The sequence below is a fragment of the Mesorhizobium sp. WSM4828 genome, from assembly GCF_055811175.1.
Genome location: NZ_JBVVQK010000037.1, coordinates 1 through 47,265, shown reverse-complemented (window position 1 = coordinate 47,265; position 47,265 = coordinate 1). Strand labels below are relative to the sequence as shown.

The following is a 47,265-nucleotide window of genomic DNA, read 5'->3' as shown; positions in this document are numbered from 1 at the left end:
TCAAGTGAACTCCCAAACGCCGTAAAGGCCGAAAGTCTGCTTGCGGGATATACATGCGACCTTGTTCGCCATAACCGCAAACGACCGGAATTGGCGCGAACATGACCTCCAGCATTGTCACCCACGATGTCCGCTTCCGGGCGGACGCAAAGGTTGCCTCTATGACGGAGATTAGGCGCAAAGCAGTCATGCGCGCCTTCACATGGGAGGGCCTGCTCGGGGTCAAAAGTTGACGAAGGCTAACGTCGTCAAATGACCCAAACAACATGCGCCCCCTCAGCGGGCAGCCGCCCGCTGTTCGAGCGAACGTGCGTATTGCGTCAGCGGAAAGCACATGACGAAGAAGATCAGCGCTACCAGCCCATAGACTTTGAACGGTTCGAAGGTCGCATTGTTGATCGCGTTGGATGTCCTCACCAGCTCCTCGAAACCGATGATAGAGGTCAGCGCGGTCGACTTGATCAGCTGCACCAGGAAGCCGACGGTTGGTGCGCGGGTGATCGAAAACGCCTGCGGCAAGATGATCAGCCTGAGTTCCTGCAGATAGTGCAGGCCGAGGCTGGCGCCGGCGTCCCACTGGCCGCGCGGCAGTGCATCGACGCCGCCGCGCCAGATCTCGGCGAGATAGGCGCTGGCAAAGAAGGTCAGGCCAAGCACCGCCGCGGTCCACGGCTCGATGCGCAGGCCCAGCATCGGCAGGCCGAAGAACATCAGGAACAGCTGCATCAGCAGCGGCGTGCCCTGGAAAAGCGCGATGTAGCTGGAGGCAAGCCGGCGCGCCCATTTATTCTTGGCGATCCGGAAGAACAGCACGATCATGCCGACCACGGCCCCGCCGACAAAGGCGGCCAACGACAAGAGCACCGTCCAGCGCGCCGCCAGCAGCAGGTTGCGCAGAATGTCCCAGAAGGTGAATTCGATCATGACACGCCGGCTCCAAGAAGCCGGCGCCCGCCGCCGACCAGCAGCCGGCGCAGCCCAATCGACAGGACGAGATAGACCATCGTCACCACGAAATAGGTCTCGAAAGCCCGGAACGTGCGCGCCTGCAGCATGTCGGCTTCATAGGTCAGCTCGCGCACCGCGATCTGCGACACCACGGCGGATTCCAGCATCATGATGACGATCTGGCTGGTCAGCGCCGGATAGATCACCTTGAGCGCCTGCGGCAGCACGATCTTGATGAAGACCTGACGCGGCCGGAGGCCAAGCGCCAGTGCCGCTTCCGTCTGCCCGGGCGGCACCGCGTCGAGCCCGGCGCCGACGATCTCGATCGTGTAGGCCGCCATGTTGAGCGTCATCGCCAGCATGGCTGCCAGCACCGGATCGAGCCTGATGCCGATGCTGGGCAGCCCGAAGAAGATGAAGAACAGCTGCACTAGGAACGGCGTGTTGCGGATCACCTCGACATAAACGCCGATCGCACGCTTGAGCAGCAGCGGACCGTTCCGCCGCCCTGCCGCGCCGAGGATGCTGAGCAACGTTCCCGCCAGCGTGGTCACGGCGATCAACAGGATCGTCGTGGCCGCGCCGCGCGCGATCGCCCCTGTCGCCCCGGCAAGCCAGCCGAAGTCGAGGCTATAGGTCACTGGCCGTCAATCCTTGAGATTGGCGGGATCGAGCGGTGTCTTCAGCCAAGCCTTCGAGCTTTCGTCCAGTTTGCCGTCGGCCAGCATCTTGGCAACCGCATCGTTGACCGCTTGCTTGAGGCGGTCCTCCTTCTTGTTGAGGCCTATATGCGAGGGCGAGGTGAGAAGCTGGAATTTTTGCTCCGGCTTCAGCGCCTCCTGACGGGCGAGCACCTGGGCGCCGACATCGTTGCCGACGACCATCAGCTGCGTCTGGCCCGAAATGAAGGCCTGGATGACGGAATTGTAGTTGTCGAAGCGGCGGATGTCCGCCGAGGCGGGTGCTGCCTCGGTCAGCGAGGTGTCCTCCAGCGTGCCGCGATTGACGGCGATCGACTTGTCGGCGAGGTCTTCCTTGCCTTTGACCGCAAGTGCTGCCGGGCCGATGACAGCGATGTAATAGGGCGCGTAGGCGGCGGCGAAATCGATCACCTGCTCACGCTCCTTGGAATAGCCGACGCTCATCAGCAGGTCGACGCGCTTGTCGGTAAGATACGGAATGCGGTTCTGGCCGGTCACGCTGACCAGATTGAGCTTGACCTTGAGCTGGTCGGCGATGGATTGCGCGACATCGATGTCGTAGCCCTTGATGCTCATATCGGCGCTGGCCGAGGAGAAAGGCGGGAAGTCGGAAAAGATGCCGACATTGATCGCGCCGGCCTTGACGATGTCGTCGATCGCGTCGGCATTGACGGCGTGGGTGGTGAAACCAAGACCGGCCGCACCGAGCATCAGCACGGCGGCGATAGATGATTTGAGTTTCATGTGAAGTGTCATTTTTATTCCCCTGCTGGAAGCTTGTTTGTTTGAGTGCGACCGCCGGCTCCAGCGCGGCGGTCGCCTTTGGATTCTCTAGTGGACCATGATCTTCTCTCCGAAAACCGGTTCCCACTTTCGGGATCATGGTCGAACGCGTCAGCCCGCCTTAGTGATTGCCGGGCTGAAGACCATCAGGCTGAGGATCTCGAACAGCACCTGCGCGCCGGCGTGCGCCGTGTTGGTGGTTGCGTCGTATTGTGGTGCCACCTCGACGACGTCGCCGCCGACGATGTTGAGGCCTTTCAGGCCGCGCAGCAGCTCGAGCACTTCGCGCGTCGTCAGCCCGCCGACTTCCGGTGTGCCGGTGCCCGGCGCGAAGGCCGGGTCGACGCTGTCGATGTCGAAGGAGACATAGGTCGGGCCGTCGCCGACTATCCTGCGCGCCTTCTCGATAATGGCGGGGATGCCGAGGCCGGTCACCTCTTCGGCATGCACCACGGTCATGCCGGACTCATAGGTGAACTCCCAAAGGTACTCGGCCGAGCCGCGAATGCCGATCTGGATAGTGCGGCTCGGGTCGAGCACGCCGTCCAGCACCGCGTTACGGAACGGCCCGCCATGGTGGAACTTGGTCATGTCGAACAGGCCGCTGGTGTCGCAATGAGCGTCGATATGGATCATGCCCACCGGCGCCTTCTTGCCGACAGCCTTCAGGATCGGGTGGCTGATCGAATGGTCGCCGCCGACAGATAAGGGCAGCACGCCGGCGTCGACGATCTGGTTGGTGCGGCGTTCGATGTCGTCATGGCTGGTCTCCAGCCGGTAGCGGCTCTGGAATGGCACGTCGCCGATGTCGGCGACCTTCAGCTCATGCGTCGGCGCGCATTCCAGCACATGATTGTAGGGGCCGATGCGCTCGATGGCGCGCAGCGCCCTTGGCCCGAAACGGGCGCCCGGCCGGTTGGTGACGCCCAGATCCATCGGCACACCGATCATCGCCACCTGAAGATCGCCGAAATCCGGATTGTCGGCGGCGATTTCACGATAGGGCGCCGCGAGGAAGGTCGGAATGCCGGAATAGGGCGCCAGCCGCGTGCCGCTCTTGGAGAAGATCTTGTCGGCGACACGCTGGAATTTCGGGTCGAACATTTCGCCGCCATGGCTCTCGCCGTATTTGCGGCGCAACGCTTCGAGCTTGCCGCGGCCGTAACCCATGTCGGTCCTCCATGGCTGGTGAAGCGCGCGGACGGCGGCCTCGATAGCCGCAGCCGTCGGCTGCCTGCAGCTTTCACGTCTTGATGCAATGCCTCGGCAAAGTGTCCTGTAGCTGCATTGAAAAATCAATTGATATTGTTAGGGTGTTGGTTGTGAGAAAATCTCACAGAGTTCAGGTTCCAATGGCCAAGCGTTTGCCACCGCTCAACCCGCTGCGCGCCTTCGAGGCGACGGCGCGCCACGCCTCGCTGACCAAGGCGGCGGCTGAGCTCAACGTCACCCATGGCGCCATCAGTCATCAGATCAAGGCGCTCGAACAATCGTTGGGCATCAAGCTGTTCGAGCGTTCCGGCCAGCGGGTGAAGCTGACGCCGCACGGCGCCGAATTGCTGCCGGCGGTGTCGACCGCCTTCGACGGCATTGCCGCCGCCACCCAGCGCATGACACGGCCGGCCAGCACCGGCGCGCTGTCGGTATCCTGCGTGCCGGCGCTGCTGTTGCTGTGGATGATCCCGCGGCTGGGCAGCTTCACTTCGCAATATCCGGATATCCGGCTGACGCTGATCCCATCCAATGATGCCAAGGACGTCCGCGCACCGCATATCGATGTCTGCGTGCACTATGGTGACGGCAGCTGGACCGATTGCTGGATGCGCAAATGGTCGGGTCTCGAACTTTTCCCGGTGGTCAGCCCGACGCTGATCAACAACCGCCCGATCCGCACCGTCCGCGACCTCGCCGATCACGTCTTCCTGCATGGCGACGACGGCCGCGAATGGCACACCTGGCTGGCCGCCGCTGACGCGCTGGACCTGGAGCGCGGCCGCCGCCACCATCTTGGCGACGCGCGCATGGCGACCGAGGCCGCTGTCCACGGCCATGGCGTGGCGCTCGGCGATACAGTGACGGCAAGCGGACTGCTCGCCAGGGGCCTGCTTGTCGCGCCGTTCAGCCTTTCCGTGCCGGCGGTCGACGATTTCTACGTCGTCTGCCGCAATGAGATGAGGTCGGCGCCGATCGTGCAATTGTTCATCGACTGGCTGTTTGCCGAGAAAGAGCAGGCCGACCGCCGCGCCGATGCGCCGGTGGCGGGCCGCATCGGCACTCGTCGCAAGCGTCCGGCGCTCAAGGTGGTCGGCGCCAAGACCGCATCCTGAGGTCGACACTGCCGTGGGCGCCGCTTGCCGCAGGGGCTTCTTTTTGTCGGGCCAGTCCGCAAAGCGGGAGGCGCTTTCAAAAATTCGATGCTAAGAGGCATTTGGAGCAATTCCGGGAAAAGTGCGCAGCGGTTTTCCGTCCGGAATTGCGCTAGACAAAAAGCTAGAGCGAGCAGCGAAGGCGGCATTGAGAGATGGCAAAGACCGATATAGCGCGGCGCGTCTACAACCACACCTGGAAGCTCGACCCGATCGTCCGCAGCTTGCTCGACACCGATTTCTACAAGCTTCTGATGCTGCAGATGATCTGGGGCATGTATCCCAAGGTCGACGCCACCTTCTCGCTGATCAACCGCACCACCTCGGTCCGCCTTGCCGAGGAGATCGACGAGACGGAGCTGCGCGAGCAGCTCGACCATGCCCGCACCTTGCGATTCTCGAAGAAAGAGATGATCTGGCTCGGCGGCAACACCTTCTATGGCCGCAAGCAGATATTCGAACCGGAATTCCTCGCCTGGCTGGAAAATTTCCGGCTGCCCGAATACGAGCTCTCCAAGCGCGACGGCCAATACGAACTCGCCTTCAGCGGCCCGTGGATGTACACGACGCTGTGGGAGATCCCGGCGCTGGCAATTATCAATGAACTTCGATCTCGCGCGGCCATGCGGGCGTTCGGGCCGTTCGCGCTCGACGTGCTCTATGCCCGCGCCAAGGCCAAGATGTGGGCCAAGACCGAGCGGCTGAAGGCGCTGCCCGGCATCCGCATCTCGGATTTCGGCACCCGCCGCCGTCATTCGTTCCTGTGGCAGCGCTGGTGCGTCGAAGCGTTGAAGGAAGGCATCGGCGAGGCCTTCACCGGCACTTCCAATGTGCTGCTCGCCATGGACAACGATCTCGAGGCGCTCGGCACCAACGCGCATGAACTGCCGATGGTGTTCGCCGCGCTCACCAATTCGGAAAAGGAATTGAAACAGTCGCCCTACAACGTGCTGCAGGACTGGCAGCGCTACTACGGCGGCAATTTGCTGATCGTACTGCCGGACACCTTCGGCACCGCAGCTTTCCTGCGCGATGCGCCGGACTGGGTCGCCGACTGGACCGGCTTCCGCCCCGACAGCGCGCCGCCGATCGAAGGCGGCGAGAAGATCATTTCCTGGTGGCGCGAAAAGGGCAAGGACCCCAAGCAGAAGCTGCTCATCTTTTCCGACGGGCTTGAGGTCGAGACCATCGAGGAAACCTACCGCCACTTCCGCGGCAAGGTGCGCATGTCCTTCGGCTGGGGCACCAACCTGACCAACGATTTCGAGGGCTGCGCGCCGACCGAGACCAACCGGCTAGACGCCATCTCGCTGGTCTGCAAGGTCACCGAAGCCAACGGCAGGCCGGCCGTCAAGCTTTCCGACAATCCGGCCAAGTCGACAGGCGACGAGAAAGAGATCGAGCGCTATCTGCGGATATTCGGCCAGAAGGACCGGGTGGAGCAGTTGGTCAAGGTGTGAGGGTGGGAACTCTTGCATAGTATGAGTTCCGTCGCGCCCCCCTCTGTGCTACCGGACATCTCCCCCACGAGGGGGGAGATTGGCCATCACCCCCGCTTTCGCCAATCTCGGATGTTGCAAGAAAAGCGCCGACCCCACGGCCAGCCGATCTCCCCCCAAGTGGGGGAGATGTCCGGCAGGACAGAGGGGGGCGCCATACAGCGCTGCATTACGGTAATCAGTCCCTCCTTTCCCGGCCTCGTCGCTTCCTTGGCATTCCTGCCCACGCCCGCCTTCGCCCACGCCTCCGACCGCGGCCACGTTCTGCTGCTTCCCACCGGCTACTATGTCGCCGGCGGCGCGCTCGCCGTTGCCGCGAGCTTCCTGATCCTGGCTCTACTCCCGCCGGACTCCCTCGACCGCTTCTGGCGCAAACGCCTGCTGCTTTTCGTCTTCGGCGACGGAGCTCGGACCGCCGTCAGCCTGGTATCCCTTGCCGGCTTCGCAATTCTGATTGCCGCCGGCCTGTTCGGCAGCCGCGACCCGCTTTCCAACCCGCTGCCGCTGACCGTATGGACGCTGCTCTGGGTTGGCCTGGCCCTGTTGCAGGGGCTCGCCGGCGATCTTTGGTCGTGGCTCAGCCCCTGGTACGGGCCGTGCCGCGTCGTCTCGCACCTGTTCGGCAGAACGCAGCCGCGGCGGCTCCTATCACGACTCGGCTATTGGCCGGCTTTCGTGCTGTTCTTCGCCTTCGCCTGGTTCGAGCTGATCGACCCGGCGCCCGACGACCCGGCGCGGCTGGCCTGGGCCGCCGGCGCCTATTGGCTGCTGAGTTTCGCCGCCATGCAGGTCTTCGGCTACCGCAATTGGAGCCGGCGCGGCGAGTTCCTGACCGTATTCTTTTTCATGGTGGCGCGCTTCGCCATCGTCGAGCGTAGTGCAGACGGCCGGCTCAAACTCTGCTGGCCGGGCGCCAAGCTGCTCGGAGCCGCGCCGCTGCCGCTCAGCGGCGTCGCTTTCCTGCTGCTTGCGCTGTCGTCGGTATCCTTCGACGGCCTGTCGAAAACCTTCTTCTGGCTAGACCGGTTCGGCATCAATCCGCTGGAAGTTCCTGGACGCACCGCTTTGATCGGCATCGGCAGTTTCGGCCTTGTGCTGAGCTTTATCGTGCTTGCGGCCGTGTTCGCGCTCGCCGTCTTTCTTGGCCAGCACCTTGCCGGCAGCAAGCATTCGCTCGGTCACGCCGCCGGGCTTTTGGTCTGGTCGATTGTGCCGATCGCGCTCGCCTACCACTTCGCGCATTATCTGACGGCGCTGCTGGTCGACGGCCAATATGCGGTTGCCGCTCTCTCCGACCCGTTTGCGCTGGGCTGGAACCTGTTCGGTAGCGCCGACATGTCAATTGAAGCCGGCGTCGTCGCCGGCGCCGGTTCGGCGTGGTGGCTGTGGAACCTCCAGGCCGGTGTCATCATAGCCGGCCACATGCTTGCTGTGCTTGTCGCCCATGGCTTGGCCTGGCGGCTGCATCCCGTTCCGGCTCGCGCCACGCTCAGCCAGTTCCCGCTCACCGTGCTGATGATCGCCTATACCGTCCTCGGCCTATGGCTGCTTGCGACGCCGAGCGCCGGATGAACGAGGTGTGCGATGGCCGTCGATCGAACCTTGGGGAAAGCTCGCTTGCCACGTCAGAGCTTTGGTGATTTAGTTTGTACACATGCAATTTTCGGCCCTCTTAGCAAGAGTGGCCCACCTCGCTACAGCCATTGGTCAAAGCTCAAAAACAAGGGGAACTGCCGTGACTGACAAGAATGGGTTTTTCGATCTCTCCAGATCCGCTCTCACCCGCCGCACGGCGCTCAAGGGGCTGGCCGCGGGCGCCGGCCTCGCCGTCGCGCCTGGGTTCGTGCGCTACAGCCAGGCGCAAAGCTCGGCGCCGATCAAGATCGGCTTCCAGTGCCATCGTACCGGTATCGGCGCCGCCTATGGCCGCTGGTACGAGAAGACCACGGCGGCTGCAGTCAAGGCGATCAACGATGCCGGCGGCATCAACGGCCGGCCGGTCGAGGTGATTATCGAGGACGACGGCACCGATCCCGGCCGGGGCGCCGAAATCGTCGGCAAGTTCGCCTCCCAGCACAAGACGGACATCGTCTACGGCACGCTGTTTTCGCATGTCGTCATAGGCTCGGCACCTGCCGCCGGCGAGGCCAAGATCCCCTATTTCGTCGTCAGCGAGGGCCACCACGTCGCGTCGACCAAGTTGAACCGCTACGTCTTCCAGCCCGGCATCACCGATGTGAAGAGCCAGATCCAGTCGATGGCGCCGTGGATTGCCGCCAACGCTGGCAAGAAGGTGACGCAGATCTTCCCCGATTTCGCTTTTGGCTACGACCATCGCGACTACCTGCCGCCGGCGCTGAAGGCGCAGGGCGCCGAAGTCATTGCGCAGATCGCCATCCCGCCGACGGAATCCTCCTTCACTAAATATTTTCCGCAAATCCCGGCCGAGACCGAGGTGATCTACCACGTCATGGTCGGCCCGGCGGTGCTCACCTTCGTCAAGGAGCTCGGCGAGTTCTACGGCTCCAATCGGCCGCAGCTGTTCGGCTTCATCGATTCGCTCGAAGCCACCGATATCAACAGCCCCGGCCTCGAATTCCTCGACGGCAGCCATTTCTGGGAAGGTTCGCCGCGTTATGCGCAGCCCGACGATTCCGCCGCGCAGAAGGCCTACCGTGCCGCTGTCGGCATCGACGACAATGGTGCTGCCGTAGGCGACCCCAAGGACGTCTCCACCGCCGCGCACATGTTCGGCTGCTGGGAAACGCTCTACGTCGTCAAGAAGGCGATGGAGGACGCCGGCTACAAGGGCCCGGAAGACCGCGCCAAGCTGGTCGAGGCGACCGAGGCGTTGACAGAGTTCGCCGAGGGCCCCGAGCACCCGCAGGGACCGAAAACCTTCAACGGCAAGATCCACCAGTGTTTTGGTATCCAGAACATCTCCAAGGTCGAAGGCGGCCGGCTGAATGTCGTCCACAAGACCAAGATCGAGGACGGCCTCTACGAGCCGGAAGGGGATTACACCACGCAGGCGCTGTGAGCTTGGCTGCTGCAGCAAGCGTGAGCGCCAAGACACCCCCCTCTGGCCAGAGGGGGGTGCTTCGCGCATCCGCCGGTGCTTAGCCGATGCACTTCGGACCCCACCTGCTCCTCGCCGCCCTCGAAGGCCTCGTCACCTCCGCTGTGCTGGCGCTGACGGCGCTTGGCCTGTCGCTGGTGTTCGGCGTCATGCGCGTCGTCAATGTCGCGCATGGCGAGTTCTTCATGCTGGGCGCGGTGCTTGCCTGGGCGATTTCTACGGCGATATCCGGCCATCCGGCGCTCGGCTTCCTGGCCGCCCTGGTGCTGGCGCCGCTGATCGTCGGCCTGATCGCGCTGGTCGCCGAACGGCTGGTGCTGCGCCGGCTCAACTACAATCCGGAAGCCACCATCGTCGCCACCATCGGCATGCTCTACATCATCCAGCAACTGGCGCTGACCTTCTATGGGCCGGAGGCGCGGCCGGTGGAGCCGCCGTTCAGCTACCGCATCCTGCTGCCGTGGTTCGGCTATTCCGGCTACAAGCTGTCGATCATCGCCGCATCCGCGCTGCTGCTGGTCGCGACCTGGCTGGTGCTGACGCGCACCAAAATCGGCCTCATCATGCGCGCCACGCAATATGACAGCGAAACGGCGCAGGCCTTCGGCATACCGGTGACCAGAGTCTATGCCGGCGTCTTCGCGCTCGGCGCCATGCTGGCGGCTGTCGCCGCGGTGCTGATCGTGCCGATCAGCCAGGCGCATTATCTGATGGGGCAGGACCCGCTGCTGCTCTCGTTCATCGTCGTCATCATCGGCGGCCTTGGTTCGTTGCGCGGCACGGTGGTCGCCGCGGTGCTGATCGGCCTTTCCGACGGCATCATCTCGGTGTTCTTCTCACCGACGCTGGCCAAGATCATCGCCACATTGCTCGTCGCCATGGTGCTGGTGTTCCGGCCGCAGGGCCTGTTCGGGACGACGTCGCGATGAAGGATGCTTCGCCGGCAAAGCCATATGCGCTGCATCTCGGCGTCATCGCCCTGCTTTTCGGGCTTAGCTTCATCCTGCCGGAATACCATCACGGCCTGCTCGCCCGCATCATGGTGCTGGCGGTCTTCGCCATGGGCTACAATCTGCTGTTCGGCTATGTGGGGCTGCTCAGCCTCGGCCATGCCATGTTCTTTTCGGCCGGGCTCTATGGCGCCGGGCTTGCCGTCATCCATCTCGGCTGGAGCGTGCCGGCCGCCTTCGCAGCCGGGCTTGCCTGCGGCGCGCTTCTCGCGCTGGTGATCGGGCTGCTGGCGCTGCGCACCTCCGGCGTCGCCTTCATGATCGTCACAATGATGTTCGCGCAGGTATTCTATCTCGTCATCCTCTATCTCGCTGCCTGGACCGGTGGCGACCAGGGCATGGTCGTGCCGCAGGCGATGCGGGTCCTTGTCTTGGGCAGCACGTCACTCGACCTCACCAACCCGACCGTGCGCTATATGAGCGCGCTGGCACTCTTCTCGATCGTGCTGCTTATAAGCCTGGCGATAGTCCGCTCCGGCTATGGCCGTGTGCTGGTCGCCATCCGCGAGAACGAGGAGCGGACCAAGATGCTTGGTTACGACACGTTCTCCAGCAAGCTTGCCGCCGTCGTCATTTCAGGCAGCATCTGCGCGGCGTCCGGCGCCGCCTATGCGCTGCTGTTCGGCTATGTCGGCTCGAGCTTCGCTTCGGTGCAATATTCCATCCTGCCGCTGCTCTGGGTGCTGCTGGGCGGCGCCGCCACCACGCTCGGTCCGCTGATCGGCACGCTGTTCATGTATTACGTCATCGACGTCGCCAGCGGCTACACCTCGGCCTATCTGCTGATCGTCGGCATTGCGCTGATCCTGCTGGTGCTTTTCTTCCCGAAAGGCATTCTCGGCAGCATCCGCCAGCGCTGGCTGGGTTGGCTGCCATGATGCCGCTTTTGACCACCAAAGGCCTGTCGCGCAGTTTCGGCGGCTTGCGCGCCGTCGACGGCGTCGACTTCGCGCTGATGCCGGGCGAGATCCGCGCCGTCATCGGCCCCAACGGTGCCGGCAAGACCACCTTCGTCAGCCTGGTCAGCGGCCGCATTCAGCCCTCGTCGGGCACGATCATCTTCGACGGCGCCGACATCACCAGCCTGCCGGCCTATGCCAGGGTTCGCCTTGGCATCGCCTACACGTTCCAGATCACCAGCGTCTTTGCCAATCTCAGCGCCTACGACAATGTTGCCCTGCCGGTGCAGCGCACGCTGACCGACGGCCGCTCGAAGGGTGCTGTGCACACCGGCGTCATGGCGGCGCTCGAGCGCACCGGCCTTGCCGACCGCGCCCACATGCCGGCGGGGCAGCTGTCCTACGGTCACCAGCGCCTGTTGGAAGTGGCGATGGGGCTGGCACTGAAGCCGCGGCTGCTGATTCTCGACGAACCGACGCAGGGGCTGGCCGACAGCGAGATCGACAATTTCATCGAGCTGGTGCGCGAGATCGCCGATAGCGCCACCGTGCTTTTGATCGAGCACAACATGCCGGTGGTCATGCAGCTCGCCGACCGCATCACCGTCTTCAACGCCGGCAGGATTTTAGCTGAAGGCACGCCCGAGCAGATCCGCGCCAATGCCGCGGTGCAGGACGCCTATCTGGGGACGACCCATGGCTGAGGCCCAGTCCAAGGCACTGACGATCTCCGGGCTCGACTGCTTCTATGGCGAAGTCCAGGTGCTCTATGGCCTCGATCTCGTGTTGAACGAGGGCGAGGTGCTCTGCCTGTTCGGCCGCAACGGCGCCGGCAAGACGACGACGCTGAAGGCAATCATGGGCCTGCTGCCGGCAAGCGCCGGCTCGATCAAGCTCGAAGGGCGGGAGTTGACAGGCCTGCCGGCGCATGAGGTGCCCAAGGCCGGCGTCGCCTACGTGCCGCAGGGCCGGCGGCTGTTCGCCGAGATGACGGTGGCGGAAAACATCGAGATCGGCCTGATGGCCCGCAACAAGGGCAAGGCGACGCGCGAAAACGTGCTCGATCTCTTTCCGCTGCTGCGCCAGCGCCTCAGGCAGCGTTCCGGCACGCTGTCCGGCGGCGAGCAGCAGATGCTGGCCATGGCCCGCGCCCTGTGTCTGGAACCGCAGGTGCTCCTGCTCGACGAGCCGACCGAAGGGCTGATGCCGTCGATGATCGCCAAGATCCGCGAAACCGTGTCGAAGCTGCGAGCGCTCGGCGTGTCGACAATTCTTGTCGAGCAGCGCGTCGATGCCGTGCTGTCGGTCGCAGACCGCGTTTGCTTCATTGAAAACGGCCGCAACCGCGAGACGGTCGATGTCGAGGAACTGCGTGCCGATCCCTCGGCGGTCCGTCGCTATGTCGGCGTCGGATGATCAGGCAAAGAACAGCAAACCGGCGAGCAGGAATGTCGGGATCAGCACGGCACCCGACCATGCCATATAGCCAAAGAAGCTCGGCATCTTGATGCCGCGATGCCTGGCAATGGCATAGACCATGAAATTCGGCGCATTGCCGACATAGGTGTTGGCGCCCATGAACACCGCGCCTGCCGAGATCGCTGCCAGCGTCGAGGCGAGCTCGGTCATCAGATGCTGCGCATCGCCGCCGGCCAGTTCGAAGAACACCAGATAGGTTGGCGCATTGTCGAGGAAGGACGACAGTGCCCCGGTCAGCCAGAAATAGGCAAGGTTGTCGGGCGCGCCGGTCGGCGAACTGACCAGCAGCACCAACGGCGCCAGCGCGCCGTCGAGGCCGGCCCGCAATATGGCGACGACCGGCACGATGCAGATGAAGATGCTGGCGAACAGCTTCGCCACCTCGGCAATCGGCCCCCAGCTGAAGGCGTTTGCGCCGCGAAACTCCTTCGGCGAGACGACAAGCGAAGTGAAGGCCAGTATCAGTATGGCTGCGTCGCGCACCAGGTTCTGCAGCTCGAGGCTGACGCCCTGGAAAGAGAAGCTCACTCCCGGCTTCCAGGCAGCGGAAATCAGGATCGCGGCGATTACGCCGGCCAGCAGCGGGATGTTGGCCAGGCCGCGAATGCGCACCTTGCTATCGGGCGTCGGATCCTTGATCTTCGGCGCGCCTTCCTCCCGGTGATGCATGACGATGTCGATCGCCAGGAAAACCACCAGCAGCACGCCGGCGACGAACAGCGTCTCGGGCAACAGGTGAACTGTCGTCCAGAAGAAATCGACGCCGCGCAGGAAGCCGACGAACAGCGGCGGATCGCCGAGCGGCGTCAGCGACCCGCCGATGTTGGACACCAGGAAGATGAAGAAGATCACGACATGGGCGTTGAAGCGCCGGTTGTCGTTGGCGCGGATAAGCGGCCGGATCAGGATCATCGAGGCGCCGGTTGTGCCAATGATCGAGGCAAGCACAGCCCCGCCCAGCAACAGCCCGGCATTGACCAGCGGCGTGCCGTGTATGTTGCCGGCAACGAAGATGCCGCCCGAAATGGTGAACAGAGCAAACAGCAGGATGATGAACGACATGTATTCGGTGAGCAGCGCATGCAGCACCGCCTGCGTGGCCGACGGGATGCCGAAGGCGATGGCCAGCGGCCCGATCACCAACGCTGCCCAGAAGGCAGCGATCTTGCCGTAATGGTGCTCCCACGCATGTTGGAAGAGCAACGGCCCGGTCGCGATGCAAAGCAACAGCCCGGCAAACGGCAGCACCCACCACAGCGACATGGCGGCGCCCGGCAATTCGTGCGCTTCGGCCGTAAGAACCGCTCCCGGAGAAAGGATTGCGGCAATAAGTGCAGCACTTGCCGTCCACGCCGCAAACCGCATGAAGCCCCTCAAAAGTCTGTCAGCTTCGGCTGGATGATGTTCAAATCAGTGCCACGCCGGCATCGCGCATCCGGCCCAGCATCCTCTCTACTGAGCCGTTGAGATCGATGCCGCGGCAGGCGTCGAGCCGCACGGACGTCTCAAAACCGAGCTTGACCGCGTCGAGCGCCGAAAAGGCGACGCAGAAATCCGTCGCCAGGCCGACCAGGGTCAGCGTCTCGATGTTCCGATCCCGGAGATAGCCGGCAAGGCCGGTCGGCGTCGTCCGATCGTTCTCGAAGAATGCCGAATAGCTGTCGATCGCAGGCCGGAACCCCTTGCGGATCACCAGCTCGGCCTTGCTCCAGGCGAGGCCCGAATGGAAATCCGATCCCAGGCTACCCTGGATGCAGTGATCCGGCCACAGCGTCTGGTGGCCATAAGGCACATCGATCGTTTCGAACGGTTGCTTGCCGGGGTGGCTGGAGGCAAAGCTCGAATGGCCGGCAGGGTGCCAGTCCTGCGTCAGCAGGACGTGCTCGGTCCGCCGGATCAGGTCATTGACTAAGGGCACGATTTCGTCGCCACCGGCCACTTCCAGGGCGCCACCCGGGCAGAAATCATTCTGCAGGTCGATGACGACAAGCGCTTCGTCGGCCATGGAGCCTCCTTATTTTCTTGGTCTTGAGCTTAGGCTCCAATGAAAACGCGACCGGACGCAGAAACTTGACCAGATGGCCGGCTGCGTCAACCTCTTATGGCATAACAAATGCGTTCCGGGCGCACCGGTGGCAACAGCCGTGCAAACTCTGGCTTTGACAATTCCTGCCGGCTTGATATCATTTGCATACGAATGAATTTCCTGCCTTGCATGCTCGGGAAAATCTTTCGACAGGATCCCCTCTCGGGAAGCCCATTCTGGGAAGGCAAAGCGTGATCCGTTACGCAAAACCCACCACGGTCGATGATGCCCTCGCTTTGTTGGGCGAAGGACAATGGCGCATCCTTGCCGGCGGCACCGACTTCTATCCGGCACAGGGCAGCAAGCCCTTTCGCGACAATGTCCTCGACATCAACGGCCTGGCGGCATTGCGCGGCATTGCCGAAGCCGAAACCCATTGGCTCGTCGGCGCGCGCACCACCTGGACCGATCTCGTCCGCCATCCGCTGCCGGCGGCTTTCGACGCGCTGAAGCAGGCGGCACGGGAAGTCGGCTCGGTGCAGATCCAGAACATTGCCTCGATTGCCGGCAATCTCTGCAATGCCTCGCCGGCCGCCGACGGCGTGCCGGCGCTGCTGGTGCTCGATGCCGAAGTCGAACTGCGTTCTGCGGTGGCGACCCGGCATCTGCCGCTTGCAGAATTCATCCTCGGCAACCGTCGCACCGCACTGCAGCCCGGCGAAATGGTCACGGCAATCCGCGTTCCGAAACCCGCGACCGCCGGCGGCTCCGCCTTCGTGAAACTCGGCGCGCGGCGTTATCTCGTCATCTCCATCGCCATGGCCGCCGCACGCCTGGCCGTCGAAGATGGTGTCGTCAGGAACGCGGCCGTCGCCGTCGGGTCCTGCTCGGTCGTCGCCACGCGCCTGGCGGGTGTCGAGGCGGCGCTGCGCGGCCGGCCCGTCGGCCACGCGCTGGCCATCGCGATCCAATCCGCGCCGATGGACGAGCTGTCGCCGATCGCGGATGTGCGCGGCAGCGCCGAATACCGGCTGGATGCAGCGCGCGAGATCGTTGCCCGCGCCGTGCTTGGTGCGATGGGCGCTATTCCCGGTGAAAGGGTGGCGGCCTGATGGGCATGGAGCGCGCCGACATCGCCTTCGAGGTCAACGGCGCCGCCGTCAGTGTTTGCGTGCCGCCGGTGCGGCGGCTATCCGCGGTGCTGCGCGACGAGCTGCGGCTGACCGGCACCAAGATCGGCTGTGATGCCGGCGATTGCGGCGCCTGCACGGTGCTGGTCGACGGCGAGCCGGTCTGCGCCTGCCTGATGCCTGCGGCTTCCGCCTCCGGCACCATGGTGACGACCGTCGAAGGCCTCGGCAATGGCCGGCTGTCGGCGCTGCAGGCTTCGTTCCTAAGCCATGGCGCGGCACAATGCGGCGCCTGCACGCCCGGCCTGCTGGTCGCGGCAACGGCACTCCTGGACAAGACGCCTTACCCGAGCGAGGCCGAAACGCAGGATGCGCTGGGCGGCGTGCTCTGCCGCTGTACCGGCTATCGCAAGATCGTTGCGGCGGTAATGGATGCTTGGCGCTATACCGATGGTCTCGATCCGCGCATGCCATTGTCCGGCCATGCCGTCGGCTCCTCTCCGATCCGCCTCGATGGCGTGCCGAAAGTCACCGGCGGTGAAAAGTTTGGCGGCGATTCCTTCCCCTTGGATGCATTGTCGGTGCTGGTGGTCCGCTCGCCGCTTTATCATGCGGCCTTCAGCTTCGGCGATCTCGATGGCTGGGTGAAATCCCGTCCCGGCATTGTCGGCGTTTTCACCGCCGCCGACATTCCGGGAAAGAATTGTTTCGGCGTGATCGCGCCCTTCGCCGACCAGCCGGCGCTGGCCGAAGGGTTTTCGCGCTTTCGCGGCGAGGCGGTGGCGCTGGTTGCCGGCGAATGCGAGGCTGTCCTCGATCTCGACCTTGCCGAGTTTCCTGTCAGTTGGACCGAATTGCCGCATTTTCTGGAAACTGGCGAAGCACAGGCCGACGGCGCGCCACTGGTCCATGAAAACCGGCCCTCGAACCTGCTCACCTCCGGCTTTGTCGAGCGCGGCGACCCCGAAGCCGCGCTCGCGGACGCGGCATTCGTCGTTTCCGGTGCCATCGACACCTCATATGTCGAGCACGCCTATATCGAACCGGAGGCCGGCTATGCCTTCATGGACGGCGACACGCTGATCGTCGTCGCTTGCACGCAGGCGCCTTATATGGACCGTGACGACACGGCAAAGGTGCTCGGCCTTGCTCCGGAAAAGGTGCGCATTGTGCCGACCGCCACCGGCGGCGGCTTCGGCTCCAAGCTCGACGTCTCGCTGCAACCGCTCATCGGCCTCGTCGCCATGAAAACCGGCCGGCCGGCGGCGCTCGTCTATACCCGCACCGAATCGATGATCTCGACCACCAAGCGCCATCCGGCTCAGATGAAAGCGAGCATCGGCGCCGATGCCGACGGCCGTGTCACCGGCATGGTCTTCGCCGGCGATTTCAACACCGGCGCCTATGCCAGCTGGGGGCCGACGGTCGCCAACCGCGTGCCGGTGCACGCCTCCGGCCCCTATGCGACGCCGAACTATCGCGCCGAAGGCCGCGCCATCCACACCAATGGCCCGATTGCCGGCGCCTTTCGCGGCTTCGGCGTGCCGCAGGCGACGATCATGCAGGAGACCCTCTATGACGAGCTGGCCGACAAGCTCGGCATGGATCGGCTCGACTTTCGCCTGAAGAACTGCCTTCGGAACGGATCCGAAACAGTTACCGGGCAGCGGCTCGAGTCGGGCGTCGGCATCGCCGACTGCCTGGAGGCCCTCCGCTCACATTGGCAGCGTGCCATTCGCGATGCCGAAGCGTTCAATGCCGGCAGCAGCATCAAAAAACGCGGCGTCGGTGTGGCCTCTTGCTGGTACGGCTGCGGCAACACCTCGCTGCCCAATCCATCGACCATCAAGGTCGGCATTTCGGCATCGGGCGAAGTCGTCCTGCATCAGGGCGCCGTCGATATCGGGCAGGGTTCGAACACCGTCATTGCGCAGATCTGCGCCGACGCGTTGGGTCTTCCGCTTGAAAAGCTGCGGCTGAAAGGCGCCGACACGGCGATCACCCCCGACGCCGGCAAGACCTCGGCCTCGCGCCAGACCTTCGTCACCGGCAAAGCCGCCGAAAAAGCCGGCCGTGCCTTGCGCGAGGAGATCTTGCGTTTCGCCAATGTCTCGGAAAAGGCGGCGATTGCGCTGGACGGCACAAGCCTGAGGATCAGGGAAGGCGAAGCGACGCGCCGCATCGATCTTTCCTCGCTGAAGGCCGATGCCGAAGGCTTCGTCTTCCGGGCCGAGGAAAGCTACGACCCGCCGACGCAGCCGCTCGATGCCAAGGGCCAGGGCAAGCCTTATGCCGTCTATGGCTATGGCGCCCAGATCGCCGAACTGGAGGTCGACCTCAGGCTCGGCACGGTGAAGCTGATAAAAATCACCGCCGCGCACGATGTCGGCAAGGCGATTAACCCTTTGCTGGCCGAAGGCCAGATCGAAGGTGGCATCGCCCAGGGCATCGGCATGGCGCTGATGGAAGAATACATCCCCGGCCGCACCGAAAACCTGCACGACTATCTGATCCCGACGATCGGCGACGTGCCGCCGATCGAGACCATCCTGATAGAAGTTCCGGATCCGGAAGGACCCTTCGGCGCCAAGGGTTTGGGCGAGCATGTGCTGATCCCGACGGCGCCGGCGATCCTCAACGCCATCCGCCATGCAACCGGTGTGCTGGTCACCAAAATTCCGGCGACGCCGACCCGCATCCGCGCCGCCATCCTCGACAAGGAGGCGCGCCGATGAGCGAGCTTGCCGAACGCTTCGAGACACACGATCCCGGCGAGAAGCTGGTGGCCGAGAAGATCCGCTGCGATGCCTGTCCGGTCATGTGCTACATCGCCGATGGCCGCACCGGCGCCTGCGACCGCTACGGCAATGTTGGCGGCAGGATCGTGCGGATGGATCCACTGACCATCGTCGATCACGCGGCCGAGACCGGCGGCGCGGTCGTATCTTTTGTTGCCGAAGGCGAGGCATGGGACGGCGAACTGGTCAACACCGGCCGCCGCTTCGTCACCGCGATCGGCGCCGGCACCACCTATCCCGACTACAAGCCGGCCCCCTTCATCGTCAGCCAGGAGGTGGAGGGCGTCGATCTGGTCACCGTCGTCACCGAGGGCATCTTCTCCTATTGCGGCGTCAAGGTGAAGATCGACACCGACCGTCATATCGGCCCCGAAACGGCGACGGTCCGTGCCCAAGGCGAGGCGATCGGCCATGTCACCACCGGCGAATACGGCTCGCAGATGCTGTCGCTGGGCGGCGTGCATCATCTGACCGGCGGCTCGAAGGCTGAAGGGCGCGCCACCTGTGACGCCATGCTCTCCCTGTGCAACCGCAAACCGGTCGAGCTCGTCATAGACGGCGGCGCCACCGTCATCGTCGAGGCCGGCAAGCCGCCGGTCATCGACGGCAAGCTCGAGCAGCGCATGCGCGTCGGCTGCGGTTCGGCCACTATCGGCATGTTCGCCACCCAGTGGCGCGGCCTTGTCGACGAGGTGGTGGTGGTCGACGACCACATCACCGGCGTCGTCTCCGAGCATCAGGCCGGCAAAGTGCTTGGCTGGCAGGACACCGGCATCAAGATCATCGGCCGCCGTTCGACGCCGGGCCGCTATTTCAAGGTGTCGGAGCCCGGCCTCGGCTGGGGCGGCACCAGCATCTCCGACCCGCTGTCGATCCTTGGTGAATGGAACGCCAAAAAGGGTGCGCGCCCCGGCATGTCGCTGCTGATGGTCTCGACCACCGGCGAGCAGTTCGCCTATTACGAGCTCGACGACGAATTGAAGCCGGTGCAGAAACCCTTCCCGGAGCGGCTGCGGAAGTCGGTTGAACTGATCGAGGACAATTGCGAGCCGGCGCTCTGCACCGTGCTTTTCGTCGGCGGCGCCGGCGGCTCGCTGCGCGCCGGCGTCACCGAGAACCCGGTCAATCTGACCCGCTCGGTGCAGGGCCTCAAGACCTATGTGACGGTCGGCGGCGCGCCGGTCTATGTCTGGCCGGGCGGCGGCATCACGCTGATGGTCGACGTCACCCGCGTGCCGGAAGGCGCCTTCGGCTATGTCCCGACGCCGGCGCTGGTGGCGCCGATCGAGTTCACCATGCGCCGCGACGATTATGTCAGGCTCGGCGGCTACGAAGCCGAAATCCGCAGCGTCGACGATATCCTGGCCAAGGGCGGCGAATATCTCAACCCGCGCCGCGGCACGGCCGCACCCCGTGACAATCCCTGGCCGCCGCTGGCGCAGTTGCGTCGCGCGGCCGCAAACGGGGACGGGCGATGAACGGCCCGCAGGCGCATTGGCTCGAGGACGGCCGAAGGCTTCACCTCAATCATGGGCCGATCGACCTGATCGTCGAGGCATTCGGCGAGGCGAGTGAATGCAGCGCTGGCTATCGCCAGGCAGTGGCGCGCTTCCAGACAATCCTGGTTGAACTGGTCGAAGAGTTGCCCGAGCTGCGCTGCCCGGCCTCCTCGCGGCCACGGACTTTCGCTGGCCCGACGGCGCGCCGCATGGAAGCGGCGGTCGTTCCGCTAGCGAAACAATTCATCACACCGATGGCGGCCGTCGCCGGCTCGGTAGCCGACGAAGTGCTTTGTGCGTTGCTTGCCGGCCGTCGGCTCGATCGCGCCTATGTCAACAATGGCGGCGACAGCGCGATCCATCTCGGCAACGGCCAGTCGATGACGCTTGCCATTGCCGGGACAGGTCATGGGTTGGCAGATCGTCTCACGATCCGCGCCGAAGACGGGATCCGCGGTGTCGCGACAAGCGGCTGGCGCGGCCGTTCGTTTTCGCTCGGCATCGCCGACGCGGTCACCGTGCTGGCGCGGACGGGTGCTGAAGCCGATGCCGCCGCGACCTTGATCGCCAACGCCGTCGACGTGCCCGGTCATCCGGCCGTTAGGCGCATACGGGCGCACGATCTTGCACCTGACAGCGATCTCGGCGATCGTTTGGTGACGCAGGGCGTGGGGCCGCTTTCCGCCGCTGAAATCGCTACCGCGTTGGACAGCGGGCTTGCCGCGGCGGAAGACTTCCGGCGGCGCGGCCTGATTGCCGCCGCGGCACTTTTCCTCGGCGGTCGGGCGCGCATCGCAGGTCCGATGGCGCTCGCCAACAAAGTTTTAGAGAGGGAAATTGCTCATGCCTGAGTTTCCGATCCGCAAGATCGTCGTGCTGACCGAAGAGATTTTTCACGAAGGCGGGCCGGTGGCGAAGGTGCCGCGGCGCCGCGCCGCGGCCATGGCTGCGGTGAAGAACCCGTTCGCCGGCCGTTACGTCGAGGAACTGCAGAGCGCGATGGAGGATTTGAAGCCGCTCGGGCTGCTGCTCTCCGACAGGCTCATTGCCGCATTGGGCGGCGACGTGAAACAGATCGACGGTTACGGCAAGGGTGCCATCGTTGGCGCGGCGGGCGAGCTGGAGCATGGCGCGCTGTGGCATGTGCCGGGCGGCTATGCCATGCGCGAACGGCTTGGCGACGCCAAGTCGATCGTGCCGTCGTCGAAGAAGGTCGGCGGCTTCGGCGCGCGGCTCGATGTGCCGCTCGGCCACATCAACGCCGCCTATGTGCGCAGCCATTTCGACGCCATGGAAATCGGCATCAGCGATGGCCCGCGTCCCGACGAGATCCTGTTCTGCCTCGCCATGACCTGTGGCCCGCGCGTGCACGACCGCATGGGCGGGCTGGCGGCCAAGGACATCAAGGCATGGGATGGGCTGCGGTGAGCGCCGAGGACAATCTGCTCAAGCTGGTCGAGGCCGAGGACCCTGACGAAAACGACTATCGCTTGCAGGAGCAGGTCGGCTTCATCCTGCGCAAGGCGCATCAGCGCCATGTCTCGATCTTCGCCGCACACATCGCCGATCTGACGCCGCCGCAATTCGCCGCTCTCGCCAAATTGCGCGACGTCGGCGAGACCTCGCAGAACCAGCTTGGCAGCCTGATCGCCATGGATGCGGCGACGGTGAAGGGCGTCATCGACCGGCTGAAAGCGCGTGGCTTTGTCGAACTTAGCAAGCACGAAGTCGACAAACGGCGCCTGCTGGTCAGTCTGACGGCCGAGGGGCGCGACGCGATCGAGCGGCTAATCCCGCTTGCCCGCGAGATTACGCAGGAAACGCTGGCGCCGCTTTCCGCCAGGGAAGCGGCCATTTTCATGAAGCTGCTGGCCAAGCTGGCTTAATCTGCTGCCTTGCGGCGTTTGGTTGTTGTTCCTGCCGGGCGCTGAACGCCCGGCAGGAAAGCCTCGTCTCAGAGGCCATTGTCCTTCAGGATCTGGGCGGCATTTTCCTTGGTGATCTTCTGCGTCGGCAGGATGATGATCTTTTCCACCTTCTCTCCGTTCAGGAACTTGATCGCCTGCCGCAGCCCTTCGGCGCCCGGCGTCACATAAGTGAACGTCGCCGTCAGCTCGCCATTGGCGACCAGCTGCACGCCTTCATTGGGCAGGCCGTCGATGCCGATGAACTTGATGTCCTTCTCACGTCCGACGTCCTTGGCGGCAAGATAGGCGCCATAGGCCATCGGATCATTGTGGCCGTAGACGAGATCGATCTTCTCGTTGTTGCGCAACGCGGTCGCCATGATGTTGTAGGCCTGGTCCTGCTTCCAGTCGCCCGACTGCTGGTCGAGCAGGTATTTTATGCCCGGCTCCTTGTCGGTGAATTCATGGAAGCCGTCATGGCGATCGTGTGCCGGCTGGGTGCCCATGCCGCCCCAGATCTCGACGACGTTGCCGGCGGCCTTGCCCTTGCCGCCAAGCAGCTCCACGGCGTATTCACCGGCAGCCCGGCCGATCAGCTTGTTGTCGCCGCCGACGAACTGCGTGTAATCGTTGGTTTCGACGTTGCGGTCGAGCACGAAGACCGGGATCTTGGCATCGATCGCCTGCTGCACGACACCGGTCAGGCCGGCGGATTCTTTCGGTGACACCAAGAGCGCATCGACCTCCTGCCGGATCAGGTTTTCGACATCGGCGACCTGCTTCTCGGTCTTGTCCTCGCCGTCGGTGATGATCAGCTCGACTTCCGGATGCTTGGCCGCTTCGGCGAGGATGTCCTTGTTGAACTGGGCGCGCCAAGGTTCGATGGTGGTCACCTGCGAGAAGCCGATCTTCCACTTCTTGTCCTGCGCATGGGCGCCGCCGGCAAGCATGGCGGTCGTGGTCAGGAGTGCCGCTGTCAGCCCGGCGAGCTTCAACAATTCACGTCGTTTCATTTCTTGTTTCCTCCAATATTCAGAGACGCGGTCTCTTGCGACGGCCGCTTTGCCGCGGCCGTTTCCTTGTGCGCTTGCCCACCGGGCAGTCGCAGATAGAAGAGAAGATCACCGGCATTGCGCTCCTGTACGAGCACGGTACCGATGATGATCATCCCCTTCAGCACCAGCTGAAGGTTCGAATTGATGTTGTGCAGCTGCAGGATGTTGGAGAGCAGCCCGAAGATCAGCACGCCGCAGAACGTCCCGGTGAGGCTGCCGCGTCCGCCCATCAGGCTGGTGCCGCCGATGACTACGGCGGCAATCGCGTCGAGCTCCAGCCCGGCGCCGGCGTCCGGCTTGCCTTGCCGGTACTGCGCGACGTAGAGCACCGCCGCGATGCCGGCCAGCAGCCCTGAAACCGCGTAGGTGGCGATCTTGACCCGGCCAGCGGCGATGCCCGACAGCCGCGCCGCCTCCTCATTGCCGCCGATTGCGTAGACATAGCGGCCGAACGGGGTGAAGCGCAGCACGGCGCCGTAGATCAGGATGGCGCCGAGGAAGAACAGGCCCGGCATCGGGATCACGCCGAACACCAGCGAGCGCAGCATTTCGAAATCGGCGGTGGCGTTCGACCCGGTATAAACCGGCAGCACCGCATTGTTCTGGCCGGCTGTCAGCCGGGCGATACCAAGCGCAGTGACCATCATCGCCAGCGTCACGATGAAGGGCTGCAGCCGCCCGGCGACAATGATGAAGCCGTTGAGCGCGCCGAACAGCAGGCCGACGCAAGGCGCCACCAGCAACACGCCGAGCACGCCGAATTTTGAGCCTACCTGCGGCAGCAGGAACCACAGCACCAGACTGCACAGGATCACCCCGACAATGCCGGGCGTCACCAGCCCGCGAACGCTGTCCAACCTGATGTCGTGCGTGGCCTGCGCGCCGGCGCGGGATTTTTCGATGTTCAGCAGGATGAAACGAGTGACGAGAATGCCGAGGCAAAGGGCTGCCACGGCAACTGTCGGCACCCCCAGCACCACCGCCGGCGTCACGCCGGGGACCGTCAGCAGCATGGCACAGACGACCGTGCAGATCGCCATCAGCGAGCCGACGGAAAGGTCTATACCGCCGGTGATGATCACCGCCGTCATGCCGGTGGCAATCAGGCCGGTGGTCGACACCTGGCGCAGCACATCGAGCAGGTTGCCGTAGGACAGGAAGATGTTGTTGCCCTTGGAGCTGATCGGCGAGCCGAGCACGCCGATCAGGAAAATGGCGATCAGGCCCCAATAGAGCTTCGTCCGGGACAGGATATGCAAAATGCTCATGCGGCAGGCCTCGTCATGGTCCGTCGCGGCGCCGCAAGCCGCATGATGGCCTCCTCGCTTGCTTGCGCGCGGGACAGGATTCCCGTCTGGCGGCCGTCGGCCATGACCAGGATACGGTCGGAAAGATGCAGCAGCTCCGGCAATTCCGAGCTGATGACGGCGATCGCCAGCCCGTCTCGCGCCAGCTTGAAGATGAGATCGTAGATTTCCCGCTTGGCGCCGACATCGATGCCGCGCGTCGGCTCGTCGAGCAGCAGCACCCGCGGCCTCGTCGCCAACCACTTGCCGATGACGACCTTCTGCTGGTTACCGCCGGACAGCGTGCCGGCCGGCTGCTCGACGGTCTCGCAGCGAATGCCGAGCGCCTTGACGGCGTCCCGTGCCAGCCCTTGCTCGCCGGCCAACGAGCGCAGGCCGAACCGCGCCAGCGCGCCGACCAGCGGCAGCGCGACATTGTCGGTGATCGAGGCCTCGAGATGCAGGCCTTGCGTCTTGCGGTCTTCTGTAACCAGGGCGATGCCGAGCCGGCGCGCATCGCGTGGTGAACGGATTTCTACTGCCTCGCCATCGAGCCTGATCTCACCGCCGGCACGTCCGCCGCTGGACCCGAAGATGGTTTCCAGGATTTCGGTACGGCCCGAGCCCAGCAGCCCGCCGATGCCGAGTATTTCTCCTGCGGCAAGATCGAAGCTGACGCCATCGAGCACGGTGCGCCAACCATGGCGATTGGGCTTCGACAGCGACAGCTCGCTTACGGACAGGACGGTGTTGCCACCGGGGATGCGGTGCTCCTGGGAGGAAGCAAGCAGGTTTCGCCCGACCATCGCCGAAATTATGGCGTCTTCGTCGAGCTTGTCCATCGCCTGCGTCAGGACGTGGCGTCCATCGCGGAACACGGTGACCCGGCTGGCCAGATGCATGACTTCGTCGATGCGGTGCGAAATGTAGACGATCGCCACGCCGCTATCGGCGAGCTGGCGGATGATGCGGAACAGCCGCCGGCATTCGGCCGGCGAAAGCGCCGAGGTCGGCTCGTCCATGATCAGGATGCGTGCCGACATCGACAGCGCCTTGGCGATCTCGACCAGTTGCTGTTCGCCGACGCGCAAGGCACCGACGCGCGCATCCGGGTCGAGCTCGATGCCGAGCCTTTGCAACAGCGCGCCGGCAGCGCGGCTGCTCGCCTTGCGGTCGACGATCAGCCCGGCGATCAGCTTCTCGCGGCCGAGAAAGATGTTGTCGGCGACGCTGAGTTCGGGGACGAGGTTCAGCTCCTGGTGGATGATGGCGATGCCGGTGCGCTCGGCTTCGCGGACGCCGGCAAAGCGCACCGCATGGCCATCGATACTGACCGTTCCGTTATAGTCCGTATAGACGCCGGACAGGATCTTCATCAGCGTCGACTTGCCGGCGCCGTTCTCGCCCATCAGCGCATGGACCTCGCCGCGCCGCAGCTCGAAGCCGACATCGACCAGCGCCGCGATGCCGCCGAAGGACTTGGAGATATGTTCGGCGCTCAGCACGATAGCCGAGCCGTCCGCCATAACGCCTTGCGCAGGAATGGAATTGCCGTGCTGCATGACAAGGACGGCCTCCCTCCGTCGTCACCGAACACCTCAAACGCTAATCTAAACGTTTCGATCATGTCAAGGCAATATCTGGAGCCTACGATTGTTCCATTTCAATTCTTGCGCAAAATCATAAGATTCCGTAGGTATTGCTGCCGTGGAGTGGTGAAACGTTTCGAAAATGACAGCGTCAGGACGAAAAAAGCAGCGCAAATTCACTGCTCCGACCATGCTTCATGTGGCCGAGGCCGCGCGTGTTTCCGTGGCCACCGTATCGGCGCTGATCAACGGCACCGCGACCGTCAGCCCCGAGCTCAGCCAGCGCATCGAACAGGCGATCCGCGACATCGGCTACAAGCGCAATGCCATCGCCCGCAGCCTCAAGATGGGCACCACACGCACCATCGGGCTCACCGTCCCCCACATCACCAACCCGTTCTTTACCGACGTGGTTTCGGTGATCCAGCAGGCTTTCGACCGGGCCGGCTACGCTGTCATGCTGTGCTGCACCGACGAGCACCTGAACACGCAGGACGATCAGATCAGGCTGCTGCTCGACCGGATGGTCGACGGACTGATCGTCGCGCGTGTCGGCGACGGCGCGATCCTCAAACGGATTGTCGACGACGCCAATGTGCCGGTCGTGCTGCTCGACCGTGTTTGCCAGGGTGTCGACACCGATGCCGTCGTTCTCGACAATCAGCGCGCGGTGTTCGACGCAATCACCTATTTGATCGATCTCGGCCATCGGCGCATCGGCTATATCTCCGGCTCGTTCGATATCTCGCCGATGCATGACCGCATGGCAGGATACCGCGAGGCCCTCCAGGCCGCCGGCCTGCCGGCCGAGGCCGAACTCATCCGCTTCGGCAACTTCCATGAAGTCGACGGCTACAACGCCACCATGCAGCTGCTTTCGCTGCACGACCGGCCGAGCGCCATCTTTTCGGCCAACAACCCGATGGTGATCGGCACCATGAAGGCCATTCGCGATATCGGCCTGTCCTGTCCGGAGGATATTTCGGTCGCCTGCTTCGACGATTTTCCGTGGTCGGATGTGTTCCGGCCGCAATTGACCACGGTCGCACAGCCAGTGCAGGCGATCGGCGAACAGGCGGCCAATCTGCTGCTCGACCGGCTCGCCGGAAACAGGGATGCGCCGCCGCGCAAGCTGACGCTCAAAGGACGCTTGATGATCCGCAATTCATGCCGTCCGCTAGGTGCAAACGCGCAGAGCGTCAGCGCGTAGCGCGTGGGCTCTGTCCAGAAACTTTGTAATGCCGGACGGACAGCGCTCCCTCTGTCCTGCCGACCCCGGCCCTTCGCAGCCGCTACGGGCGTTCGTCGTTCGAAAAACCGAGCAATTGAAGGACGCGGCGCCGATCGAGCCAAGTGGCCAACAATCATACCGCCGACAAGCAGGAAAATCTTGGCAATCGAAGCATGTCGGATTAGGAATATGACGAGATGCGGCTGATCGCCCACACGGGCGCCGGCTTGAGCCATGTGCGTGAAATCGATCCTAATCGGGCTGGTACTTGCTGGGATGGTCGCACTCTTCGGCTGCACCACCGGCGGCGCATTAAAGACTTCCCCCTCGGCCTATGGCGGCCTCACCGATGCCGGTTTTCGCGTTCCGCCGGTTCCGATCTACAAGGTTGACCAGAAGTTCCATCGGCAGACAGTGCCTTATGCGACTGAAGAGGCGCCTGGCACCATCATTGTCGATACAGGAGCGAAGTTCCTCTACTACGTGTTGGGAGACGGTCAGGCGCTGCGCTACGGAATCGGCGTTGGCAAGGCGGGCTTCGAGTGGCATGGCACTGCTCACGTTGCGAGGAAGCGCGAATGGCCGGATTGGAGCGCGCCGTCTGCGATGATCGTGCGCGAGCAGAAGCGAGGCCGCATCATACCGGCTCATATGGAGGGCGGACTCATGAACCCGCTCGGGGCGCGGGCGCTCTATCTTTTCAACGAGAAAGGCGACACCGGATATCGGCTGCACGGTAGCCCTGAATGGTGGTCCATCGGCAAAGCTGTGTCGGCTGGCTGCATCCGCCTCATGAACCAGGACATCATCGATCTCTATAACCGCGCCACAATCGGCACCAAGGTGATCGTCATTTAGTAGACGCCGCGTTTCCGTCCAACGGACGAGCATGACGGATCGAAAACCTCCGCGTAAAACGCGCGAAGTGTTCGCGATGTCTTCGCACACCTGTTCGCGATGTTCCCTGCCTAAGGCCGGCCTTGCCCGCAAACAGTGCCAAGTGGCGAACCAACTCTCAGGCAGCTTCCGACAGCGATTTGTGAGCGTCGGCCAGGATTTCGAACGAGCGCACCCGCGCCGCATGGTCGAAAATCTGCGCCGTGACCATCAGTTCGTCGGCGCCGGTGCGGCCCACGAATGCCTCGATGCCTTGCCTGACCGTTTCGGGAGAGCCGACGACGGCGCAGGAAAGCGCCTGTCCGAGCATGGTCTTGGCCATCGGATCGAGGTCGCGCTCATATCCTTCGACCGGCGGCGGCAGTCGGCCGGGCCGGCCGGTGCGCAGGTTGACGAAGGCCTGCTGCAACGAGGTGAACAACAGCCGCGCCTCTGCATCGGAAGGAGCGGCGAAGACGTTGAGGCCGAGCATCACATAGGGCTTATCGAGCTGCTCCGAAGGCTGGAAACGCGAGCGGTAGATCTCCAGCGCATGGTCGAGCTCGGCCGGCGCAAAATGCGAAGCGAAGGCGTAGGGCAGGCCGAGCATGGCGGCAAGCTGCGCGCCGTAGAGGCTGGAGCCCAGGATCCAGATCGGCACCTTTTCGCCTTCGCCCGGCACCGCGCGGATGCGGCGGCCGTCTTCGGCTGGCTGGAAGTAACCGATCAGCTCGACGACGTCCTGCGGGAAATTGTCGGCGCCAGCGTCGAGGTTGCGGCGCAGCGCTCGTGCCGTGGCCATGTCGGTGCCGGGCGCGCGGCCGAGGCCGAGATCGATGCGGCCGGGATGCAAAGCGTTGAGCGTGCCGAACTGCTCGGCGATGACCAGCGGCGAATGATTGGGCAGCATGATGCCGCCGGCGCCGACGCGTATTGTACGGGTACCTCCGGCGACATGGGCAATGACGACGGAGGTGGCGGCGCTGGCGATGCCCGGCATGTTGTGATGCTCAGCCAGCCAGTAGCGCCGGTAACCCAGCCGCTCGGCATGGCGCGCAAGGTCGAGCGAATTGGCGAGTGACTGGGAAGCGTTGCTTCCTTCGACGATCGGCGACAGGTCGAGAACGGAAAGAGCGGTCATGGCGTCTTAAGCCTCCAGGATTTTCTTCTGTCGCGCCATGGCCTCGAAGGCTGCACGGTCGGGAATGGCGATTTCGAAGCCTTCTAGCACGTCGGCGAGTTCGGCGGCTGTTGCTATCTCCACCTGCTCGGTACCGCCGCCGAGATGATGTGTCGACAGCCGGTTGTTGCGGAGCGCATAGCGGCGGTCCGGCAAGGCCCGTGCCGCGATTACGGAGGAAAGGAAGTGTGAAGTTGGGTGGGTCGACAGGAAATGGTTGCTGACCGAATAGTCGACCTCGTAGTTCTGCTGCATGTCGAAGCGGTACATTGTCCGCCAGTCGCCGCCGACATTGGCCCGCAGGCGAAAATGATCGCCTGTCTCTACCATGCGGAATGTCTCATGTGGGGTCTTCTGCTCGAGGCCCGGTCGAAGCAGGAGCGGTCCTGTCAGCGTCAGCCCGCCGAAGCCGACGTCGGCAATGTAGGTTCGGCCGTCGAGTTCGATACGCAGCAACATATGGCTGCGTGCAGTTATGGCATCATCGGGCTGGCCCCAAAGAACGCGTGCTGCAAGGCCGGTGACGGCGAAGCCAAGCGCCTTCAGCACATGCATGAAAATGAGATTGTGCTCGAAGCAATAGCCGCCGCGATGCCGCGCGACGATCTTTTCCTGCAGCGAGGCAAGATCGAGACGAACCGGGTGGCCTAGAAACGGATCGAGATTTTCGAACGGGATTGCCTGCGGGTGCAAGAGATGGAGCGACTTCAGCGTTTCCAGCGAAGCGTCCCTCGAGCCGGTGTATCCGATGCGGGCGAAATAGGCATCGATGTCGAAGGAGATATCGGTCATGGAAGGGAGTCCGGGCTTTGACCGGCTCGATATAGGCATTCAATCCGGGCGCCGCAAACGCCGCGCGTCGGTTTGCGCTGCAGTGCTGTCCTCGATGAGTTCTTCTTCAGCCACCGCCGTGTGTTGCGCCGCCAGGAAATTGCCGACATGGCTGAGGCCGTCGAAATGATCGCAGAACACCTTGATGACGACCAGCAGCGGCACCGCCAGCAGCGCGCCGACGAAACCCCATAGCCACGACCAGAAGGCGATGGCGATGAGGATCGCCACGGCGTTGATCTCGAGACGGCGGCCGACCACCGTCGGGGTCACGAACTGGCCTTCGACGACGTCGCACAAAAGGACGAAGGCCGGCGCCAGCAGCGCATAGGAAATCGTGTCGAAGCTGATCAGCGCGATGATCGTGACCAGCGTGATGGTGGTCAGCGCCCCGATATAGGGCAGGAAATTGAGCAGAGCCGCTGCCGCGCCCCAGACCTGGGCGTTGGGCACGCCGAGCGCCCACAGGCCGAGCCCGATGACCACGCCGAGACATGTGTTGATGACCGTGACGGTAAGCAGATAGTGGGAGATTTCACGTTCTACGTCGTAGACGACGCGCAGCGCCCGCTTCTTTTCGCTGAGACTGGGGAAGGACTGGACGATCTTTTCATAGAACATCGTGCCCGAGGCGAGCAGGAACAGCGACAGGACGAAGACGATGGTGACGCTGGCGCCGGCCGACAGCACATTGCCGGCGGCCTGCGAGAGAATACCGGATGGCGCCATGGCCACCCTCTGAACGCCCGGCTCCTGGGATGTCTGGGTCAGGCCCTCGATCTGGCGCGAAATCTCCACGATCCTTTCGAGCGGACGGCGCAGTTGTGCCAGACGTTCGGTAAGCTGCTGGCCGATCGTCGAGGTATTGTTGATGAGATCGATGACCGGGCCGCTGAGCAGATATCCCGCGACGGCGACGAGGCAGAACGAAAGCAGCACCAGCAGTGTCGCCGAAATGACATCGGGCATGCCATGCTTGCGCAGGAAGCGAACGATCGGCGTCAGCGTCAGCGCCAGCAGGAAAGCCAGAATGACCGGCATGAAGAAGGCGCGGGCGAAGTAAAGCGCGTAGATCGCCATGAGGATGAAGATGCCGACGAGCAGCGAACGCATCAGATGCGCATCCGCCCGTGCCTCGACGCGCGGATCCGGGCTTTCGGCAGCGCTTGCGCCCGAAGCGGCGGGTTCGGCTTTCATTCTGACCCTCGGCGGTACACCGCGATTGGTGCAGACCGTTGGCGAAAAACGCCTCTGTGGCTTCAAGGTTCCGTTAGCCGGCGTCACCGGCAAGGCCGCCTCGCGGCCTTGCCGGTGAATCAGGCAACCGGCGCCGCCACGGCAGGGACGGCCTTCGCCGTTTCCCGGCGCACGATCGGCGCCACCTTGGTGCCGTAGAGTTCGATGGCCTTCATGACCTTGGCGTGCGGCATGGTGCCGATCGCCATTTGCAGCAGGAAGCGGTCGTTGCCAAATATCCTGTGCTGGGCAATGATCTTCTCGGCCACCTGTTCCGGATTGCCGACGAACAGCGCGCCGTTCGGGCCGCGCGATTGGTCGAAATGCGCCCGCGATGTCGGCCCCCAGCCGCGCTCGCGGCCGATGCGGTTCATCACCTCGGCCTGCGGCCCGTAAAAATCGTCGGCTGCCTGGTCCGTGCTCTCGGCGATGAAACCGTGCACGTTGAGGCTGGTGGCAAGGCTCGCCGGATCGTTGCCGGCCCGCCTGGCTGCATCCCTGTAGATGTCGAACAGCGGTGCGAACCGCGCCGGCTCGCCGCCGATGATCGCCAGCGCCAGCGGCAACCCAAGCACGCCCGCGCGGGCGACGGATTGCGGTGTTCCACCGACGGCGATCCAGATCGGCAATTTTTCCTGCAAGGGCCGGGGATAGACGCCGCGATCCTTGATCGGCGCGCGCAGAGTGCCCGACCAGGTCACCTTGACATGATCGCGGATGGCGAGCAGCAGGTCGAGCTTCTCGGCGAAGAGCTCGTCGTAGTCTTCGAGATTGTAGCCGAACAGCGGAAAGGATTCGATGAACGAGCCGCGCCCGGCCATGATCTCGGCCCGGCCGCCGGATAGAAGATCAAGGGTGGCAAACTGCTGGAAGACGCGCACCGGATCGTCGGACGACAACACGGTGACGGCGCTGGTCAGCCTTATGCGCCTGGTTCGTTCGGCGGCCGCCGCCAGTGCCACCACCGGAGCCGAGGCAGCATAGTCGGGACGGTGGTGCTCGCCGAGACCAAAGACGTCCAGCCCGACCTGGTCGGCCAGCTCGATCTCCTCGATCAGGTTGCGCAGCCGCTCGCGCGCACCGATCGCACCGGGACCCGGTCCCGGGCTGACGTCGGCGAAGGTGTAGAGACCGAGTTCCATAGTGTGTCATCCCAGCGTTTTGTCGTGGCGCTACAGGTAGCGATCAGTCCGCCGCCCCGCCAGAGGCCCGGATGGTGAACAGTGCGGGTGCCATTCAGTCGAATTCAATCGAAATGGCGTCTCCTGGTTGCAACAGATCAGAATTTCATGGCTGGCATACCGTTTTGGCGCTTGAACTCTCGGTTTTCACGCGTATGTAAGCCTCGCAAATTGACTTCAGGGAAGTGGACTTGGCTATCTATAGAGAAAAAGACGTTTTCGAGCGGCGCAATGCCGCAAACGAGGCAAAGAAGGCGCTTCTGGAGCGCTTCAAGGCGAAGCCGGCGGCAGACGATCCAGCGGTGCTGGCACGACAGGCCGAGCGCAAGGCGATCCTCGAGGCCCGCGCGATACGCGAGGCCGAAAAGGCCAGGCTGAAGCAGGAAAAGCTGGCGCGCGAAGCGGCCGAAAAGGCCGAGCGTGAGGCAGCTGCGGAAGCGGCACGCATCGCCGCGGAAGAAGCCGCACAGGCCGAAGCGAAGATCCGGGAAGCTGAAGAGAACGAGCGCATCGCCCGTTTTCTTGCCGACGAGGCCGAACGCAAGGCCAAGCGTGACGCACGCTATGCCGCGCGCAAGCAGCGCACCGGCAGGACGCCGCCCGGCTTCTCCGCCCGATAGCGCCTTCCGGCGCCGATCAGCCGAATTCAAGACTCAGGGCTGCCTTGCAGCGGCCCCGAACGCGTTCGTCTGTCAGAATCGGCTAAGCCGCGAGCTTCAGTCCCATGATGCCGCAGACGATGAGCGCGATGCAGGCCAGCCTGATCGCCGTCGCCGGCTCCCCGAGCAGCCATATCCCCAACAGCGCCGTGCCGACGGTGCCGATGCCGGTCCACACCGCATAAGCGGTGCCGACCGGCAATGCCTTCAGCGCCAGGCCGAGCAAGGCTAGGCTGACGATCATCGAGGCTACCGTCAGGACGGTCGGTAGCGGCTTCGAGAATCCGTCGGTGTATTTGAGGCCGATCGCCCAGCCGATCTCCAACAGGCCGGCGAGGAACAGGAAAATCCACGACATCGGAACGCTCCGTTTCGATGGCCTCCGGCCGATTTCTTGAAGGCGCAAAAACTATCTTCGCCGCATCCATGGGGATGAGCGTGAGCTTAATGAACATCATACCGGCCGCGTTCGCGGCCGGTCGAAATGAGCCGAAACGGTAGCTGCGGCCCTACTTGTCCTTCAGCTTCATCGCCTTCACCGGCGGTGCCTTCAGGGCCGGCGCCGGAGCGGGTTTCTTCGCGTCCTTCTTCGGCTTGCGGGCTTCCTTGCCCGCCTTCATCGCACCCTTAGCCATGATTCGTTCCTCCAGTTGATGCCTAGCGAAGTGAAACAAGAGAAAACGCTCGACTGCAAGAGGCCGTTGCCGTGCAGTCGCCCTGGCCGATGGCTGTTAACCGGTTTCTAATTCCCTCGTAAACCGCAGCGGTCCGTGCCATGGTCTTCTTCGCACTGCAGCATCATCCCTTGCGTTTCGCCAGCTGATGATCAGGCAGGCCGGTCAGGACGACAATGCGGATCCACATCGGTTGCCAGATGAGTTTCGATTTCCCGCAAGAAACACCGCTGATCGCGATGCTAAATGTCCATTATTCGCGCGCATCTGATCTTGAGCGGCCGGACTTCCTGACGTCGAACCCGCCGGTGCCGATCGAAAGCTACCGCGACAGTTTCGGCAATTGGTGCAACCGTCTCGTTGCGCCGGCCGGGCGCTTTGCGTTCGGCACTGACGCGGTCATCCGCGACCCCGGCTCCTTCGAGACGCGCGAGCTGACGGCGTGGCAGCACGAGGTGCGCGATCTGCCGTCGGAGACGCTGCTGTTCCTGCTGCCCAGCCGTTATTGCGAGAGCGACGTGCTGTCGAATGAAGCATGGCGGCTGTTCGGCAGCACCCCGCTAGGCATTCCGCGCGTCCAGGCGGTCTGCGACTTCGTCCATAACCACATCGTCTTCAACTATTTCAATGCACGCCCGACACGCACCGCCGCCGAAGCCTATCGCGAGCAGAGTGGTGTATGCCGCGACTTTGCTCACCTCGCTGTTGCCTTCTGCCGCGCCCTGAATATTCCGACCCGCTACTGCACCGGCTATATCAGTGATATCGGCCTGCCAAAGCCGTGGTCGGACATGGATTTCGCCGCCTGGATGGAGGTCTATCTCGGCGGCCGCTGGCACGCTTTCGATCCGCGCAACAACGCACCGCGCATCGGCCGTATCCTGATTGCCTCCGGACGCGATGCCGCCGATGTGCCGCTGACCCACATTTTCGGGCCGGGCGCGCTGGCTGGCTTCAAGGTCTGGACGGACGAGGTCGTCGAATAGCCCCGCGCCGCCCTTTTGAACAACTGACCTTGTGAACAACTCGACACTTCGGGCGTTGTGGGGACTGTGGAGCGTGGGCGGGCGCTCCGCCAATCTCGGTGCATCAACCAAGGCAGCACACCATGGCGGCGCATGGCGGGTCGAAAAAAGTGATCTATGCGGCGCTCGCCGGCAATCTTGCGATCGCACTGACCAAATTCGCCGCTGCGTTGTTCACGGGCAGCTCGGCAATGCTCTCGGAAGGCGTCCACTCGCTTGTCGATACCGGTAATGGCAGCCTGCTGCTTTACGGCATGCACCGTGCCGCCCGGCCGGCCGACCGCACGCATCCGCTAGGCCATGGCCGCGAGCTGTACTTCTGGAGCTTCATCGTTGCGCTCCTCGTCTTTGCACTGGGCGCCGGCATATCGTTCTACGAAGGCGTGACGCACATCATGGCGCCGGAGCCGATCGCCAACGCCAAGGTGAACTACGCTGTCCTTGGCCTTTCCTTCCTCTTCGAAGGCACCTCTTGGCTGGTGGCGCTGAAGGAATTCCGCCACCAAAAAGGCAGCCACGGCTGGCTCGAGGCGGTGCAGCTCAGCAAGGATCCGAGTGTCTACACCGTACTCTTCGAGGACAGCGCGGCACTTCTCGGCCTCGTTGTCGCCTTTGCCGGCATATTGGCGGCGGAATTGCTGGACATGCCGAAGCTCGACGGCGCCGCGTCGATCGGCATCGCGCTCATCCTGGGCGCGACCGCGGTCTTCCTGGCGCGCGAAAGCAAGAGCCTGCTGCTCGGCGAGCCGGCCTCGCCCGAGGTGCAAATGAAAGTGCTGGCCATCGTCCAGCAGGACCCGGCGGTGCAGCGGGCAAATGGCGTGCTGACGCTGCATATGGGTCCGCAGGAGATCGTCGCCGCTCTAAGCATCGAGTTCGAGGACCATTTGTCGGCGCCCGAGATAGAGACCTGCGTCGAGCGCCTCGAGACACGGCTGAAGGCGGAGTGACGCGGCTCTTCGTCAAGCCGCAGACCACCGGCACCTGGGAACGCCGGAGCAAGGCCTTGGCGAGGGCATCCGGACAAGAACCAGCCTAAGGAAAATGGCTTGAGGAAACCGATGCGTCATCGGGCAGTCCCGGCTATGATCGCAGGCAAAAGCTAGGGAGGAACGAAGATGAAAATCGACGGCGGGTGTCATTGCGGCGCCATCACTTACGAGGCCGAAGTCGATCCGGAAAAGACCACCATTTGTCACTGCATCGATTGTCAGAAGCTAACCGGAACGGCCTTTCGCGTCACCGTGCCGGCGTCCGAGGACAATTACAGGATCACCAAGGGCACGCCGAAGATCTACATCAAGACCGGTTCGAGCGGCGCCAAGCGCGCCCAGGCATTTTGCGGTGAGTGCGGCTCGCATCTCTACGCCACGTCGGCGGGCGAGGGACCGAAGGTTTACGGCATCAGGGTCGGCACGGCACGGCAGCGCGATCAACTGGTGCCGAGAAAGCAGATCTGGCACCGCTCGGCGCTGCATTGGCTGCCGGAATTCGAAGGCACAACCATCATCGAGGAGCAGTAGCGCCGGACTCGGACGAAGCGCTCGGCTCCGGTTCCGGCATAGCTCTCAATCGTCGCCTTCGACGACCCTCAGCCTCAATTGCCCGGTTTTCGAATCGGCGACGCGCGGGCTGCTTTCCGCTTTTGCTCCGCTGCCATTCGAACCAGCGGTGTCCTCTGCCGGCTGCACGCCAAACTCCAGCGCTTCGATCTTTTGTCCGCGCCTGGTCACCTTCGATGTCGAGACCAGGATGTCCTCGATATCCCTGGCCGATTGGCCGAAATGCGTCTGCAATTTGCGCACCCGCTCGTCGAGCCGGGAGACGTCTTCCATCAGCCGGATGACCTCGCCCTGGATCAGGTGCGCCTGCTCGCGCATGCGTGCGTCCTTGAGAATTGCCTGGATGACCTGGATAGACAGCATCAAAAGCGATGGCGAGACAATGACGATCCGCGATCGATGCGCCTTTTGGACAACGGCCTCGAAATTCTCATGGATTTCGGCGAACACCGATTCCGAGGGCACGAACATGAAGGCGGTGTCCTGCGTCTCGCCCTGGATCAGGTATTTTTCGGAGATATCGCGGACATGCACCTCGATGTCGCGGCGGAAAGCCTGAGCGGCGGACTTCTGCAGGTCGGCGCCTTCGGCGGCACGGATGGCATTCCAGGCCTCGAGCGGAAACTTTGCGTCGATGGCAAGCGACGGTGCGCCGTTCGGCATCCTTACCAGGCAGTCGGGCCGGCTGCCATTCGACAAGGTCGCCTGGAATTCATAGGCGCCGTGCGGCAATCCGTCGGCGACGATGGCTTCCATGCGCGACTGGCCGAAGGCGCCGCGCGTCTGCTTGTTGGAAAGGATCGCCTGCAATTGCACGACCTGGCCGGCCAGCGACTGGATGTTGCCTTGCGCGATATCGATAACCGCCAGCCGTTCCTGCAGCTTGGCGAGGCTCTCATGCGTCGATCTCGTCTGCTCGGTCATGGTCTGGCCCAAGCGGCCGGTCATGGCATCGAGGCGCTGGCCGATCGACTGTGTCAGTTCCGCCTGGCGCGCCCCGAACACTTCGGCGATGGCGCCCATGCGGCCCTGCATTTCCGCCTGGCTTGCCAAGATGCCGGCCATCCTCGCCTCGGCGTCGCGGGCGTGGTCGGCGGCTTCGGCGGCCGCCATTGCACGCGCCTTGGCCGATCGCCAGAGCGCAACGACGAGCGCCGCGAACAGTCCGAGGAACAGCATTGCGCCGAAACCCAGGGCATGGCCCAGCGTGATCGTGGTGGCGCCGAGGCGGGCTACAGGTTCGGACAGGATGGTGGCCAGATCGTTCATGCCGACAGCATAGATGATTCGGTTCGCTGGCACAGATCAAAACGGGAACGACCCGAAGGCGTCCCGGTTGACGCTTTTCCTGCGAGGTCTTAGGTGAGACGCCATGTCGATCAAGCCGCTTATCATCCTTCCCGATCCCGTCCTGCGTCAGGTTTCAAAACCGGTCGAGCGTGTCGACGGCGATTTGCGCAAACTGGCCGGCGACATGCTGGACACCATGTATGACGCGCCCGGCATTGGCCTCGCGGCGATCCAGGTCGGCGAACCCTTGCGCATGCTGGTGATCGACCTCGCCAAAGAGGACGAGACGCCGGCACCGCACGTCTTCATCAATCCCGAAATCCTCGAAAGCTCCGACCAGCGTTCGGTCTATGAGGAAGGCTGCCTGTCGATCCCGGACTACTACGCCGAGGTCGAGCGGCCGGCGGCGGTGCGGGTGAAGTATCTCGATCGCGACGGTCAGCTGCAGGAGATCGAGGCCGAAGGGCTGATGGCGACCTGCCTGCAGCATGAAATCGACCATCTCAACGGCGTGCTGTTCATCGATCACATCTCAAAACTGAAGCGCGATATGGTGGTCAAGAAGTTCAAAAAGCTCGCCAGGGACAAGGCGCCGGGCAAGATGGTGGGATAGGGGTCGACGAATGCCCCTGCGTGTCATCTTCATGGGTACGCCCGAATTCTCCGTGCCGACCTTGCGGGCGATTGGCGGGGCAGGGCATGAATTGGCAGCCGTCTACACGCAGCCGCCGCGCGCCGGCGGCCGGCGCGGGCTCGAGCTGACGCCGTCGCCGGTGCAGCGCGAAGCGGAGCGGCTGGGCGTCGAGGTTCGCGCGCCGGTGTCGCTGAAGAGCGAGGCGGAGCAGGAGGGGTTCCGCGCCTTGCGCGCCGATGTCGCCGTGGTCGTGGCCTACGGGCTGCTTCTGCCCAAACCCATCCTCGAGGCGCCGCGGCTTGGTTGCCTCAATGGCCACGCATCGCTGTTGCCGCGCTGGCGCGGCGCTGCCCCTATCCAGCGCGCCATCATGGCCGGCGATACCGAAACGGGCATGATGGTGATGCGGATGGAGGAAGGCCTCGACACCGGGCCGGTGGCAATGGTTGAAAAATGTGCCATCGGACCCGACATGACGGCCGGCGATCTGCACGACCGGCTGATGGTGTTGGGTGCGGCTCTGATGGTGCAGGCGCTCGAACGGCTGGAACGGAATACGCTGACTTTGACCACACAGGCGGAGGTGGGGGTGACCTACGCCAAGAAAATCGATAAATCGGAGACTCGCGTAGACTGGCTGCGACCTGCCGGCGACGTGCACAACCAGATTCGCGGCCTGTCGCCCTTTCCCGGTGCATGGTGCGAGGCCGAAATCGGCGGCCGCGTGGAACGGCTGAAACTGCTTCGCTCGACGCTCTCGCAAGGCGCCGGCGAACCGGGAGGAATTCTCGATGACCGGCTGACGGTCGCCTGCGGGTCAGGCGCGATCAGGCTGGTCGAAGTTCAACGTGCGGGCGGAAGGCCCATTGCCGCGCAGGAGTTTCTGCGCGGGGCCAAGCTCGAAAAAGGAATGAAACTGTCATGAGCATGATGTCCATACGCGCGGCGACGCCGCGGGACCGCGAGGCGATCCGCCTTGTCGAAGAACACGCGTTTGGCCAGCAGACGGAGGCCGGACTGGTCGACGCGCTGGTCACCGGCGGTGATGCCGTCGTCGAACTGGTGGCGGACGAAGACGGGCAAGTGGTCGGCCATATCCTGTTTTCACGGCTTTTCGTTCAGAATGGCGGCAAGAGCTTCCCGGCGGTGGCTTTGGCTCCTTTGGCGGTCGAGCCGTCGTTCCATGGCACCGGCATCGGCGGTGCGCTGGTCCGCGAGGCGCATATCCGCCTGAAGGCTGCCGGCGAGACGCTCGCCGTGGTGCTCGGCGATCCGGCTTACTATGGACGTTTCGGCTACAGCCGCGCCCGTGCAGCAAAATTCGAGAGCGAGTACCAAAGCGAGGCTCTGCAGGCGCTTGCCTGGGGCGAGGCGCCGGAGACCGGCAGGCTGGTCTACGCCTCGGCCTTCGGCTCAGCCCTCGCCGCCTGATTTCGCCTCGATCCGGGAATGCCGCGTTTTCGCCTCGACATCGAATATGACGGCAGTCTCTTCGCCGGCTGGCAGCGCCAGGCCAACCAGCCTTCGGTGCAGCAGGCGATCGAGCAGGCGATCGAGAAGTTCTGTGGTGAGCAGGTTTCGCTGCGCGCTGCCGGCCGCACCGATGCCGGCGTCCATGCGACCGCTCAGGTGGCGCATGTCGATCTGATCAAGGCATGGCCCGGCGACAAGGTGCGCGACGCCGTCAACGCGCATCTGCAGGCGGCCAAGGTGCGCATCGCCATCCTGAAGGCCGCCGTCGTGCCGGATGACTTCGATGCGCGTTTCTCGGCGATCGGCCGCCATTACCTCTACCGCATCGTCAACCGCCGCGCGCCGGCGGCGCTCGACAAGGGCAAGATCTGGTGGGTACCGAAGCAGCTCGATGCCGGTGCCATGCACGAAGCGGCAAAGGTGCTGCTTGGCCGGCATGATTTCACCACCTTCCGCTCGACCCAGTGCCAGGCCACCAGCCCGGTCCGCACGCTCGATCGGCTTGACGTCAGCCGGGCGGGCGATTTCATCGAAATCCGCGCTTCGGCGCGGTCATTCCTGCACAACCAGGTGCGCTCGATGGTCGGCTCGCTCAAACGTGTCGGCGAAGGCGGCTGGACTATTGCCGACCTCAAGGCGGCGCTTGAGGCGCGCGACCGTGCGGCCTGCGGTCAGGTGGCGCCGCCCGACGGGCTGTTTCTCGTCGGCGTCGATTATCCGACGCCCGGCTGATCCGGAACGCTGATCCCGAGCAGCGCCTGCAGGCCGAACAGGACGATCAGCGACGCCACGAACATACCGGCAAAAACAGCGCTGCCGGTGGCCGCACCCCTGCCGATCGCAACGTTGGTCATCCGCCAGGTCAATACCATCGACAGTGCGAACAGCAGCAGCGACACCAGTCCGGAGACTTCGTTGGCCGACGTCAGGAAGAGCCGGATCAACGCCGATGGCAGCATCATCCAGGCGATGATCGCCGAGGCCCAGTTGCTGGCGACGACATAATGGACGAAACGACCGCCGACGCCGACCCGCGGCGCCACCAGGGCGAGGCCGATGAGCGGCAGCACCCAGGCGCCGATATCGACGGTGGCCAGGCGGATCAACATGCTGAAACGGCCGACGAATGCGTTGGGGTCGCCGATCTCGTTGGCAATACCGACCCAGCCGACGATCAGTGCTGGCGCCGCGACGACGATGGCAAAAAAGGAGTTCCAGAAACCGTCCGCCGAAAGGTCGAGCAGGCGAAATCCGTCGGCCTTGCCGAGCATCAGCCGCCAGGCACCGGCAAGCGAAGCGTAGGTTTCATCTGCTGAAAGCATCACTAGGATATGTCCTGCGCAAACCAGTCTTCAACGAAGCGCAGATAAATCTGCGTCAGCGTCTCGAGGTCGGCAATCGCCACGCGTTCGTCGACCATGTGCATGGTCTTGCCGACCAGTCCGAATTCGACGACCGGACAATAATCCTTGATGAAGCGGGCATCGGAGGTGCCGCCGGAGGTGGAGAGCGCCGGCTTCCTGCCGGTCACCGCCTTGATCGAGCCGCCAAGCGTTTCGATCAACCTGTCGTCGCGTGTCAGGAAAACATGGCTCGGCCCGTCGCGCCAGACGATCTCGTAGTCGACCGGCGTCTTCTTGCCGGCGCGGTATTTCTTGCGTTTCGCCGCCCGGTCGAGGCGGTTGTGGATCTCGGCCTGGATCGTCTCGGCGGTCCATGTGTCGTTGAAGCGGATATTGAAGGTAGCCGCCGCCTTCGCCGGGATGACGTTGGTGGCAGGGTTGCCGACATCGATGGAAGTGACCTCAAGATTGGTCGGCTGGAAATCCCTTGTTCCGTTGTCGAAGACGGGGTGAAGCAAGGCGTCGACCAGCGTCACCAGGCCGCGCACGGGATTGTCGGCTAGCTGCGGATAGGCGGCGTGTCCCTGGCGGCCGTTGACGGTGACCGTGCCCGACAGCGAGCCGCGCCGGCCGATCTTGATCATATCGCCGAGCGCGTCGGGATTGGTCGGCTCGCCGACGATCGCAGCATGCCATTTCTCGCCCTTGGCAGCCGCCCATTCGAGCAGCTTCGTCGTGCCGTTGATCGCCGGACCTTCCTCATCGCCGGTGATCAGCAGCGAGATCGACCCCTTCGGGCCTCCCTTCTGCGCGATGTGTCGCGCCACCGCCGCGACGAAACAAGCAATGCCGCCCTTCATGTCGACAGCGCCGCGGCCGAACATCTCGCCATTGGCGATGTCGGCGGCAAAGGGCGGGTGCGTCCAGGCTGTTTCATCGCCCACCGGCACCACATCGGTATGGCCGGCAAACATCAGATGCGGGCCGTTGCCGGAACGCCGCGCGTAAAGGTTCTCTATGTCCGGTGTGCCGGATTCGGAAAACACCGGGCGCTCGACGGCAAAGCCGAGCGGCTTCAACATTTCTTCCAGCGCGCTCAAGGCACCGCCTTCGGCGGGCGTCACGGAAGCGCAGCGAATGAGAGCAGCCAGATTTCTAGTCGGATCAGTAGGCAGCGTCATGGGCAAAAGCGATAGTCGAAAGCGCAAGGCCTGTCACGGCCAGACATAAGGGCCGGCCATGCCGCCGACATTATGGTTTTCATGTCGTATAATTGCAGCAAGGCTTCTCGACCAGGACAGGGCCATCGCAGCGCCGGCGGCCGGCTGAGGTCGGCGAACTGCAAGGCGCGGTCCTGCGTCTGGCCGAAAAGGCCGGCACGCCGGCGCCGTTGCTGAAGCGTGTGACGGCACTGGTGCGCGCGGCCGAGCAGGAGAGAAGCGGATCGCCCTGCCTGACGCCGGAAGCCGTCGCTGCGACCGTCAGATCGTAGCCCGCACAGGCGCCCAGTAACGGCCCTTGCCGGTGCGCTTGGCTTCGTAGAGCGCATGGTCGGAACAGGTGAGCAGGATTTCCGGATCGCCGCCGTCGGCGGGTGCGAAGGCGCTGCCGACGCTCAAGCCGACATGGATGGCGGAACCGACCCCGAGGTCGAAAGGCACCGAGACCTTTTCGATGGCGCGCTTTGCCAGGTAGGTAGCCTCGATCTCCGAGGTTGCGGGCAAAAGGATGACAAATTCATCGCCGCCGATGCGGAAGACCACGTCCCCCGGCCGGAAGCCGCGCTTCAATCGTTCGGCCACCTTGCACAGCAGCACGTCGCCGACTGCGTGGCCAAAACGGTCGTTGACCTGTTTGAAGCCGTCGAGATCCATGCTGAGCACTGCAAACGGCTTGCCGCCATTGGCGGCCGGTGCCGCAAGGTCGCGGCACATGTCGCGCAATTTCTCCTGCAGGAAGATGCGGTTTGGCAGACCGGTCAGCGCGTCCTTGATGGCCAGGTCGCGATTGTCCAGTTCGGCGCGGATCATGCGGGCGTTGATCGCGTGGTTCTGAAGCAGCACGATGATGACGCCGGCCACATAGAACGGCGTTTGAATTCCGACGATCGGCATTCCGGGCGCCGCAGAAAACAACGCACCGGCCACGTAAGGCAGGCTTACGGCCAACATGACGAATATGGCGAAGCGCGGGGTCGCCGCATTGCGTGACGACACCACGCCGACGACGCCTGCGACATTCAAGGCGGCAAGTACGGAAAGCGCCATATTCCCGCTGGCAACACAGCCATAGCAGCCGAGGCCGAAAACAACCGACCAGACGCCGCTGGCTGCCATCAGGCCCGCCAGCGGCCCTTTCGAGCCGCGCCTGCGGGCCTGCTCGCATTCCCGCATCAGCAGAACACGGACGGTGAAAAGCATCAGGTCGGCTGCGATCCAGGCGTAGGGCCACCAATCCTTGGTGAAAAATGCGGCGCTGACCGCAACCAACAGAACGCTGATGGTGCCGAACAGGACCGCGAATTTGCGGTCGAAAGTGGTGTCGAGCAGCCGGGCGCGGACGGCTTCCGGTTCCAATCTCATCGGCGAAGAGAACCAGGCAAACAGGCGAGCGCCGTCGCTCCACGTTTTGCGCGGCTCCTTGGTGGTCAGGGATAGGTCGCTTGCCAGTCGAGTGCTCCGTGCCGGTCGACACAGTCTTCGCCGGCATGCTGGGCGAGGGTGATTAACATTCGCTTAGAGCATCCGGCGCAAAACCGGGCTTTCGGAACTCCCCGCTCTGCCGCTCTCGCGGATCTGCCGCCGGCTCGCGGGTTCTAGCTTGCCGGCCCCGGTCGTCTGCGGACTGCAGGCCGACCCGGCGGACCCGGCTCGGGATCGGTCTTCGCCGCACGTGCCGGCTGCCCATGAGGGGTTTCGATCAGCGTGATCTTCTGCCAGATCTTTCGCGACAGGTTCGAAGCCAGGTTCTCGATGTCATTGACGCCGTCGATGACCACGGCGTCATTCACCGATTGCGCGAACAGCGCGGCGATCTTGCCGGTGATCGACAGCATTTCGGAGCAATAGTCGAGATAGCGGGCAAGGTCGGCGGCGTTGGTGATGCGGGCTGGCGAATGCGCAGTCGGCTTGAAACTGGCTGAAAGTGCTGCCGGATCCTTGGTCAGCTGGTGCATGTCAATGACGTGGATCAGCGACCGCAGCCCGTGGAGCTGGCGAAACACCCGCTTGCGCTTGATCCGCTCCTCGGAGCGGATCAGGGCAAGGAAGCCCAGCACGGCGAGGATGATCATGTTGAGGGAGGCTTCGATGCCTTGCACGGATTGGAAGGCATCGTGGTTTCCAGAAATGCGGCCAAGCGGCAGGATTGTGCCGACGAACAGGAACATCAGCGCTCCGACGGCGAAGGCGGCGATGATGAGGCCGCGTAGCCACCAGATCGGCGCCTCCAGCGCCTTGGCTGCCTTTGCCAGATCGCGCGACAGCGACACGAGCTCGGCGGCGACGCCGCGCAAGCCTGCATCGGGAAAGCGCTCGGCGACGCGCTCTTCCAGCCTTTCGGCGGTTTCGAGGATCAGTTTCGAATCAAGCGAGCGGTAACGCATGACGAAATGTCCGATCGGCGCTCAGGGTTCGGCCGGTGCGTTGGTGCGCTTGCCGTAGCGGTTGGGGCCGGGTTGCCCCGGAAACAGGCAAAGCACGAGGAAAGCGATGATCGAGACAACCGGCACGAACAGCACCAGCGCCGCAACGCCCGGCTTGTCGAGGTCGTGCAACCGCTTCACCGCCAGCACCACGTTCGACCAAAGCGAGGCAATGAAGGCGATGAAGAAAATAAACGACCACATGTTGCTCTCGGTGGTGCCTTCCGGCACCAGCGTGAAACGGTAGAGCGGGAAGGCCTGTATGATGGCCACCAGCAGTCCTCCAAGAAAATAGGCCGCGCGGCTGACGCGGCCCGAAGCTTTGAAGAAAAGCCAGATGAGGTCTGATCTGTCAGGCAAGCGAATTCCGTCCGTATTCGTTGAGAAAGATCAATCGCGCAGCAATTCGTTGATCGAGGTCTTGGAACGGGTCCTGGCGTCGACCCGCTTGACGATGACGGCGCAGTAGAGGCTGGGGCCGGGCTCGTTGTTTGGAAAAGGCTTGCCCGGCAGCGAGCCGGCGACGACGACGGAATTAGGCGGCACCTCGCCGTAGAAGATCTCGCCGGTGGCGCGGTCGACGATCTTGGTCGACTGGCCGATGAAGACGCCCATGCCGAGCACCGAGCCCTCGCGCACGATGCAGCCTTCGACCACTTCGGAACGGGCGCCGATGAAGCAATTGTCCTCGATGATGGTGGGACCCGCCTGCATCGGTTCCAGCACGCCGCCGATGCCGACGCCGCCCGACAGATGCACATTCTTGCCGATCTGGGCACAGGAGCCGACCGAAGCCCAGGTGTCGACCATGGTGCCGCTGTCGACATAGGCGCCGACATTGACGAAGGACGGCATCAGCACGGCGCCGGGCGCGACATAGGCGGAGCGGCGCACGATCGACGACGGCACGGCGCGGAAGCCGGCCTTCTCGAAATCGACGGCGCTCCAGCCGTCGAACTTCGAGGGCACCTTGTCCCACCATACCGCCTGACCAGGACCGCCCTTGATGATCTCCATCGGGGTGAGCCGGAAGGACAGCAGCACCGCTTTCTTCAGCCACTGGTTGACGTGCCATTTGCCGTCGGCCTGCCGCTCGGCGACGCGGGCGACGCCCCGGTCGAGCAGGTCGAGCGCCGATTGGATGGCCTCGCGCGTCTCGCCGCGGGTTGCGGTCGAAATCGTGTCGCGTTCCTCGAAGGCGTTCTCGATAATCTCCTCGAGGCTCGCGAGATCGGGCTTCGACATGAATTCGCTCCATTACCAAGCTGTTAAGGGCCGGCGCCTTAACCTGTTTGAAAGTCGCGCGGACCCTATGTGAAGGCTTGGGGAGGGTCAATCGCGGCAGCGTCACGGGACGGCGCAAGTGAATGATTGGACGGGTAAAGCAAATATGACTCCCATGGAAAAGGCGGGATGGACGCCGCTGCCGCATTCGGACGAGGATCTGGAGCGGTCGAGAAGTGTGCCTGACACGCCGCAAACGCGCGCGGAGACATATCGGCTGGCCTGGAACGATCCCGATTTCATGACGCGGCGCGAATTGCGCGCGGTCAGGCTGCAGCTCGAACTGCTGAAACCGGAGATGATCCTGGCCGAGCGCGGCATCCAATCGACCGTCATCCTGTTCGGCGGCGCCCGCATACCCGAGCCCGGCGGCGAAGCCTGGGCGGCCAAGAACGAGACGCAGAAGAAGAACCTCGAGCAAAACAGCAAATACTACGAGGAGGCGCGCAAATTTGCCCGCCTCTGCTCGCAGCAGTCGGCCACCTCGTACTATCGCGAATTCGTCGTAGTGACCGGCGGCGGGCCTGGTGTCATGGAGGCCGGCAATCGCGGCGCCGATGATGTTGGCGCGCCGTCGATCGGTCTCAACATCGTGCTGCCGCACGAGCAGGCGCCAAACGCCTACGTGACGCCGGAACTATGCTTCAACTTCCACTATTTCGCGGTCCGCAAGATGCATTTCGTCATGCGTGCCAAGGCCGTCGCGGTATTTCCCGGCGGCTTCGGCACGATGGACGAGTTCTTCGAAACGCTGACCCTGATCCAGACCGGCCGCATGGAACGCGTGCCGGTCATTCTGTTCGGCAAGGCTTTCTGGGCAAGGGCGATCGACCTCGATTTCCTCGCCGAGCAAGGCACGATCACGCCTGGCGACCAGGATATCATCGATTTCGTCGACACCGCCGACGAGGCCTGGGGAATCATTAGCCGTTTCTACAAGTTAGGGGAGTAAGGGAGTAAGGGAGTAGGGAATAGGTGGTTGCAGCCGCCGCCTTTCAGGTCAATTTCCCCCTACTCCCCTACTCCCCTACTCCCCTACTCCCCTAACGCCAATAGCCGGGTGGGAGCCGGGGGGAAAGTCGGTGGCGG

General features: G+C 63.7%; 47 protein-coding genes and 1 pseudogene. 26 read left to right on the top strand and 22 right to left on the bottom strand.

The annotated features are described in order from the left end of the window. Positions 1-276: 276 nt before the first annotated feature. The 4 genes from AC0L2X_RS28530 to speB form a co-directional block, all read right to left on the bottom strand. Entirely contained in the window at positions 277-924 is a 648-nt protein-coding gene (locus AC0L2X_RS28530) for an amino acid ABC transporter permease (RefSeq protein ID WP_473600779.1), read from the bottom strand. Then, a complete protein-coding gene (locus AC0L2X_RS28525; protein ID WP_473600778.1) occupies positions 921-1,589 on the bottom strand; it encodes an amino acid ABC transporter permease in 669 nt (222 codons plus the stop codon). The genes AC0L2X_RS28530 and AC0L2X_RS28525 overlap by 4 nt, the downstream gene beginning before the upstream one ends. 6 nt (positions 1,590-1,595) lie before the next feature. Next, positions 1,596-2,405, bottom strand: a complete 810-nt coding sequence (locus AC0L2X_RS28520; protein WP_473600777.1) for a transporter substrate-binding domain-containing protein — start codon at positions 2,403-2,405, stop codon at positions 1,596-1,598. Between the two features lie 138 nt (positions 2,406-2,543). Beyond that, entirely contained in the window at positions 2,544-3,602 is a 1,059-nt protein-coding gene (gene speB / locus AC0L2X_RS28515) for an agmatinase (RefSeq protein WP_473600776.1), read from the bottom strand. A gap of 182 nt (positions 3,603-3,784) precedes the next feature. Here speB and gcvA point away from each other — a divergent pair, with 182 nt between their 5' ends. The 8 genes from gcvA (at position 3,785) to AC0L2X_RS28475 (ending at position 12,701) form a co-directional block, all read left to right on the top strand. Further along, positions 3,785-4,759 (top strand): transcriptional regulator GcvA, encoded by a 975-nt coding sequence (gene gcvA / locus AC0L2X_RS28510; protein ID WP_352862945.1) that lies wholly within the window; start codon positions 3,785-3,787, stop codon positions 4,757-4,759. Between the two features lie 194 nt (positions 4,760-4,953). Continuing rightward, positions 4,954-6,258 carry a nicotinate phosphoribosyltransferase gene (pncB, locus tag AC0L2X_RS28505; protein WP_254815847.1) on the top strand — a complete coding sequence of 435 codons (1,305 nt, stop codon included), beginning with the start codon at positions 4,954-4,956 and terminating at the stop codon, positions 6,256-6,258. 168 nt (positions 6,259-6,426) lie between these two features. Further along, entirely contained in the window at positions 6,427-7,869 is a 1,443-nt protein-coding gene (locus AC0L2X_RS28500) for a hypothetical protein (RefSeq protein ID WP_473600775.1), read from the top strand. Between the two features lie 163 nt (positions 7,870-8,032). Further along, complete coding sequence (locus AC0L2X_RS28495) at positions 8,033-9,337, top strand: ABC transporter substrate-binding protein (protein ID WP_473600774.1); 1,305 nt, start codon at positions 8,033-8,035, stop codon at positions 9,335-9,337. An 86-nt stretch (positions 9,338-9,423) separates the two neighbouring features. Further along, complete coding sequence (locus AC0L2X_RS28490) at positions 9,424-10,305, top strand: branched-chain amino acid ABC transporter permease (RefSeq protein WP_352490557.1); 882 nt, start codon at positions 9,424-9,426, stop codon at positions 10,303-10,305. Next, positions 10,302-11,264 carry a branched-chain amino acid ABC transporter permease gene (locus AC0L2X_RS28485; RefSeq protein ID WP_352490556.1) on the top strand — a complete coding sequence of 321 codons (963 nt, stop codon included), beginning with the start codon at positions 10,302-10,304 and terminating at the stop codon, positions 11,262-11,264. Before AC0L2X_RS28490 ends, AC0L2X_RS28485 begins: the two co-directional genes overlap by 4 nt. Further along, entirely contained in the window at positions 11,261-11,989 is a 729-nt protein-coding gene (locus AC0L2X_RS28480) for an ABC transporter ATP-binding protein (protein ID WP_473600773.1), read from the top strand. The genes AC0L2X_RS28485 and AC0L2X_RS28480 overlap by 4 nt, the downstream gene beginning before the upstream one ends. Next, positions 11,982-12,701 carry an ABC transporter ATP-binding protein gene (locus AC0L2X_RS28475; RefSeq protein ID WP_473600772.1) on the top strand — a complete coding sequence of 240 codons (720 nt, stop codon included), beginning with the start codon at positions 11,982-11,984 and terminating at the stop codon, positions 12,699-12,701. Before AC0L2X_RS28480 ends, AC0L2X_RS28475 begins: the two co-directional genes overlap by 8 nt. Here AC0L2X_RS28475 and AC0L2X_RS28470 read toward each other — a convergent pair whose 3' ends face one another. Both AC0L2X_RS28470 and pncA read right to left on the bottom strand, forming a co-directional pair. Further along, complete coding sequence (locus AC0L2X_RS28470; protein WP_473600771.1) at positions 12,702-14,129, bottom strand: sodium:proton antiporter; 1,428 nt, start codon at positions 14,127-14,129, stop codon at positions 12,702-12,704. It abuts the gene before it with no gap. Positions 14,130-14,169: 40 nt separating this feature from the next. Next, the gene (pncA, locus tag AC0L2X_RS28465; RefSeq protein WP_023718168.1) at positions 14,170-14,769 is read right to left on the bottom strand and encodes a bifunctional nicotinamidase/pyrazinamidase; all 600 of its coding nucleotides are present in this window, start codon (positions 14,767-14,769) and stop codon (positions 14,170-14,172) included. A gap of 272 nt (positions 14,770-15,041) precedes the next feature. Here pncA and AC0L2X_RS28460 point away from each other — a divergent pair, with 272 nt between their 5' ends. From AC0L2X_RS28460 to AC0L2X_RS28435, 6 genes are read left to right on the top strand one after another with little or no spacing between them, the layout of a single operon-like run. Continuing rightward, a complete protein-coding gene (locus AC0L2X_RS28460; RefSeq protein ID WP_473600770.1) occupies positions 15,042-15,902 on the top strand; it encodes an FAD binding domain-containing protein in 861 nt (286 codons plus the stop codon). Continuing rightward, positions 15,902-18,655: a molybdopterin-dependent oxidoreductase gene (locus AC0L2X_RS28455; protein ID WP_473600769.1), complete on the top strand. Its 2,754-nt coding sequence runs from the start codon at positions 15,902-15,904 to the stop codon at positions 18,653-18,655. Before AC0L2X_RS28460 ends, AC0L2X_RS28455 begins: the two co-directional genes overlap by 1 nt. Continuing rightward, positions 18,652-20,196 carry a 6-hydroxynicotinate reductase gene (locus tag AC0L2X_RS28450; protein WP_473600768.1) on the top strand — a complete coding sequence of 515 codons (1,545 nt, stop codon included), beginning with the start codon at positions 18,652-18,654 and terminating at the stop codon, positions 20,194-20,196. The genes AC0L2X_RS28455 and AC0L2X_RS28450 overlap by 4 nt, the downstream gene beginning before the upstream one ends. Then, complete coding sequence (locus AC0L2X_RS28445) at positions 20,193-21,068, top strand: UPF0280 family protein (protein WP_473600767.1); 876 nt, start codon at positions 20,193-20,195, stop codon at positions 21,066-21,068. Before AC0L2X_RS28450 ends, AC0L2X_RS28445 begins: the two co-directional genes overlap by 4 nt. Continuing rightward, the gene (locus AC0L2X_RS28440; protein WP_473600766.1) at positions 21,061-21,645 is read left to right on the top strand and encodes an amino acid synthesis family protein; all 585 of its coding nucleotides are present in this window, start codon (positions 21,061-21,063) and stop codon (positions 21,643-21,645) included. The genes AC0L2X_RS28445 and AC0L2X_RS28440 overlap by 8 nt, the downstream gene beginning before the upstream one ends. Beyond that, complete coding sequence (locus AC0L2X_RS28435) at positions 21,642-22,103, top strand: MarR family winged helix-turn-helix transcriptional regulator (RefSeq protein ID WP_473600781.1); 462 nt, start codon at positions 21,642-21,644, stop codon at positions 22,101-22,103. The genes AC0L2X_RS28440 and AC0L2X_RS28435 overlap by 4 nt, the downstream gene beginning before the upstream one ends. A gap of 68 nt (positions 22,104-22,171) precedes the next feature. Here AC0L2X_RS28435 and AC0L2X_RS28430 read toward each other — a convergent pair whose 3' ends face one another. The 3 genes from AC0L2X_RS28430 to AC0L2X_RS28420 are packed head-to-tail and all read right to left on the bottom strand — an operon-like array spanning position 22,172 to position 26,027. Further along, positions 22,172-23,137: a substrate-binding domain-containing protein gene (locus AC0L2X_RS28430; protein WP_473600765.1), complete on the bottom strand. Its 966-nt coding sequence runs from the start codon at positions 23,135-23,137 to the stop codon at positions 22,172-22,174. Beyond that, positions 23,134-24,447: an ABC transporter permease gene (locus AC0L2X_RS28425; RefSeq protein WP_023718176.1), complete on the bottom strand. Its 1,314-nt coding sequence runs from the start codon at positions 24,445-24,447 to the stop codon at positions 23,134-23,136. The genes AC0L2X_RS28430 and AC0L2X_RS28425 overlap by 4 nt, the downstream gene beginning before the upstream one ends. After that, a complete protein-coding gene (locus tag AC0L2X_RS28420) occupies positions 24,444-26,027 on the bottom strand; it encodes a sugar ABC transporter ATP-binding protein (protein WP_352490546.1) in 1,584 nt (527 codons plus the stop codon). The genes AC0L2X_RS28425 and AC0L2X_RS28420 overlap by 4 nt, the downstream gene beginning before the upstream one ends. Before the next feature lie 217 nt (positions 26,028-26,244). On the opposite strand from AC0L2X_RS28420, the gene AC0L2X_RS28415 reads away from it, so the two are divergent. Together AC0L2X_RS28415 and AC0L2X_RS28410 are read left to right on the top strand one after the other, a co-directional pair. Next, the gene (locus AC0L2X_RS28415; RefSeq protein ID WP_473600764.1) at positions 26,245-27,264 is read left to right on the top strand and encodes a LacI family DNA-binding transcriptional regulator; all 1,020 of its coding nucleotides are present in this window, start codon (positions 26,245-26,247) and stop codon (positions 27,262-27,264) included. Positions 27,265-27,519: 255 nt separating this feature from the next. Then, positions 27,520-28,143 carry a L,D-transpeptidase gene (locus tag AC0L2X_RS28410; protein WP_352490545.1) on the top strand — a complete coding sequence of 208 codons (624 nt, stop codon included), beginning with the start codon at positions 27,520-27,522 and terminating at the stop codon, positions 28,141-28,143. Between the two features lie 157 nt (positions 28,144-28,300). On the opposite strand, the gene AC0L2X_RS28405 is transcribed toward AC0L2X_RS28410, so the two are convergent. The 4 genes from AC0L2X_RS28405 to AC0L2X_RS28390 form a co-directional block, all read right to left on the bottom strand. Then, positions 28,301-29,302, bottom strand: coding sequence for an LLM class flavin-dependent oxidoreductase (locus tag AC0L2X_RS28405; protein WP_473600763.1), 1,002 nt, complete (start codon positions 29,300-29,302; stop codon positions 28,301-28,303). A gap of 6 nt (positions 29,303-29,308) precedes the next feature. Further along, positions 29,309-30,133, bottom strand: a complete 825-nt coding sequence (locus tag AC0L2X_RS28400) for an arylamine N-acetyltransferase family protein (protein WP_473600762.1) — start codon at positions 30,131-30,133, stop codon at positions 29,309-29,311. A 39-nt stretch (positions 30,134-30,172) separates the two neighbouring features. After that, positions 30,173-31,369: an AI-2E family transporter gene (locus AC0L2X_RS28395; protein WP_473600761.1), complete on the bottom strand. Its 1,197-nt coding sequence runs from the start codon at positions 31,367-31,369 to the stop codon at positions 30,173-30,175. A 119-nt stretch (positions 31,370-31,488) separates the two neighbouring features. Beyond that, positions 31,489-32,550: an LLM class flavin-dependent oxidoreductase gene (locus tag AC0L2X_RS28390; RefSeq protein WP_473600760.1), complete on the bottom strand. Its 1,062-nt coding sequence runs from the start codon at positions 32,548-32,550 to the stop codon at positions 31,489-31,491. 230 nt (positions 32,551-32,780) lie between these two features. Between AC0L2X_RS28390 and AC0L2X_RS28385 the strand changes: the two genes are divergently transcribed. After that, positions 32,781-33,209, top strand: a complete 429-nt coding sequence (locus AC0L2X_RS28385; protein ID WP_023718183.1) for a DUF6481 family protein — start codon at positions 32,781-32,783, stop codon at positions 33,207-33,209. Between the two features lie 82 nt (positions 33,210-33,291). Here the strand turns inward: AC0L2X_RS28385 and sugE are convergent, their stop codons facing one another. Then, positions 33,292-33,606, bottom strand: coding sequence for a quaternary ammonium compound efflux SMR transporter SugE (gene sugE / locus AC0L2X_RS28380; protein WP_473600759.1), 315 nt, complete (start codon positions 33,604-33,606; stop codon positions 33,292-33,294). Positions 33,607-33,757: 151 nt separating this feature from the next. After that, the gene (locus AC0L2X_RS28375; protein WP_013528464.1) at positions 33,758-33,883 is read right to left on the bottom strand and encodes a hypothetical protein; all 126 of its coding nucleotides are present in this window, start codon (positions 33,881-33,883) and stop codon (positions 33,758-33,760) included. 215 nt (positions 33,884-34,098) lie between these two features. Between AC0L2X_RS28375 and AC0L2X_RS28370 the strand changes: the two genes are divergently transcribed. From AC0L2X_RS28370 to AC0L2X_RS28360, 3 genes and pseudogenes are all read left to right on the top strand, one after another. Next, positions 34,099-34,908 carry a transglutaminase-like domain-containing protein gene (locus AC0L2X_RS28370; protein ID WP_254815869.1) on the top strand — a complete coding sequence of 270 codons (810 nt, stop codon included), beginning with the start codon at positions 34,099-34,101 and terminating at the stop codon, positions 34,906-34,908. Between the two features lie 122 nt (positions 34,909-35,030). Beyond that, positions 35,031-35,986, top strand: a pseudogene (locus AC0L2X_RS28365) (cation diffusion facilitator family transporter). Positions 35,987-36,065: 79 nt separating this feature from the next. Further along, positions 36,066-36,470 carry a GFA family protein gene (locus AC0L2X_RS28360; RefSeq protein WP_352467821.1) on the top strand — a complete coding sequence of 135 codons (405 nt, stop codon included), beginning with the start codon at positions 36,066-36,068 and terminating at the stop codon, positions 36,468-36,470. A 45-nt stretch (positions 36,471-36,515) separates the two neighbouring features. Here AC0L2X_RS28360 and AC0L2X_RS28355 read toward each other — a convergent pair whose 3' ends face one another. Next, a complete protein-coding gene (locus tag AC0L2X_RS28355) occupies positions 36,516-37,778 on the bottom strand; it encodes a DNA recombination protein RmuC (RefSeq protein WP_473600758.1) in 1,263 nt (420 codons plus the stop codon). Between the two features lie 103 nt (positions 37,779-37,881). Between AC0L2X_RS28355 and def the strand changes: the two genes are divergently transcribed. The 4 genes from def to truA are packed head-to-tail and all read left to right on the top strand — an operon-like array spanning position 37,882 to position 40,638. Then, complete coding sequence (gene def / locus AC0L2X_RS28350; protein ID WP_473600757.1) at positions 37,882-38,412, top strand: peptide deformylase; 531 nt, start codon at positions 37,882-37,884, stop codon at positions 38,410-38,412. A 16-nt stretch (positions 38,413-38,428) separates the two neighbouring features. After that, positions 38,429-39,358: a methionyl-tRNA formyltransferase gene (fmt, locus tag AC0L2X_RS28345; RefSeq protein WP_473600780.1), complete on the top strand. Its 930-nt coding sequence runs from the start codon at positions 38,429-38,431 to the stop codon at positions 39,356-39,358. After that, positions 39,355-39,864, top strand: a complete 510-nt coding sequence (locus tag AC0L2X_RS28340; RefSeq protein ID WP_254815873.1) for a GNAT family N-acetyltransferase — start codon at positions 39,355-39,357, stop codon at positions 39,862-39,864. The genes fmt and AC0L2X_RS28340 overlap by 4 nt, the downstream gene beginning before the upstream one ends. 18 nt (positions 39,865-39,882) lie before the next feature. Beyond that, entirely contained in the window at positions 39,883-40,638 is a 756-nt protein-coding gene (truA, locus tag AC0L2X_RS28335; RefSeq protein ID WP_473600756.1) for a tRNA pseudouridine(38-40) synthase TruA, read from the top strand. On the opposite strand, the gene AC0L2X_RS28330 is transcribed toward truA, so the two are convergent. Continuing rightward, positions 40,620-41,228 carry a transporter gene (locus AC0L2X_RS28330; protein ID WP_352455970.1) on the bottom strand — a complete coding sequence of 203 codons (609 nt, stop codon included), beginning with the start codon at positions 41,226-41,228 and terminating at the stop codon, positions 40,620-40,622. The genes truA and AC0L2X_RS28330 overlap by 19 nt on opposite strands. A 2-nt stretch (positions 41,229-41,230) precedes the next feature. After that, a complete protein-coding gene (gene dapE / locus AC0L2X_RS28325) occupies positions 41,231-42,430 on the bottom strand; it encodes a succinyl-diaminopimelate desuccinylase (RefSeq protein WP_473600755.1) in 1,200 nt (399 codons plus the stop codon). A gap of 92 nt (positions 42,431-42,522) precedes the next feature. Between dapE and AC0L2X_RS28320 the strand changes: the two genes are divergently transcribed. After that, positions 42,523-42,741, top strand: a complete 219-nt coding sequence (locus AC0L2X_RS28320) for a ketopantoate reductase C-terminal domain-containing protein (protein WP_473600754.1) — start codon at positions 42,523-42,525, stop codon at positions 42,739-42,741. Here the strand turns inward: AC0L2X_RS28320 and AC0L2X_RS28315 are convergent. The 4 genes from AC0L2X_RS28315 to dapD all read right to left on the bottom strand — a co-directional run bounded on the left by AC0L2X_RS28315 (position 42,731) and on the right by dapD (position 46,137). Next, positions 42,731-43,831, bottom strand: a complete 1,101-nt coding sequence (locus tag AC0L2X_RS28315) for a GGDEF domain-containing protein (RefSeq protein ID WP_473600753.1) — start codon at positions 43,829-43,831, stop codon at positions 42,731-42,733. The genes AC0L2X_RS28320 and AC0L2X_RS28315 overlap by 11 nt on opposite strands. A 233-nt stretch (positions 43,832-44,064) precedes the next feature. After that, entirely contained in the window at positions 44,065-44,853 is a 789-nt protein-coding gene (locus AC0L2X_RS28310) for a hypothetical protein (protein ID WP_473600752.1), read from the bottom strand. A gap of 21 nt (positions 44,854-44,874) precedes the next feature. Further along, entirely contained in the window at positions 44,875-45,252 is a 378-nt protein-coding gene (locus tag AC0L2X_RS28305) for a DUF805 domain-containing protein (protein ID WP_352455974.1), read from the bottom strand. Between the two features lie 30 nt (positions 45,253-45,282). Then, complete coding sequence (gene dapD / locus AC0L2X_RS28300) at positions 45,283-46,137, bottom strand: 2,3,4,5-tetrahydropyridine-2,6-dicarboxylate N-succinyltransferase (RefSeq protein WP_023677474.1); 855 nt, start codon at positions 46,135-46,137, stop codon at positions 45,283-45,285. A 145-nt stretch (positions 46,138-46,282) separates the two neighbouring features. Here dapD and AC0L2X_RS28295 point away from each other — a divergent pair, with 145 nt between their 5' ends. Continuing rightward, positions 46,283-47,128: an LOG family protein gene (locus AC0L2X_RS28295; RefSeq protein ID WP_473600751.1), complete on the top strand. Its 846-nt coding sequence runs from the start codon at positions 46,283-46,285 to the stop codon at positions 47,126-47,128. The last annotated feature ends 137 nt before the right edge of the window (positions 47,129-47,265 follow it).

Bases quoted from the DNA above. Each gene is read 5' to 3' on its own strand.
- AC0L2X_RS28530 (WP_473600779.1), bottom strand. From the start codon at position 924: ATGATCGAATTCACCTTCTGGGACATTCTGCGCAACCTGCTGCTGGCG.
- AC0L2X_RS28520 (WP_473600777.1), bottom strand. From the start codon at position 2,405: ATGACACTTCACATGAAACTCAAATCATCTATCGCCGCCGTGCTGATG.
- speB (WP_473600776.1), bottom strand. From the start codon at position 3,602: ATGGGTTACGGCCGCGGCAAGCTCGAAGCGTTGCGCCGCAAATACGGC.
- gcvA (WP_352862945.1), top strand. From the start codon at position 3,785: ATGGCCAAGCGTTTGCCACCGCTCAACCCGCTGCGCGCCTTCGAGGCG.
- pncB (WP_254815847.1), top strand. From the start codon at position 4,954: ATGGCAAAGACCGATATAGCGCGGCGCGTCTACAACCACACCTGGAAG.
- AC0L2X_RS28500 (WP_473600775.1), top strand. From the start codon at position 6,427: ATGTCCGGCAGGACAGAGGGGGGCGCCATACAGCGCTGCATTACGGTA.
- AC0L2X_RS28490 (WP_352490557.1), top strand. From the start codon at position 9,424: ATGCACTTCGGACCCCACCTGCTCCTCGCCGCCCTCGAAGGCCTCGTC.
- AC0L2X_RS28485 (WP_352490556.1), top strand. From the start codon at position 10,302: ATGAAGGATGCTTCGCCGGCAAAGCCATATGCGCTGCATCTCGGCGTC.
- AC0L2X_RS28480 (WP_473600773.1), top strand. From the start codon at position 11,261: ATGATGCCGCTTTTGACCACCAAAGGCCTGTCGCGCAGTTTCGGCGGC.
- AC0L2X_RS28475 (WP_473600772.1), top strand. From the start codon at position 11,982: ATGGCTGAGGCCCAGTCCAAGGCACTGACGATCTCCGGGCTCGACTGC.
- AC0L2X_RS28470 (WP_473600771.1), bottom strand. From the start codon at position 14,129: ATGCGGTTTGCGGCGTGGACGGCAAGTGCTGCACTTATTGCCGCAATC.
- pncA (WP_023718168.1), bottom strand. From the start codon at position 14,769: ATGGCCGACGAAGCGCTTGTCGTCATCGACCTGCAGAATGATTTCTGC.
- AC0L2X_RS28455 (WP_473600769.1), top strand. From the start codon at position 15,902: ATGGGCATGGAGCGCGCCGACATCGCCTTCGAGGTCAACGGCGCCGCC.
- AC0L2X_RS28450 (WP_473600768.1), top strand. From the start codon at position 18,652: ATGAGCGAGCTTGCCGAACGCTTCGAGACACACGATCCCGGCGAGAAG.
- AC0L2X_RS28445 (WP_473600767.1), top strand. From the start codon at position 20,193: ATGAACGGCCCGCAGGCGCATTGGCTCGAGGACGGCCGAAGGCTTCAC.
- AC0L2X_RS28440 (WP_473600766.1), top strand. From the start codon at position 21,061: ATGCCTGAGTTTCCGATCCGCAAGATCGTCGTGCTGACCGAAGAGATT.
- AC0L2X_RS28430 (WP_473600765.1), bottom strand. From the start codon at position 23,137: ATGAAACGACGTGAATTGTTGAAGCTCGCCGGGCTGACAGCGGCACTC.
- AC0L2X_RS28425 (WP_023718176.1), bottom strand. From the start codon at position 24,447: ATGAGCATTTTGCATATCCTGTCCCGGACGAAGCTCTATTGGGGCCTG.
- AC0L2X_RS28420 (WP_352490546.1), bottom strand. From the start codon at position 26,027: ATGCAGCACGGCAATTCCATTCCTGCGCAAGGCGTTATGGCGGACGGC.
- AC0L2X_RS28415 (WP_473600764.1), top strand. From the start codon at position 26,245: ATGCTTCATGTGGCCGAGGCCGCGCGTGTTTCCGTGGCCACCGTATCG.
- AC0L2X_RS28410 (WP_352490545.1), top strand. From the start codon at position 27,520: ATGTGCGTGAAATCGATCCTAATCGGGCTGGTACTTGCTGGGATGGTC.
- AC0L2X_RS28405 (WP_473600763.1), bottom strand. From the start codon at position 29,302: ATGACCGCTCTTTCCGTTCTCGACCTGTCGCCGATCGTCGAAGGAAGC.
- AC0L2X_RS28400 (WP_473600762.1), bottom strand. From the start codon at position 30,133: ATGACCGATATCTCCTTCGACATCGATGCCTATTTCGCCCGCATCGGA.
- AC0L2X_RS28395 (WP_473600761.1), bottom strand. From the start codon at position 31,369: ATGAAAGCCGAACCCGCCGCTTCGGGCGCAAGCGCTGCCGAAAGCCCG.
- AC0L2X_RS28390 (WP_473600760.1), bottom strand. From the start codon at position 32,550: ATGGAACTCGGTCTCTACACCTTCGCCGACGTCAGCCCGGGACCGGGT.
- sugE (WP_473600759.1), bottom strand. From the start codon at position 33,606: ATGTCGTGGATTTTCCTGTTCCTCGCCGGCCTGTTGGAGATCGGCTGG.
- AC0L2X_RS28375 (WP_013528464.1), bottom strand. From the start codon at position 33,883: ATGGCTAAGGGTGCGATGAAGGCGGGCAAGGAAGCCCGCAAGCCGAAG.
- AC0L2X_RS28370 (WP_254815869.1), top strand. From the start codon at position 34,099: ATGCGGATCCACATCGGTTGCCAGATGAGTTTCGATTTCCCGCAAGAA.
- AC0L2X_RS28360 (WP_352467821.1), top strand. From the start codon at position 36,066: ATGAAAATCGACGGCGGGTGTCATTGCGGCGCCATCACTTACGAGGCC.
- AC0L2X_RS28355 (WP_473600758.1), bottom strand. From the start codon at position 37,778: ATGAACGATCTGGCCACCATCCTGTCCGAACCTGTAGCCCGCCTCGGC.
- def (WP_473600757.1), top strand. From the start codon at position 37,882: ATGTCGATCAAGCCGCTTATCATCCTTCCCGATCCCGTCCTGCGTCAG.
- AC0L2X_RS28340 (WP_254815873.1), top strand. From the start codon at position 39,355: ATGAGCATGATGTCCATACGCGCGGCGACGCCGCGGGACCGCGAGGCG.
- truA (WP_473600756.1), top strand. From the start codon at position 39,883: ATGCCGCGTTTTCGCCTCGACATCGAATATGACGGCAGTCTCTTCGCC.
- AC0L2X_RS28330 (WP_352455970.1), bottom strand. From the start codon at position 41,228: ATGCTTTCAGCAGATGAAACCTACGCTTCGCTTGCCGGTGCCTGGCGG.
- dapE (WP_473600755.1), bottom strand. From the start codon at position 42,430: ATGACGCTGCCTACTGATCCGACTAGAAATCTGGCTGCTCTCATTCGC.
- AC0L2X_RS28315 (WP_473600753.1), bottom strand. From the start codon at position 43,831: ATGAGATTGGAACCGGAAGCCGTCCGCGCCCGGCTGCTCGACACCACT.
- AC0L2X_RS28310 (WP_473600752.1), bottom strand. From the start codon at position 44,853: ATGCGTTACCGCTCGCTTGATTCGAAACTGATCCTCGAAACCGCCGAA.
- dapD (WP_023677474.1), bottom strand. From the start codon at position 46,137: ATGTCGAAGCCCGATCTCGCGAGCCTCGAGGAGATTATCGAGAACGCC.
- AC0L2X_RS28295 (WP_473600751.1), top strand. From the start codon at position 46,283: ATGACTCCCATGGAAAAGGCGGGATGGACGCCGCTGCCGCATTCGGAC.